Here is a 51,203-nt window from a genome sequence, read left to right as displayed (position 1 = left end):
CCTGCGAGTTCGGCGGCCTGCCGGGGCGGCCGCGTGGTCATGTCCCACAGGTACGTGGTACCCGACATGCCTTGGACCGCTGCTGTCCGCCCGTCCTGGCTGCGTGTCACCCCGGCGACCTCGCTCTTCGGTGGCATCGGCAGCGACCCGGCCGCCGCCGGGTGGGCGGAGTCGGAGACGTTCCAGAACTTGACGTTCTTCGCGTCGGCACCGGCGATGAGCGTTTCGCCGGAGAATTCCACCGACGGCATCTCGCCGCGCATGCCGTCCAAGGTGAATCCGGCGAGGTCGACCAGGCGGACCTCGTCGCCCGCGATGACCGCCCACCGGCCGTCCCGGCTGAACGACACCGAATCCACGAGTCCTTCGTTGAACTCCAAGGCGCGGACCTCGCGCGGATGTGCCAGGTCTCCGATGTCCCACAGGCGCGGCGCGTCGCTCCGTGACCAGGTGATCAGCGAGTGCCCGTCCGGGCCGAACACCGCGGCGCTGCCCTCGCCCGGCAGGAGCGTCAGCTCCTTGCGGTGCCGGGGATCGCTGATGTCCCAGAGCCGGATGGTCTCGCCGTTGCCGGTGGCGAGCGTCTTGCCGTCCACGCTGATCGCGACGCTCTTCACCTGGTCGGGATCGGCCACCGGTGCCTCCAGCGGCCGTGGGCCGGCCGGGTCCGAGACGTCCCAGAGCAAGGCGCCACCGGCTGCCGGTGCGACCGCAAGCAGACGGCGGTCGGGACCGAAGACCGGCAGCCCGTTGCCGGGGATCGGCGCGAACTTCACCGGCTTGCGCGGATCGGCGACGTTCCACAACGTGACCTGGTCACCCGCTCCGAACACGCCCGTGTTCCGCGTGGTGAGGATCGAGCCGGTCCAGGTGACTCCCTCGCCGTCGATCGTCGCCACCAGCGCGGCGTGGGCCGGATCGGCGATCGACCACAGCTGGGTTTTCCCGGCCAGCTCGCCAACGGTGGCGAGGAACCTGCCGTCCGGGCTGATGGCGAGGCTGACCACCGCGTCTTCATGGCCGATTTTGGCCAGCTCCCGCGGATGCTCGGGCGACGAGAAATCCCAGAGCCGCGCAGTCTTGTCCTGGCCCCCGGTCGCCAGCAGCCTGCCGTCCGCACTCACCGCCGTGGCGACCACGGGCCTGCCGTGCCCATCCAGGCGTCCGGCGTACGGCGTGGAGAACGCGCTCAGCAGCGAGCCGGCGGTGTCCGCGTTGGCCGCTAGCCGGTAGGCGGCAAGCCGCAACTGGGCCGCCAGCACCGGATCGGTGGACTGCAGTGAATCGGCCCGGCTGACGATGTTCAGCGCGACGGCGACGTTGCGCTGGTCCGCCGCGGTTCGCTGGGCTTTCCAGGCGACCACCGTGGTGGTGGCCGCGACCAGCACCAGAACGCAGAGCACGGCGATGACCTGCCGGGACCGCCGGAGCCGGCGGCGATCCGCCGCCGAGCTCGAATCCAGGAAGGCTCGTTCGACAGGCGTTGCCGCCCGCTCGTTGCCCGTCAGCCAGTCGCGCGCGGCCTGGAGGCGGACGCCGCGGTACAAGGCCTCCTTGTCGCGGCCGAGCCGTTGCCAGTCGAGTGCGGCTTCGGTGAGCTGACGGTGGATGCGCAGCCCTTCGCGGTCTTCGCCGAGCCAGTCCCGCAGTCTCGGCCAGTGCCGGATCAGTGCTTCGTGCGCCAGTTCGACGCCGTGCCGTCCGACGGTCAGCAACCGGGCACGCACGAACCGGTCCAGCACGACGCCACTGGCCGGGCCGAGACTGTCGAGTTCGTTCGGTCGCAGCCTGCGCCTGCTGTCCTCGGTGCTGTCGCCCACCACGACGAGCCGCAGGAACAGGTTCCTGGCCGCTGCCCGCTGCTCCTCGTCGAGCCCGGCGTAGACGTCCTCCGCGCTGCGGGCCAGCGCGTGCTGGATACCGCCGGACTTCTCGTACCCGGCGAGCGTGAGGGCCATCCCGCTGCGGCGCCGCCAGGTCTCCAGCAGCGCGTGCGACACCAGCGGCAGCACGGCGGGTTGCCCAGCGGTGTCGGCGATCAACCTCGACACGAGTGCGGACTCGACGCTGAGGTCCGCGGCGGCGGCGGGCCGCACCACCGCCTGCCTCAGCTCCTCGGTGGTCATCGCACCGACCATGACCTGCGCGTCCTTGAGCGCCGCCACCAGCAGTGGGTACTGGCCGCACCGGCCGTAGAAGTCCGCCCGGATGCCGAGCACCACCCGGATGCGGCTGCCGTCGGCCTGGGCTGCGGACACGAGCGCGGCGATGAACCGTTCCCGCTCGCCCGGGTCCTCACACTGGGTGAAGGTCTCTTCGAACTGGTCGACCACGAAGACCAGGTCGACATCGTCCGGTTCGTTCGCCAACGCCCGCAGGACATGCGTGTGGAGGTGCTCCGGCTCGGCCTCCAGGTCCGCGCGTACCCCTTCCGCCGGCTCGCCGGACAACGCGGACAACGCCGCGGCGCACGCTTCGAACGGATGGGCGCCCGGTACCAGCACCGCCACGGGACGGTGGGCCAGCTTTGCCGCCAAGCCCGCCCGCAACAGCGACGACTTCCCCGTCCCGGACGCACCGAACACGCCGAGAAAACGGCGTTTACCGACCTGTTCGACCAGCTCGGCGACCAGTCCGTCCCGGCCGAAGAACCGTCCCGCGTCCGCGATCTCGAACGCGGCGAGCCCGGCGTAGGGCGCGGTCGCGTCCGTGCCCGTCCGGGGAGTGGCGGACAGTTCCTCGGCGGCTTCACGCCACCGCTGTTCCCATTCCTCGACGTCGCCTTCGCAGGCCCGCACGAACGCCAGTGTCACCGCCAGGCTGGGTAGCCTGCGCCCGCCCGCCGCGTCGGCCAGCACCGACGTCGAGTAGTGCGCGCGGGTACTGAGCTCCCGGTAAGTCGGTTTGCCCGCTTTGTCCCGCAGCTGGCGCAGCCCCGCAGCGAACCGCGTGAGCTTGTCGTCGGTTTCGGCCAGCGGCCGCTCTTGGCGTGGCATCGACTCCCCCACCCCTCCCCAGGTCAGTTGCTCATTGTCTTGACGTTGTTGTCCGGCGTCCAGCCCTCGGCGCCGGACAACCCGCCGGCACTACACCGATGGTTGACACCCACCGCCGAGGGGGCGCTGGGAGTCGGCCAAGCGTCGGCGACAGGAGAATCGCGATGGAATCAAGTCCGCCCGAAGTCCTCGGGCTGGGGCTGGCGCACCCGGCCTCCGCGGAGGTTCGCGCGAGCCCGGACTGCCCGAACAACGGGTTCCAGACAGTCGTGAAAGCGCACCGGTGACAGCCACCAACGGCGTGAGGTGGTTCGCTGTTGCACTGGCGGTGGTCCTCGCACAGCCGGCCGTCGCCGTCTCCCAGACGGTCACGGCCGGAAGTCCCAGCGAGCTGACGAGTACGGTTCGAGCGGTCCGCAAGTTCGAGACACGAGTCCGGGTTCACTGCGCGCCCGTCGTCGGCTCACCGAGCCGTGCTTTCGCCTGTCACGCGATGCCGGCGCCCGCTGTGAGTACCGTCGTCTATCTCGACATGCCCTCCCACCTGGCCACCACGCCGGTCTCTGGCCACACGGCAGGCACCACGCGCTGATCGGATGAGCGCGCCGTCATGAACGGCAACAAGGCGACAACCACCACTGCCCGCCCCGACCACCTCCCATCAAGACCACGTGTCATCACCGGGCTGCCAGCGCGATCGTCGCCCAGACCCTCGGCGAACGGTCTTCACCGGCTTGGCCCGCCACAGCCTGGCCTGCACCCGCCTGGCGATCATCGCGACCACCGAGGCCGGGCACGGCCCACCGCCGGCATCGTGCGGCTGCGCCTCGTCCCCGAAGAGATCGTCGGCGGGCAGTCCCTGCAGCTGCAGCTCGGCGCGATGTCCGCGACGCCGACGCTACCGAGCGCCGGCCGCGCCATGGTCCGCATCCAGGGGCCGCTCGACCCGGACGCGGTCCTGACCGCGGTGCTCGACGGCGGTCGCGGCCCCGGCGAACGGGGCTGGCTGGCCCTGGGGCGAACCACGGCAACCGGCCACCGCAGCACCCGCGCCGACCTGCCGGCGCGCTCATCCTCCTCCTCGGCCTCCAAGCTCGGCGAGTCCGGCACCTGACTGCCGACCATCTCACGCAGAACGGAGACGACACCCACCTAACCGCCGGCCGTCACCCGATGCTGCTGCCGCGGCGCCCTGCTCCAGAACCTGACCTTCCGGCCACCGGCCCCACTGATGATCCCCACCGACCGAACACGCCCCGCTGGTTGTTCCCCGGCAGCGTCCCCGGACAGCCCAGCGACGGACATCACCCGGTCGAGGAGCTTGTCCCAGGTGCCGTCCTTGGTCCACAGCCGCAGCCGTTCATGCGCGGTCTTCCAAGGTCCGTAGCGTTCGGGCAGGTCACACCACGGGGCGCCGGTGCGCAGCTTCCACAAGATCGCGTTGATGACCTAGCGGTGATCACGCCACCGACGCCCACTGCCTTGCCGCGGTGGCAGCAACGGCTCGATCACCGCCCACGCCTTGTCCGTCAGCTCACCGCGGCCAACCACCGAGCACAACTATCAGAGGTCCAGCTCAACCGCTTACAGGACACGCCCTAGCCGGACCGCCCGCCGGGTAGCTGCCCGGCGGGCGGCCCGGTGCCGGGTCAGCAGTCGTTGCCGTGGCTCCAGCCGACTTCGACGTAGACGCGGGAGCCGTCGACGTCGTCTACCCCGCCGCCCCACTTGACGCAGGTGGTGGGCGCGTACAGCGCGCCCGTCCAGACCCGGTTGGTGGCGTCACCGCTCTTGATCAGGCACTTGCCGTCGTTCTTCCGGCACACGAACGTGCTCGCGTTGGTGAGCACGCCGACCGCCACGCGCTTCGTGGTGGCCGCGCAGTTGTAGCCGTTGCCGTAGTACAGCGTCACGACTCCGTAGTTCTCGCCGAAAGGGCTGATGAGGTCCTGGTGGTCGATGAGGGTCCACCCGGCGCCGCCGCAGGTTGTCGTGGGCGCCGAAAGGGCGGTCGAGGCCTGCGCAGCCGGGCTCGCGGCGAGCGCGCAGGTCAGGGCCGCGGCCGCGGCCACGCCCATCGCCATGGTCCGAACCTTCGACATCATGGGTCCCTCCTTGGGTGTGCACGGTGCTGGGCCGGAAAAGGTCTCCGGCCGGGCTTTGTCGGCCCGATCGTGCCGAGGGGTTCGTCAGGAATTCTGTACGCGAAGTTGAATCCCCTGGTCAGCGGCACCCGGACGCAGGAGCGAGCTGGGTACCCTGAAGGGACCGCCGGGGGAAGCGTGGTGAGGGGGCAGCGCGTGGTCACGTCGGTGCGCTTGCTGGGCGAGGTGGCCGTCCTCGTCGACGGATGTCCGGTGGATCTCGGCACACCGAGGCAGCGATGCATCCTCGCAGTGCTGGCGCTCGAAGCGGGCCAGGTGGTGGCTACGGACCGATTGGTCGAACGGGTCTGGGGCGCCGATGTCACGCCGCGGACGCGGACCACCTTGCACGGCTACATCTCCCGGTTGCGGGCGGCACTGGCCGGCGCGCACGGGATCGCACTCCTGCGCCGCTCCGGCGGCTACGTCCTGGTAACCGATCCCCGGCTGTCCACGGTCGACCTGCACCGGTTCCGCGAGCTGCACGCGAAGGCCCGGTCCGACGGACGAAAGGCCCTGACATCGCTCACCGACGCGCTGGAGCTGTGGCAAGGAGAGGCGCTGACCGGACTGGCCGGGGAGTGGGCCGAGGCCGAACGCGAGCGGCTCGAGCGGGAACGGCCGGCCGCCTGGCAGGACCTTGTGGACACCAGGCTCCGGCTGGGGATCGGAGCGGACCTGGTGGCCGAGCTGGCGGCTCGCACCGGAGCGCATCCACTGGACGAACGGCTGGCGGGCCAGTACATGCTGGCGCTGCACCAGGCCGGGCGCACTGCCGACGCGCTGGAGCACTACCGGCGGGTGCGCGTGCGGCTGGTCGAGGAGCTGGGTGCCGATCCCGGCGCCGCGCTGCAGGACCGCCACCGGCAGATCCTGACCGCACGCCCGTCCGGAACCGGCACCTCCCCGCCTGCGGCCTCCGGCTCGGGCGTGCCGCGCGAGCTCCTCGCCGCACCTGCCTCGTTCGTGGGCCGTCAGGAAGAGCTGCACCGGCTGGACGCGGCCATGGACGCGGCGAGGTCAGGCGGCACGCCGATGCTCTCGGCCATCACCGGCGCGGGCGGGCTCGGCAAGACCTGGCTGGCCCGGCGGTGGGCGCACCACCGTCTCGACCGGTTCCCCGACGGCCAGCTGTTCGTCGACCTGCGCGGGTACAGCCCCGACAACCGGCCGATGGCGCCCGCCACCGCGCTTCGCGGGTTCCTCACCGCCTTGGGCGTCGAAGCGGGTTCGATGCCGCCCGAGACGCTTGGCCGGTCCGCGCTGTTCCGCAGCTTGACCGCCGGCCGGCGGATCCTGGTGGTGCTGGACAACGCCGCCGGCACCGACCAGGTCGTGCCGCTCCTGCCCGGCGGTGGGTCGTGCGCCGTCGTCGTGACCAGCCGCAACCAGCTCGCGGGCCTGGTCATCGGGCACGACGCGCTCCGTGTCCCGCTGCACGTGCTCTCCGACGGCGAGGCTCGCGGTCTGCTGGGCGCCCGGCTCGGCACGACCCGGGTCGAGGCCGAGCACACGGCGGTCGACGAGCTGGTCGGCCTGTGCGGCGGCCTGCCGCTTGCGTTGAGCGTGATCGCGGGCCGCGCCGGGACACCACTGTCCGCCGCGGTCTCCGAGCTGCGCGAGTCGGGGCTCGACGGTTTGGCCGACGACGATCCGTCCGCCAGCCTGCCCGCCGTGCTCTCCTGGTCGTACCGCGCGCTGACCGAGGAGCAAGCCACCGCGTTCGGGGTGCTGGCCGGCACGCCCGGCCCGGATACCGGCCTGCCCGCCGCGGCGAACTTGACCGGACTGGCCCCGGCCCGTGCCAAGGCAGTGCTACGGAGCCTGGAACAGGCGTCGCTGCTCGAATATGCGAACGGCCGGTATCGGATGCACGACCTGGTCCGCGCCTACGCCGCGCGGCAGCTCCCCGCCGGCGTGCGGGACACGGCTGTGGGACGGGTGCTCGATTTCTACGCGCACACCGCCCACGCTGCCGGCCTGGCGCTGGACGCCCACCGCGGAACCGCCGGACTCTCCCCGCCCGCGCCCGGCACGCACGTCCACACCTTGCCCGACGCCCCGGCGGCGATGGCCTGGTTCGAGGCCGAGCACGCCACGCTGCTCGCCGCCCGGCACACCGCGGTCCTTCGCGGCGACCACCACACCGTGTGGTGGCTCGCGTTGTCGTCGGATACCTTCCACCAACGGCAAGGCCACCGCCACGACCGCCTCGCCGGGTGGCGGGCCGCCGCGCACGCCGCGGCGCAGCTGTCCTCTCCCACACCCCAGCTCGTCGCCCACCGGTACCTCGGCCGCGCCTGCGTTTCCCTGGCACTGCACGAAGAAGCGATCGACCACCTGCACCACGCCATCGCCCTCGCCGAAGAGCACGACGACCCGTACGAGCTGGGCCACGCCCACCAGTCACTCGCCCAGGCGCTGGAGCTGCGCGATCTCAGCTCAGCACTGGACCACGCCACCCAGGCCCTGCGGCTCTTCCACGACCTCGGGCTGCCGTTGTGCCGAGCCCACGGGCACAACGCTGTGGGGTGGTACACCGCCCGTCTTGGCGACCACGACACCGCCCGCGGCCACTTCGACGCCGCCCTGGCGCTGCACCGGGACCAGCGCAACCCCGCGGGCGAAGCGAACAGCCTCGACCGGCTCGGCTACCTCGAGTACGAAGCCGGCCACCACGAATCGGCCATCCGTAACTTCGGAGAGGCGCTTGCGCTGCGCCGCGCCCTCGGCAACGTCTCCGAGTCCGCCGCCACGCTCGACCACCTCGGTCCGCCGCACCTCGCACTCGGCCGGCACGACGAAGCCCGCGCAGTGTGGCAAGAGGCCCAGCAGCTGTACCGGCGACAAGGACGCGAAGAGGAGGTCGAACTAATACAGCGTCACCTCGGCGATATGGGCACATGTTGACAGCGGCAGAGGAAGGAAGCCGGGCAATACGGGAATGACGCGTTCGCGCGGGGAGCCGGCATCCAACCGACACAGACAACGCGACTCGCTCACAAGGGCCCGTGCCGAGCGGACCGTTCACGTCGGGCTTGTAGGGTCGCATCCATGCTTCCAAGTTCTCGACCGGGTTGCTCGAAGGATGGGGTCGACCGCTGTTGACCAGGCGCAACAACAGGTTCTGGCGCGTGGTTCCGTCGCTGCTGGTCTTCACGCTCGTCGGCGCATCGGCGATCGCCGCCTACGTTCTGTACCGCGGGGGCGTTCCAGGCTCACCTGTCGGCCCGCCAAGCCTCGCCCAAGTTCCTTCGGAAGTGAAGGTATTCCTGCCCGATGGAATGCACTCCTGGGTAACAACTCACGCCACGCCCTTCGTCGGGTCGAGTAGCGCCGAAATCGATCTCCTCCTGGAGGTGTGGGGAGCCGATCGACCTGAAGAAGCACTGGTTGTGGTCGAAGCGTCCGGAAGTGCTAGGGCCTCGCATCTGGTCCCGCGGCAGTTCCGGAGCTTCCAGCACGGCTTGCAAGACGCTCCTGTCGTGCGCGGCTCCGCGACCAACGACGAAGCCACTGTCTCTGTGGTTCAACTGCCGTCCGTCAACGCCTCGAAGAAGTACTTTCGAGGCGAGATCGCGCTGGAGCGGCTCGAATATCCGCTCTGGGTTCGAGACAATGCTCGCATCATCGTGCAGACCCCGCTGCTCAGTCCGATGAGGCCGTGCCCGTTCCTGAAAGGAGCTTCCGCCGCAGAGGTGGCGGCCAATGATCTGACGGGGTGGGAAGCACGGAAGACCGAGTGTTCCGAGGTCCCCGACAAGCAGATCATCCGGTTCCAGCTGCTTCACAACGATGCGGCGGATCTGAAGCTCGACTTCGTCAGCTCTCCGCCGGCGACAACCAACCCGGTGTCCTGGAGCGCCGACAAAGCACTGAACGTGCGGGCGAACCTCACGTCGATCACGGGGGAAGCCAACGCCCAACGGGCTCTCTTCCTGGCCGGCGCGCTGGCCGGTCTCTCCGGCGGTTTGGTCCCCTTCCTGTTCGAGATGCTGTCTCGGGCGTTTGCCAGGAGCCGGGAGCCGGAAAGCTCGCCTGGCGACCACTCCGGGCCGCAAGAACAACCAGCTCATGCCGCTGCCGGCGAGCCGGAATCCGCCAGTGCGCCTGGACGTCCGATCGAGCGGGATGGCAGCTCAGCCGGCGTCGTGCTCCTGTTGGTCATCCTGTCCGCGGCGATAGCATTCGTTCGCAGGAGGCGTTCATCAGGGCGCAACGGCCCGAAATAGATGGAGGCGGGCCGGTGGTGATGAGGCAGTCCAGCGGCCGGGCATATGGCGTTCGAACGTTCCCCGCCCCCTGAGATCGCTGGGGCGACGATGGCGCCGCTGACCAACCCCAGCTCCAGGTCGCTGATCAGGGCCAGTGGCGCGAACCGGCACCACCACCACCGCGACACCCCAGGTTAGCCACCCCCGCCAGACTCCTGACCACCGCGAATCCCACCGGAGGCCCACCTAGGCCACCGACGCACACCGGTCCGTGACGTGCCGTTAGTGCGGCTCCACGCTGCGGTCCTGCACTCGGGTGAGCGTGTCGACGACGGGCCCGTCGATCGCGGGCGACACCACCGGCCGAGGTCGGTCTCACCCCACCTGATCCCGGGCCCGTCCCGGTCGTGCGGGACTACGCCGGGTTCTCCGCGACGGCGAGGTAGTCCGTGTAGATCTGCGGCGAGCCCGAGAACGAGGCCAGCTGCTTCCACTCCTCGTACATCTGCTTGGTGTCGCGGTGGGCGGCCGCGAACTCCGCGGCCTCGCCGGTGGCGATGTCGGGCTCGGGGTAGAAGACGTCCAGCGCGTCCAGGCTCGCGATCTCCATCATCATCACGTACTGGTCGAGGCGGTTGCCCCGCTCGCCCTTGAGCACGTGGAACCGCCAGTCCGGGTAGTCGTCGATCCGGTGGTGGTTCTCGGCGATGAAGCGGTCGAACATCTCCTCGGTCACACCGGCGCGCAATGCCAGGTTGTGGATCCCGATGACCCGGGCGACGGGCTCCTCCCCCGGGCGGTCGCGGTAGCGGGGGCCGGGCGTGACCGTGCTCCGCGGATTGTCGGCCAGCAGCCGGTAGTCGGTGAACAACGTCGGCAGCTCACCGAACGTGCCCAGCCGCCGCCACCGCGCCAGCACCGCCTCCGCCTCGGGGTGCCGCGCCCAGAACTCCCGGGCCGGCTCGGTCTGCTCACCCCGGGCCGTGACGTAGCGGTCGCGCTGCTCGGCGCTCTCGATCTCGTACAACATCAGGTACTGCCCGGTCCGCTCTCCGCGCAACCCGCGCAGCAGAGTCCACCGCCACCCCGGGTACAAGGGCAGGTGAACGCCTTCACCACGCACGAAGGTCTCGAACTCCTCCGGCGTGACACCAGCCTCCGTGTCGATGGCGATGTACTGGAAGGTGAACACCGACGAGCGTCCCATTGCGCGTCCAATCCTCGGGCCGGGAACGGGATCGCGCGTCCGGCAGGCACGACTCCCCGCACCACATCCTGCCCGTTCGAGATCAACGGGGCCGCGAGCCCTCCCCGCTGGACGCGATCCGACGGGTCCCACCGTCTGTGACGATCAACCAGCGTCAGCGCTACCAGGAACAACGTGGTGCGGTGGTGCATAGGGCGTTATACAGCCAGCTGGCTCTCCCGGCCCTCGGCGCCCTCACCGGCCAGCGCGCCGATGTGCCACCCGGAAGCCGGTCAGCAGGGCGTCCTCGCCCTCTCGCCGAGAGCGGCTTTGGTGAGCGTCGCCGCAGTGTGGACCACACTGCGGACGGCTTCTTCGGGCGGCAGGCGATGGAGATCGGTGAGCCCGAACAGCGCCTCGGCACTCATGACGACTGCGAGATCCCGCTTCAGCTGAGCCAATCCGGACGCGTCGAGGTCGCTCAGGTCGGCCGGCGGCGCGAGAGCCTCGTTGATGAGACCGAAGCGCAGGCCAGGACGCCCGGCGGTGTCGGCGGGCCGGGTGATGGTCGCCGCGATCATCGCGCGGACCGCGCTCTCGTGCGTCAGCACGTGACGCAGCAAGTGTTCCGTCGCGGCCGCGACGCGAGCGACGGGATCGGCGGAGTCCGCGAGCGGAGCCAGCGCCTCCGCCGGGTCGAACAGCGTCCCCGCGACAGCTTCGCGCAGCAGGCTCGCCAGGTCCGGGAAGTAGCGGTAGGCCGTCGCCTCGGACACCTCCGCCGCTTTCGCGACCTCGGGCATCGTCACCGAGCGGCCGCCCCGGACGAGCTCGGTGGCGGCCGCCACGATCGCGTTGCGCGTCCGCCGCTTTTGGTTGACCCGTCCGCCGTCCACCTTCGCCACCTCTCGTAGTTGAGCTGACTCTCATCATAAGAGTCCACTTGCACGAAGGCTAGATGAGGGTCTACCTTCCTCATGAAAGTTAACTCTCATGAATGGTGGAACATGACACGCATCGCGATCGTCGGCCCCGAGGACGGCGAGCTCACCCTCACCGGCCCGATCCAGCTGCGGATCCTCGAGGACGGCAGCACCACCGGCCACCGGCTGGGCCTGGGCGAGATCGTCGTCGCCCCGCACACGGCCGGCCCGCCCCAGCACCGGCACGCCCAGCACGACGAGGGCTTCTACGTCGTCCGTGGCACGGCCCGCTTCACCGTGGGCGAGGAAACCCACGACGCCCCCGCCGGAACCCTCGTCATGGTGCCGCCGGGCGCGCCGCACACCTTCGCCAACCCGGGCGACGAACCCGCGGTCATCCTCAACACCTTCACGCCGGACCTGTACGTCCAGTACTTCCGCGACCTTCGCGCGTTCGCCGAGAAGGCGGGGCGGCCCGCGCAGGGCGCCGAGATCACCGAAATCATGGCCCGCTACCACACCGAACCGGCCACCACGTACGCCGGCGAGACGCCGGTGGCCGAGCCGGAAACCACGGACGTCCGCCTCGACGACGTGGTGCTGCGGGTGGAGGACCGCGGCGCCGGGCGGCCGGTCCTGTTGTTGCACGGCGGAGCGGGCCCGGCGTCGGTCGCCGGCCTGGCCGCCGTGCTCGCCGCGCGCGGGGCGAGGGTGCTCACGCCGGTCATCCCCGGCTTCGACGGCACCCCGGCCGCCGACACCGATGTGCCGGGTCTCGCCCGGATTTTCCGCCGGCTGCTCGAGGAGCTCGGCCTGCCCGACGTCCTCGTCGCCGGAAACTCGGTCGGGGGATGGATCGCGGCGCAGATGGGCGTCGACGAGCAGGCGGCCCGCGACGCCGGCGAAGCGCGCCGCGTCGGCCGGCTCGTGCTGCTGGACCCCGTCGGGATCACCGTCGACGGCCACCCGATCATGGACCTCTCGACGGTGCCGCCGGACAAGCTGGCCGACTTCGTCTTCCACGCCCCCGACCGCTTCCGGATGGACCCCGCCCTGCTGCCGCCGGAGCGCCTCGCCGCGATGCAGGGCAACGCCGCGGCCCTGACCCGCTACGCCGGCGACCCGTACATGCACGATCCCGCGCTGCGTGCCCGGCTCGAATCGGTGCGCTTGCCCGTGCGGGTCGTCTGGGGCGAAAGCGACGGAATCGCCGACCTGTCCTACGGCCGCGCGTACGCGGCGGCCTTCGCCGGGGAAAACGACGAAGGCGCCGAGTTCACGGTGGTCCGCGAGGCGGGCCACCAGCCACAGCTCGAGCAGCCGGACCGGATCGCCGGCCTCGTCCTCGGTTCCCTGGCCTGAGCGGAGCGAACATGGTCATCTCCCCTCCGCGTCCCCGCCCGGCCGCCGCACCGATGAGCCCGGCGCGGCTGCGCGCGGCGTTCGCCGTGCTGCTGCTCGGCATGCTGCTCGCGATGCTCGACAACACCGTCGTCGGTACCGCGATGCCCACGATCGTCGCCCAGCTCGGCGGCCTCGACCGGCTGTCCTGGGTCGTCACCGCCTACACCCTGACCACGGCCGCGTCCACCCCGATCTGGGGCAAGCTCGGCGACCTCTACGGCCGCAAACGCGTGCACCTGAGCGCGATCGCCCTCTTCACCGTCGCCTCCGTGGCATGCGGGTTCGCCCAGGACATGACGCAGCTGATCGCGTTCCGCGCGGTCCAGGGCCTCGGCGGCGGCGGGCTCGCCGTCGGGGCACTGTCCCTGATCGGCGTCCTGGTGCCGTTGCGCGACCGCGGCCGCTACCAGGGCCTGACGGCCGGTGTCATGGCCGCCGGCCAGATCGGCGGCCCGCTCTTCGGCGGCGTCGTCACGAGCCTGCTGGGCTGGCGCTGGAACTTCTACCTCAACCTCCCGCTCGGTCTGGTGGTCTTCGCCGCCACCGCGTTCGTTCTCGTGGTACCGCCGACACCGCGACGCCGGGCACACCTGGACGTCGGCGGCGCGCTGCTGCTCACGACCGCCATCACCGGCCTGCTCCTGCTCACCACCGGCACGGGCTTCGCGGCCGTTCTGGCGCCGGTCACCGTGGTGGCTTTCGGCGCTTTCGTGTGGGTGGAACGGCGAAGCCGCGAGCCCGTCCTGCCGCTGACCTTGTTCGCCCAGCGGAACATCCGGCTGACCACCGTCATCATCTTCGTGGTCGGCGTCATCAGCTTCGGCACGATCACCTTCGTGCCGCTGTTCCAGCAGGCCGTGCAGGGCGCGTCGGCCTCCGCTTCCGGAACGCTGCTGCTCCCGATGACCCTCGCCGTCGTGGTCGCGTCCCAGGTCGCCGGACGAGTGAGCAGCCGGACCGGCCGCTACCGGATCTTCCCCGTCATCGGCGCCGCCGGCATGGCCGCGGGGTGCGCGGTGCTCGCCACCGTCCACGCCGGCACGCCGGTCTGGCTCACCAGCGCCGCGCTCGTGCTCATCGGCGCCGGGCTCGGCCTGAGCACGCAGATGATGACGTTGATCGCCCAGAACACGGTCCCGGCCGAAGAGATCGGCGTGGCGACGGCGAACACGACCATGTTCCGGACCATCGGCGGCGCCGTCGGCACCTCGGTGTTCGGCGCGCTGCTGACCGGCGGCACGCTGGTGACGGGCATGTCGCGCATCTTCACCGTCGCCGCCGTGGTGGCGACGGTGGCTGCCGTCGCGGCCTGGCGCATCCGGGAAACACCCTTGCGCAGCACCGCTGCCGTGGGGCTGGAGGCCGGAAGGTGAGAGGGTCTCGCGTGGCGGTGCCAGGTTCCGATGCTGCGGCTGCTCGGACCGCGGCCGCGCGTCGCCAGGGACGACGCGGGCGGCAGGCAGCGGATGAGGATCGGCTGGCGGGTGTCGAGTTCGCCGACGAGCGCAGCTGGTTTCGCGCGTCGTTGATCATTTCGTCCTGAAACCGGTGCGGCCGCCGGACCATTGCGCCGGTCGGCACGACTCGACCGTCCTCGCCCGGCGCCGCGCGGTGCCCGCCGGTGAGGGGCAGCGGTTGGCTCCGGAGGCGGGTAGCTGCAAGTCGTGGGCCGGCGCCAAGCTCAGGATCGCCGCGAGCCGCTTCAGCAACTCACCACTTCGTCGGTGCGGCCGCGCCGGCGAGCACGGCCGACGACGTCATTTCTTCCTCCGATGTGGCTCGATACGTATTTTCCCCGACGCGGGGACGCGAACGCGATCGCTATACCTGGGCCTCCCGCACTCAGCGGGAGGATTCCCCGAGAGGACGTTCGCAATGCTGCGGAAACCACGATGGACGCCACGAGTTGCCGGCGCCCTGACCGCTGTTCTCCTGGCCGCTTCCGGCGCGGGGCAGGCGTCGGCGTCACCGAACCTCAGCGGAGACAGCTCGTTCGGGCGGGGCCCTGCCCCGACCACCGCGTCGGTCACGGCAGAACGCGGCCCATTCACGATCGCCACCGAGCGGGTCGGCCCCGGCCAAGGGTTCGGTGGCGGGACGATCTCCTTCCCGACGGACACCAGCCAAGGCACGTTCGGCGCCGTCGCGGTCGCGCCGGGGTTCCTCGAGTCCGAAGCCGCGATCGCCTGGTATGGCCCGCGCCTCGCCTCGCAGGGCTTCGTCGTCATCACGATCTCCACGAACAGTGTGCAGGACACGCCGGACGCCCGATCCGAGCAGCTGCTCGCGGCGCTGCGCTACGTCACGGATTCGAGTCAGGCCAAGGGCCGGGTGGACCGGAACCGCCTGGCGGTGATGGGGCATTCGATGGGCGGGGGCGGTGCCCTGATCGCCGCCCGGAAGGCCCCCACGCTCAAGGCCGCGATCCCGCTGACCGGCTGGAGCCCGAACACGACGTTCTCCGATGTCCGGGTGCCGGCTTTCGTCGTGAGCGCCCAGTACGACCTCATCGCCCCGGACGGGACATTCTCGCGGCCGTTCTACCAGAGCTTGCCATCCTCTTCGAACAAGGCGTACCTGCTGCTCGCCGGCGTCGGGCACATGGCGCCGACCAAGCCGAACCCGACGATCGCGGAGTACAGTATCTCCTGGCTGAAGCGTTTCGTCGACGAGGACACCCGGTACGAGCAGTTCCTCTGCCCGCTGCCCGCGCGTGACCCGGCCATCGCGGCGTACCGGGGCACCTGTCCGCTGCACTGATCACCGCGAGCCGGATCCGGGTCCTCTCCGGGTGCCGAGCTGCTCGTTGACCCAGATGGCGACCTGGGTCCGGTTCGCGAAGTCCAGTTTGTTCAAGATGTGCTGAAGGTGGGTTTCCGCGGTCCGCTGAGCGATGACCAGGCGGACGGCGATCTCGCGGTTGCTCAACCCGGTCGCGACCAACCTGGCGATCTCCGACTCGCGCCGGGTCAGGGGCGGCAGCACCGCGTCATCGGCAAGTTCCTCGCGCCCCGCCGACACCGGGGTGGCCAGGATGTCGTGCGGATTTCGCCTGCGCCCCTCGGCGAACACCTTCTCGAACCGCTCTTCGCCCAGCGCACAGCGCGTAGCCGCAAGCAGCTCCCGATGGGCCAGCGACACGGCGACGTCCGGCTCCGCGCCGCACCGATCCCACAACGTCGCCGCCGTGCCGAACAAGCTCGCCGCGCCCAGCCAGTCTTCGCGCTTGGCCGACGCCCACGCCAACCCATCCACCCGGTACGCGGCCGACAGCACGTCCGGCCCTCGCAGATCGATCTCCAGTGCGTCCCGCATCGCCCGCTCGCCGACATCGAGGTCACCGCCGAAGCAGATCTCGACCGTGCCCAGCCCGAACAGGGCCATGGACCGGTACCACTCGTCCATCGCCGACTCGCACAGCCGCAGCATCTCCGCCAGCAGGCGCCGGGCGCCGGCGAGGTCGCCGCGGAACGCCGTGGCCACCGCCGCGATGAACATCGGATGCAGCTGCTGGCGGACGGCTCCCCGCTCGCCGAAAATCCGCACGGCTTCGGCGGCGTTCTCCAGCGCGTGCGGCTCGACCGCCAGCATCGCCACGAAGGCCCGCGCGTGGCAGATGGCGGGCCTCGCCTCGTCGTCGCCGAGGGCTTCGGCGAGCTTCAGCCGTTGCCCGGCCCCGTCCAGATCCGCGTGCAGGGCGGCACAGAGAGCCGCACGCGCCTGCGCCGTCGCCCGGCCGGGGGCGTCGTCGGCGGCGACGGCGAGCGCGCGGTCGAGCCACTCCCGGATCTCCCCCGCGGCGCCCCTGGCCAGCCAATACTCGATCACCCCGCTGGCCATCCGCAGCGCGACCACGGCCTCGCCGGGGCTCCGCAGGGACCACGCCAGCGCCGCGCGGAGGTCGGCGTGCTGTTCGGACAAGCGGGCGAACCACTCCTCGCGCCGCGGGCCGAACCAGCCGGCGTCGGCCTGCTCGAGCGACCGTGCGTTGTGGTCACGATGCCGCCGGGCCACCACGTCGGCGGTCCCGATGGCGGCCAGCCGTTCCTGACCGAACTCCCGCAACGCCTCCGGCATCCGGTACCGAACGCCGGTCGTTCCTTCGACCCGCAGCAGCACCGACTTGTCGACCAAGCCGTCCACGGCGTCCAGGACCGCGAAGCCGTCGAGGCCCGAGACCGCGCAAACGTCCTCGGCCGCGGAGAGGTCGAACGCACCCGCGAACACCGAGCAGCACTCCCAGGCCGCGCGCTCGACGTCCGTGCACAGCGAATGACTCCACTCGATGGTGGCCCGCAAGCTGCGGTGCCGCTCGGGCAGGGACCGCGCGCCGGTGGTCAGCAGCGCGAGGCTGTTTCCCATCCGTTCGGCGATCTGGCCGGGCGAGAGCGCCCGGATGCGTGCCGCGGCCAGCTCGACCGCCAGCGGCAGGCCCTCCACCTGCCGGCACAACCGCACCACCGCCGCCACGTCGTCCTCGGTGAGCTGGAACGAGGCCAGCACCTCCGCCGCCCGGTCGGTGAAGAGCCGCACCGCGTCGTAGGCGATCGCGTCGTCGACCGTCAAGACGGTCTCCGGAGGGACGGCCAGGGGCGCGAGCGGCACGATCCGCTCTCCCGCGACCCCCAGCGAACACCGGCTGGTGGCCAGGACTCCCAGGTCCGGGCACGCTCGCAGCAAGTCGTCGACCAGCTCGGCGCAGTCGGCGACGAGGTGCTCGCAGTTGTCCAGCAGCACGAGCACCCGCTGGTCGCGCAGATGGGCCCGCAGGGTGTCCCGGGCGGTCCGGCCCGCCGTGTCGTGCAGGCCGAGGCAGTCGGCGAGCGTACGGGTGACCATCGTGCCGTCGCGCAACCCGGCGAGACCGGCCACGACCACACCGCCGGGGTACGCCCGGGTCACCGAGCTGGCGACGCGGCCGGCGAGCCGGGTCTTGCCCACTCCACCCGGGCCGGTCAGCGTGACCAGGCGGGCTTCGCCGAGCAGACGCCGCACTCGGGCCTCGTCCTCGGCGCGGCCCACGTAACTCGTCAGGTCTCGTCGAGTTCTCAAGCCACCGTCATCCCTCACCCGCCCTGCCTCCGGCCCCATCCTGATCGGTCCCGGCTCCCGTGTCCATCTGGCCCAATGCCCGTTGCGCCGATCAGGCCCTGACCGTACGTAGGACGAATACGTCTTTTCATCGACGCGGCCGGCGGCGCACCCGGTCCACACTCGGCGCTCCAGCGACGCCCGCCCGCACCGGAGGTCGACGATGACCATCCCCCCGTCCTTGCCCGATGGCGCCGAGGCAGCAATCGCGCGCACGGTCGTCGCCGGTATCCGGCACGCCGTCCCCGAGCACGCCGCGCTGTTCGACGCGAGCGCCACGGAGTTCGTGGCCGCGCTGCTCGGCGGCGCCCGGCCGGCCGTGATCGGGATCGACGCGGGCGCGGACGCCTTCCGCCGTGCCGGCGCCGCGGCGGGTAGCGACTTCGACCGGCTTTCCCGCGCCTACCAGGCCGGCGGCCGGTGCGCGCTCCCGATCATGGCCGAGCTCGGGCGCCGGGCGCACGCGGGTGTCGTCGCCACCGGGGTGGAAGCCCTGCTCCACTGCGTCGACATCCTCATCCGCCTGTCCGCCGCAGCCGCCCGGGCCGCACGCACGCCATCCGCCGCCGACCTGCGCCGTGACCTGCTGCGCGAACTGCTGGCCGGCCGGCCGTGGACCGACCTGGCCACCCGCGCCAAGTGGAGCCCACCCGAGCGCGTCGTAGCCGTCGTCATGGCAGCCGGCGCACGCATCACACCGTTCGACGACGGAATCCTCGCCGACCTCACCGCCGAACAGCCCTACCTGCTGCTCCCGGCCGACGCCGACCTCGCCCCGCACCTGGGCCACGGTCCCGCCGCCACCGGCCCAGCCGTCCCGACGACCGAAGCGGCCACGTCCCTGCGCTGGGCGCGACGGACGTGGCAGCTGCGCAGCCGCGGCATCCTCCCCCCGGACGGCCTCCTCCGCTGGCCCGACCACCTCATCACCCACTGGCTGACCGCCGACGAGCTGCTGACCGGCGCCCTCGCCGCACACAGCCTCAAACCCCTGTCCGCACTACCCGAAAACCGACGCCGCACGCTCGCCGAAACCCTCCACGCGGTCCTCGACGCCCGCGGCGGCGCCCCCGAAATCGCGGCCCGGCTCGGCATCCACCCGCAAACCGCGCGCAACCGCCTCCACCGCCTCCGCACCCTCTTCGGCACCCGCCTCGACAACCCCCACGAACGGCTCAACCTGCGCATCGCCTTGCGCGCCGAGCGGCTCCTCCACGACCAGGCAGGCCCCGCCGCGCGAACAGCCTGATCAGCAAGGACCGCCGGCTGCGTGCGGCCGGACGCGGAGCACATTTACGCCGTGCGCCACCGGGCCCGGACGACAGCGAACGACTCGTGTTCCTGGCGCCCGAGCCCCGGCCCCGGTCGCTCGAGCTGCTCGCCCGGTGAACTCGAGCGACGCCGGCACGCCGGACTCGGGAAAAGCGCGAAGCGGCCGTGATCAGAGCGCCGACACACGTGATTGAAGGGTCATCACGCGTGATGGGAGGGTCGACACGAGCCCGGTCGCGGTGTCACGTCGGGTGGCACAGCCGCGAAGCCGGCGACGCAGGCCAGCCGATCTCATGGAGCGCTGCGGCCGGTCCGGTAGCCTGAGGTCCGCGTTCACGAAGTGAACAGCTGTACCAGACTTCCGGCGGAGGCCCCCGTGACCAAACCGACGCGGTCCCCGGACGCCCGCGCGGACCAGGCCGACATCCAGGCGGTGAGCCGGGTCAGCCAGATCCTGTCGCTGTTCGAACCGGCCACCCCCGAGGTGACGGCCGGCGAGGTCGCCGAGCGGCTCGGGCTCAACCGCACCACCGCCTACCGGTACTGCACGTCACTCGTCGCGGCCGGGCTCCTGGAACGCAGCGCCGACGGCGGCTACCTGCCCGGTGCGCTGCTGCTGCAGCTCGGCGCGTTCGCCATCGGGCACCGCCGCGTGGTCAACCTGGCGCCGCGGCACATGCAGGCGCTCTCACGCGCCACGCAGACCAGCGTCGTGCTGAGCCTGTGGGGGCTCACCGGACCGGTGGTCTCGCGGGTGGAGGAGAACCCGTCGACGATCGTCATCGTGTCCGTGCGCGTCGGCAGCCACCTGCCGCTGGACACCGCGCAGAGCAAGGTGTTCCTCGCCTACCACGCCGACCAGCTGTCGATGGAACGGCTGATCGGCAACCTCTCCGGCACCGCGCGTGACGAGCTGCGCGCGGACGTCGACCGGGTGCGCGAAGTCGGCCACTGCTCCGCGATGAGCACGCCCGGCATCGTCGCGGTGGCGGCGCCGGTGTTCGACGAGTACGGCATCTGCGCGACGATCGCGATCGTCGGCCCGGACAACACCCTGTCGATGGGCGACGACACGCCCGAGCTGCGGGTCGTGGTCGACACCGCGCGGGAGCTCACCCAGGAGCTCGGCGGCCACTACCGGCCCGACGACCTCCAGCGGGCGGTGTAGGGCAGCCGGCCTCTCCGGTCCATTCAGGACAGGGCGGGGATGGTGCTGTCGTCGGCCATGTCGACGTCCTTGGTCTCCGGGCCGAGGAACCCGCCGAGGCTCACCAACAGCCCGGCCAGGACGATCAGGACCGCCGGCGCCAGGTGCGCCGGCATGACGCCGTCGAACCGCTGCAGGTAGAACTGGTAGAAGGCGGGCGCGATCAGGGCGAGGCTGTAGCCGACGCCGTAGCCGGTGGAGCGGATGCTCGCCGGGAACCGCTCGGTCAGGTACGCCGCGATCGGGCCGAACGTGCCGACGGTGAACACGCCGATCAGCACACCGAAGCCGAGCGCCGCACCGACGCCGCCGTTCGAAGCCATCAGGAGCGTGTAGGAGCCCGCGCCGATCACGACCATCGAGAGGCCGTAGCCGATGTAGAACCGCCGCCGTCCGATGCGCTGTGACAGCACGCCGAAGACCGGGTAGGACAGCGCGGCGGCCGCGTTGATGACGAGCATCGTCATCGTAACCTCTTTGCTCGAGAGGTCCAGGTGCGCCTTCAGCTGGGCGGGGGTCACGGCGGCTTCCATGTTGGTCGCCAGCCACGTGCCGGTCATCAGCACGAACACCTGGCCCAGCGCCCGCGGGTACTTCTTGACCAGCCGGACGATCGGCAGCTTGTGCTTCTCGCCGGTCAGCTGGGCCGGGGGCTCGTGGACCTGCTTGAGGTAGTAGCGGAACAGCACCGCCGCCAGCAGCGCGCCGACGACGAACGGGATCCGCCAGCCCCACTGCACGTAGGCGCTGTGCAGCCCGGCGGAGGGCAGCAGCTGCAGCATCAGCAGGGTGATCGCGGCGATGACCGCGTATGCGGCGGGCGAGGTCGAGGTGATGATCGAGGCGTAGAGCCCCCGTTTGTGCTTCGGGCTCCATTCCATCGCCAGCGGCACCGCGGTCGTGTACTCGCCGCCGAGGAAGATCCCGTCGACGAACCGCAGCGCGATCAGGGTGCCGACCGACCACATGCCGATCGTCTCGTGCCCGGGCAGGCACGCGGTCAGCAGCGTGATGGTGCCGAAGCCGCCGACGGCGACCAGTGTGGAGCGCTTGCGCCCGACGGTGTCGGCGAAGTGGCCGAAGATGATCGCGCCGAGCGGGCGGCCGATCAGCGTCGAGGCGAACACCAGGGAGGCGAGTACCGCGGTCGTGCTCGCGCTGAGGTTCGCCGCCTGGAAGTACGCCGTCGCCGGCGCCAGCACGACGATCGGCAGGTAGATGTCGAACTGGTCGACGAAGTAGGCGAGCGTCCCGCCGCGGACCGCGGCACGCACCTTGGACATGTCCGGGCCGTGCGGGACGCCGGGACGGGCGGCTGCCTCCGCGGCGCTGGGCGGTGTGGACATCAGCGTCCTCCCTTGCTCCGAACTCGATGTTCACGAAGTGAACAGCAGACACTCTAAATACGCGTTCTCGGTTACACAAGAGCGGTCACAGGGTTGACAGGCGGTCTTATAGTGAACTTGGACTTCAAAATGCGAACCGAAAGGCCGTTCATGAGCCCGCGCCCCGCCATCGCCGCCGTCCTGGACGGCCTGGTCGACATGCACGTCCACTCCGGCCCCAGCCCGTTCCCCCGGCGCTTCGACCACGTCGAGGCCGCGCAGGACGGCGCGCGCATCGGGATGCGCGCCATGGTCGCGAAGTCCCACCACCACAACACTCAGATGGACATCCTCGCGATGAAGGACCGGTTGGCCGGCGTCGAAGCGCAGGCCTTCGGCGGCATCGCGCTGAACAGCACGGTCGGCGGCCTCAACGTGCACGCCGTGCGGATGACCCTGCGGATGGGCGGCAAGGTCGTCTGGTTCCCGACCATCTCCTCCGGCCGGCACCTCGACTGCCACCCCGAGGACGGCGCCTTCCCGACCACCACCGTCCCGCTGACGCTGGAGCGCATCGACATCGTCGACGACGCGGGCGCGCTCAAGCCCGAGGCGCTCGAGATCCTCGACGAGATCGAGGAGCAGCAGGCCGTGCTCAACGGCGGCCACATGTACCCCGAGTACATCAAGACGCTGTTCCAGGAGGCCCACGAACGCGGGATGAAGCGGATGGTCGTCAGCCACCCCGACTTCGTGATCGGCGCCGACCCGGCGCTGTGCCGCGAGCTGATCGCCCTCGGCGCGTTCGTCGAGCACGAGGTCGGCATGTACGACCCCGAGGGTACGCAGAAGTGGGATCCGAAGAACCTGCTGACCTGGATCGAGGCGCTCGGGCCGGAGCACACCGTGCTGGCGTCGGACTTCGGCCAGAAGGCCAACCCGAAGCCGGTCGACGCGTGGCTGCGGGTGGGCGAAGCGCTGCTCGACCTCGGCCTGCCGGAGAAGGACCTGCGGCGGATGGTCCGCGACAACCCGACGTACCTGTTGAACCTCGACGCCTGAAAGGACCCGCTCGTGTACGAAAAGGACGATCCCCGCTCGGGCCTGGCCACCGCGGCCCGGCCCGACAGCGGCGCCGCGATCGCGGCCGCGCAGTACCTCGACCTGTGGGAAACCCCGGTCGTGCGGGCGCAGAACGTCATCCTGATCCACACCGACGCCCGTGACGGCGACGACCTCGACAACGGCACCCTCGAGGGCGAGCTGGCGATCGTCGTCACCGACGCCTCCCCCGCGTTCACCGTGCTCACCGCCGACGGAGCCACCAAAGTGGACTCGCCGGGGCTCGTCGTCGTCCCGCCCGGTGCGTCGCGGATCGGCGTGCACGGCGACGGCCCGCTGGTCCGGCTGGTCGAAGCCACCGAACCCGCGTGGCGGGATCGCGTCGCCAACGCCGCCGCCTACGCCCAGGACCACCCGCGCGTCACGCTGCTGGAGCGCTGGCCGGCGCCCGCCGAAGAGCGCGTCCGCGTCTACCCGCTGTCCGACGTGCCGGACGACCCGAAGCGGTTCGGCCGGATCTTCCGCACGCGGTCGTTCATGGTGAACTTCCTGCCGCCACAGGACGGCCCGCGCGACCCGCGCAAGCTCTCGCCGCACCACCACGACGACTTCGAGCAGCTTTCCCTGGCCGTGCAAGGGGAATACGTCCACCACATCCGGACGCCGTGGCTGCCCGACAGCACCACCTGGCGCGAGGACGAGCACGTCCGGATCGGCAGCCCGTCGGTCACGATCATCCCGCCGCCGACCGTGCACACGTCCGCCGCGAGCGACCCGGGCGTGAACCAGCTGATCGACATCTTCAGCCCGCCGCGGGTGGACTTCTCGGAGAAACCGGGCTGGGTGCTGAACGCCGACGATTACCCGATGCCGTGAGCGCGCGCACCGGAGGTGGGTTGTTCACCCGCTCGCACACCCCCGTGGGGACCTGGTTGAAGATCGCCTCGACCGAGCCCGCCGAAATCATGGCGTTCGCCGGGTTCGACTTCGCCGTCGTCGACCTCGAGCACGCACCGCTGGACCTGGTCACGGCGTACCGGCTGATCAACACCGCCGCCGCGCTGGGCCTGACGCCGATCGTGCGGGTGCCGGACAAGACGCCGTCGGCGATCCAGAAGATCCTCGACGCCGGAGCGATGGGCATCCTTGTGCCGCACGTGGACACCGTCGAAGAGGCCACCGCGGTGGGGCGCGCGTGCCGGTTCCCGCCCCACGGCGTCCGCGGCGCCGGCGGCACCAGCCGGGCCGGGGCGTGGGGGTTGAAGCCGAACGCCGAATACCTCGCCACCGGCAACGACGACGTGCTGTGCATCCCGCAGCTGGAGAGCGTCGAGGCGATCAAGGCAGCGCCGGAAATGCTCGCCCTGGACACCGTCGATGCCGTGTTCGTCGGGGCCGCGGACCTGTCGATGTCGATGGGGTCGGCGCCCGCGTCCCCGGACGTGCTCGAGCTGATCGCCTCGGCGATCGCGGCCGCGCACGACGCCGGGAAGAAGTGCGGGCTCGCGTTCGGCGGGGTTCCGGACAAGGCCGCGCGGGCGGTGCGGGACGGCTGTGACTTCGTCCTGCTCAGCAACGACACGACGATGCTGGCCGAAGCCGCTCGCGGCCTGGTCCGGGCGTTCCGGGACGCAACGGCATGACGCTGCCGCGCACCGCGCAGGAGGATTGATGCGCACGGCCGAGAAAGTCATCATCACCACCGCGATCACGGGCTCGGTGAACATCCCGTCGCAGAGCCCGTACCTGCCCCTGTCCGCCGACGAGGTCGCCGACGCCGCGCTGGAGGCGATCGAGGCCGGGTCGGCGATCGTCCACCTGCACGCCCGCGAGCCGAACGGCCGGCCGACGCCCGACCCCGGCGTCTTCGAGAAGATCGTCGGGCGGATCACCGCCGAGTCCGACGCCGTCATCAACATCACCACCGGCGGTGCGTCCTCGATGACGATGGACGAACGGCTCGCGGCCGCCTACCGGCTGCGGCCCGAGCTCGCGTCGATGAACATGGGGTCGATGAACTTCGTCTACTCCGGCATCGCCGACAAGGTGACCGAGTGGAAGCACGAGTGGGAGAAACCGTACGTGCTCAACACGTACTCGAGGCCGTTCGTGAACACCTTCGACCAGATCGAGCACACGCTGCGGACGCTCGGGGAGTCCGGGACGCGGTTCGAGTACGAGTGCTACGACATCGGGCACCTGTACTCGCTGGCGTACTTCGCCGAACTCGGGCTGGCGAAACCGCCGCTGCTGATCCAGGGCGTGTTCGGCGTCCTCGGCGGGATCGGCGCCGACCACGCGAACCTGGAGCACATGGTGCGGATCGCGGACAAGCTGTTCGGTGACGACTACGCGTTTTCGGCGTTCGCCGCCGGGCGCGACCAGCTGGGGTTCGGCACGCACAGCGCGTGGCTCGGCGGGCACGTCCGCGTCGGCCTGGAGGACAGCCTGTGGATCGGCAAGGGGCGGCTCGCGGAGACCAACGCCCAGCAGGTCCGGAAGATCCGGGCGGTGCTGGAAGACCTCGGGAAACCGATCGCCACCCCGGCCGACGCCCGCACGATGCTCGCCCTACGAGGAGGAACGGCATGAGCTTGCTGACCGGCAAGGTGGTCCTGGTCGTCGGGGCCAGTTCGGGCATCGGGGCGGACGCCGCGCGGGTGTTCGCGTCCGACGGCGCCTCGGTGATGCTGGTGGCGCGGCACGAGGAACCCCTGGCGAAGCTGGCCGCGGAGCTTTCCGGCCACGACGTCGCCTACACGACGGGCGATGTCTCCTCGGCGTCCGATGTGGACGCTTTCGTGTCGGCGACGGTGTCCCGGTTCGGCCGGCTCGACGGCGCGTTCAACAACGCGGCCATGGGCGGCGCCGGCCGGCTCGACCAGGTGTCCGAAGCGGACTTCGACCGGATCATGGCGGTGAACGTCAAGGGCACGTGGCTGTGCCTGCGTTCGGAGGTCGCGGTGATGGCGGCGCAGGGGTCCGGTTCGATCGTCAACGTCAGCAGCATCGGCGGCGTGCGCGGCAGCCCGGGCATGGGCGCCTACCAAGCGAGCAAGCACGCCGTGATCGGCCTGACCCGCACCGCCGCGCACGACTTCGGGCCGCTCGGCATCCGCGTCAACGCGCTGGCCCCGGGCCCGACCGAGACCCCGATGCTCGACGAGCTGCGCCGCACGATCCCGGGCGGCGTGGAGGCACGCATCGCGGCGACGCCGTTGCGGAAAGCGGGCACGGGCACGGAAGTCGGCTCGACGGCGGCGTTCCTGCTGAGCGACCGGGCGAGCCACCTGAGCGGCGTGGTCGTCCCGGTCGACGGCGGTTTCACCGCATGAGCTACTGCGAAAGCCGGCGGCGCACCACCTCGGCCGACCCGAACTTACGAGGTCGGCCACCCCTCCATTTTGGGGACAACGCCGCGAGCCCGGACTCGTTGAACGCATGGATCACCTCGCGCACATCCCCCTCGGTCGCGGCGAACATCGCCGCGATCTCAATTCGAGCTGGTCAGGCCCGCGTAGCGGTGTGCGAGTCCGCCGGGAAGCAGGTACTCGGCCAGCAGGTTGCCGGCGCGGCGGGACGGTAGACCCATGTCGTGCATGAGTTCGTCCGCGCAGTGGATGTCGTAGGGGCCGAAGTCGTAGCCACCGGAGCCCGGGAGCACCCGCTCCTGCCAGGCCAGGCGGGCGTCGACGCCCTGCTGCATCTCCTGCTCACTCGGGGCGGTGCGCAGTGTCGACCGGAAGTAACGGGCCAACCAGTGCGCGGTGAGTTCCACGCCCATGATGTTGTTGAAGACCTGCCGGAATCCGACGAATCCCAGCCGGTCGGCGCCGGGTGGCACGATGCCCCGGTAGAGGCGTATCCGCCCGACGGGATCGTGCACCTGCACGTCCGGGTCCAAGAACGGGAAGATCTTGTGGTGGCCGGTGGCGAACACGATGACATCCGCCGCCACTTCCTCGCCGGTCGCCAGGCGCAGCCCCTGGCCGGTATACGCCTCGACAGCGCTGACCTTGGCGGCGATCAGGCCGCGACGGACGGCCCGTGCGTAGCCGCGTGGCATCACTCCGGCGTGTGCCAGGTGGAAGGGAAGCGGGTGAGCGGGCCACAGCTCCTTCGGCAGCCGGTGCAGCCCCGTGGAAATCAGCATGTCGCGGGTGATGAGCCACCACAGGGCTCGCTTGACCCGGTCGTTGACGCGGTCGATCGGGCGGACGCAGGCCGGGTCGTGGTAACGAGGCAGCAGCGCCTCACCGAACCGGGTGAACAGGATCCACTTGTAGCCGACCAGACCGAGCAGGAGCCGTTCGGGGACCATCCAGTTCACCTTGCGCTGCACGATCGTGGCCGAGGCTGCCTCGCGCCCGGCGCGGGTGACCAGGTCCAGCGCGGACTTGCCGCCGCCCACGACGACCACCCGCCGGCCGGCGAACGTCCCGGCCCGCACCTCGTTGGAGTGCAGCACGGTTCCGCCGAACAACTCACGTCCGGGCAGGTCGGGCAGCCGGACGTGATGATGGGCCCCGCTGGCGACCACGACGTAGTCGAACGTTTCGCGACGAACCTGCGCCGCCTCGTCCCCGGCGGCCCGTGAGTCGACCGACCAGCCGGAGGCGCCCACCCGTCCGGGCCCGTCCACCGGCCGGATGGAGATCACCTCGGTGGCCGGTCGGAGGCGATCCATCACGCCGAAGGTCCGGGCGTAGTCCTCCAGATAGCGCTGGGTATCCACGGCGCCGGCGAAGTGCAGGCGGTTGGGCAGGTCCGCGAACTCGAAGATGCGGAGTGCGGACTGGTTGGCCAGCCCGTCGTAGCAGCCACCCGGTGACCAGATCCCGCCGACCCGCTGGTGCTTGTCGAAGACCGTGACGTCGAAGCCGTGCTCCAACAATACTTTGGCGGTGACGATTCCCCCAGGTCCCGCCCCGACAACACACGCTCGCACAGGCTGTCACTCCCCGGGATGATCGGCGCATCCGGCCCGCCCATCATCCCGGCAGCTGCCACCTGTGCCAACCCACCGTGCAATGTCCGGGCAGGCGTCGGCGCACGATGCTCGGGTTCAGGCCGGGGCAGCAACTCGCCCACCGGTTCGCAGGTCTCGGCGATCTCCTCCTCCGCAAGCGGGCGGCCTCACCGTGAAACTTTCCTGCCCGAGCCCCAGGTCCGGACACGGGAAGGAACCTGCCGTTGACCCCTCTCGCGTCCGGGGCATAGCATCCAGTCGAACCGGTTCGACGACTGTCCCCGAGCACAAATCAGCCCCGAGGCCGGCCATCCGACCCCCGTTCGCAAGCCCGCTTCGGTGCCCACTCATTCCGCTTCGCCAGGCATCCGCGCGCCTCGACTCGTACGGCGCCGCCTTGCCTGCCAGGGCCCGCACGAAAGGGATCAACAGGGATGAAAAGCCGATACGGCCGCCTCGCAGCCGCGGTCGCGCTGGCCGTCGCGGTCGGCGCACCCGTCCTTCCCCAGGCCATGGGCGCCCAAGCCGCCACGACCGGACCCTGCGACATCTACGCCTCGGGCGGTACACCGTGCGTGGCGGCGCACAGCACTACCCGGGCGCTCTACGGCACCTACAACGGCCCGCTCTACCAGGTCAGGCGTTCGTCGGACAACACCACGCGAGACATCGGCGTGCTCAGCGCGGGCGGCACGGCCGATGCCGCCACCCAAGACTCGTTCTGCGCCGCCACGAGGTGCCTCATCACCGTCCTCTACGACCAGTCCGGCCGCGGCAACCACCTCACGCAAGCGCCGCCCGGTACCTGGCCCGGCCCCGCTCCCGGCGGGTGGGACAACCTCGCCGACGCGACCGCGGCCCCGGTCACCGTCGGCGGGCAGAAGGCGTACGGCGTCTACATCTCCCCCGGCACCGGCTACCGCAACAACAAGACCAACGGCGTCGCCACCGGGGACCAGCCGGAGGGCATCTACGCCGTCGTCGACGGCATCCACTACAACAACTGGTGCTGCTTCGACTACGGCAACGCGCAGACGACCAACAAGGCCGACGCCCCCGCCATCATGGAGACCGTCTACTTCGGAGCCGACCGGCAATGGGGCTACGGGGACGGCAACGGCCCGTGGGTCATGGCCGACCTCGAGTGGGGGCTGTTCTCCGGCGTGAACCCAGGCCACAACCCGAACCCGAGCATCAACCACCGCTTCGTGACCGCCGTCGTCAAGGGCGAGCCGAACCACTGGGCCATCCGGAGCGGGAACGCGCAGTCGGGCGGCTTGTCCACCGTGTTCGACGGGCCGCGTCCCAACGGCTACCACCCGATGAAGAAGCAGGGGGCGATCCTCCTCGGCATCGGCGGGGACAACAGCGTTTCCGGCGCCGGCACCTTCTACGAGGGCGTACTGACCTCCGGCTACCCGTCGAACTCCACCGAGGAAGCCGTGCAGGCCAACATCACCGCCGCCGGGTACGCCCCGCCCGGAGGGGGCAACCCGCAGCAAGGCGTCCGGATCACGGGCAGCGGGTCCGGCCGGTGCGTCGAGGTGCCGAACGGGTCCACCGCCAACGGAACCCAGGTGCAGCTGGCGGACTGCCGGAGCGTCGACGGGCAGCGCTGGACCTACACCGCCGACCGGAAGCTCCAGGTGTACGGCACCAAGTGCCTCGACGCCAACGGTCAGGGCACCGCCAACGGCACCCGGGTGGTCATCTGGGACTGCCACGGCCAGGCGAACCAGCAGTGGAACGTCGGCTCGAACGGCACCATCACCGGTGTGCAGTCCGGCCTCTGCCTGGACGCCGACGGCGCCGGCACCGCGGCCGGCACGAAGATCATCCTCTGGTCGTGCCACAGCGGCACCAACCAGCAATGGCAGCTGACGAAGATGTGAGTGGCCCTGCCGCTGATCACACCGCTCGTCCCGTCCTCAGCCCACCGGGGTGAAGCCACCCTGGACCGTATGGGCGCCGTCGGCGGTGGCTTGCACGCGGTAGGTGTCGGCGTCGGCGTGGCGCGCGCCGGCGGCGTGGTTGTACTGGGCGGCGAAGATCTGGTGCGCGGCCGGGATGGTCCGGCCCGGCTTGAGTTCCCAGCGGTACACCAGGGCACCGTCGCTCTCCTGCGTGGTGACGGTGAAGTCGTCGGCGGGCCCGGTCTGCCACAGACCGGTGCTCTGCACGCCCCCGGTCTGCGTGACGCGCACTTCCACGACCAGTGTGGTCAGGGTCCGGGTGGTGTCGAGGGTGAGGGTGCTCTGGGCCCAGTAGAGGGTGCTGTGCGGGTCGATGGCGCCCTGCGCCGACAGCGGCCCGTCCGAGACCCGGTTTCCCGCCGGGCCCGCCGTGGGCGAGGTGCTCGACGTCGGACGGCCTGCGGTCGTCCGATTCGGATTCCCCGTCGCTGGCGGCGGTACCGGACCGCCGGTGGTACCCGGGGAATGCGTGGAGCCGGGCGCTTCCGTCGGGCTCGGGACGGTGAGCGTGGTCGCGCCGTCCGGGCGCGCCGGCGGCGTCTGGACGCTTCCGGCGACGGCGAGGCCGGCGACGGCCAGGACGCCGGCCGCGGCGGAGCCGGCGAGCACCACCTTGGGCCAGGACCTCGCGAGGCCCGGCCGCTGCCGGGGGGCGGTGGTGCCGGCCATGCCGCGGTGCACGCGGGCCAGCATCCGGTCGCGGTCGGGCTGGTGGGCCTCGGCGGCCTCGTGCAGCCGCCTGCCGATCTCGTTGTTCACCGGCTTCCCTTCTCGGCCGCCACGTCCCTGGCCGCGTGCACCCCGAGCACCCGTTCCAGTTCGGCCAGTCCCTTGGAGGTTTGGCTCTTCACCGCGCCGACCGAGATGCCCAGTGCTCGCGCGGTGTCCTTTTCCGACAGGTCGAAGGCGTGCCGGAGGACGACGCAAGCCCGCTTCCCGAAGGGCAGCCGGTCCAGGGCTGCCCGGACGTCCACCACGGCGGCCACGTCCGGACCCGCCACCGGCTGCGGGCCCCGTGACCAGAACAGCGCGACCCGGCGGCGCTCGCGCGTCACGCTGCGGACGCGTTCCCGGGCCAGGTTCGCCACGACACCACGGGCGTACGCCAGCGGGTGCTCGGCCGCACGCAGCCGGTCCCAGCGCTGCCACAAGGCCACCAGGGCGTCGGCCGCGAGGTCGTCGGAGGCGTCCGCTTCGCCGGTCAGCAGGTAGGACAGCCGTCCCAGCTCGGCGTAATGCCGTTCGAAGAAGTCGTGGAACTCCGCCGACGTGTCATCGAGGAGCATCTGTCCCGGCTGTCCTCTCCCTGCCCATGCCCCCGTCCCGGGCGGCAACCTACCAGTGGCGCCCCGCGGCCGGGCCGGCGCGGACGCCGGCCCGGCGCAGGTCATGACGGCTCGCCGTACAGCACGCCGCGGCCGTTCGTGCCGACGTAGACGCGGCCGTACACGTCCGGGTCGCCGGTGATGACGCCGGAGCCGGCGCCCCCGCCGTACTGGTGCTGGTCGTCGTTGACCCGCTTCCAGGCCCCGCCACCGTCGGTGGATCGGAAGATCCCGGTGACACCGCCGGCCGTGCCGACGAGGTAGAGCGCGGGGTAGCTCGCACCGGGGGCGGATTTGCCGAAGCCGACGGCGGCGGCCGCCTGGACACCACCCAGCCTGCTGAAGCTCGCTCCGCCGTCGGTGGAGTGCAGGAGCCCGCTGCCGTCGGCGATCCACAGGTCCCCGGCCCGCCCCGGTGCCGCCTCGAGGTGGCCTCCGGGGAGACCGCCGCCGCGGGCGGTGAACCTCTTGCCACCGTCGGTGCTGGCGAACAAGGTACCGCCGCGCAGTGCGTAGAAGGTGCCCGCCGCGGCGCGGTCGGCCACCACGGTCGCGCCCGAGGGCAGGCCGGCGGACGCCGTCCAGCTCGCGCCCCGGTCCGTGGAGAAGTGCGGCACCTGGCCCGACGCGGTCCACACCACGGTGCCGCCGTCGGCCGAGACCGCCACGCTTCCGCCGCCCGCGCCGCTCACCGGAGCCCCGGTGAACGGCCGCCAGGTGACGCCGCCGTCCGTGGAGTAGGCGCCGCGTGCCTGGTCGCCGTAGCCGACGCGGACCACGATGTGCGGTTCGGCCTGCGCGAAGTCGATGCCGGTGGTGTTGGTGAACCGCGGTCCGGACGAGGCCCCGGCCGGCACCTCGTCCAGGTCGTCGTGGCGGAACCCGCCGACGTCACCGAGCGCGCTGATCAGCTTGCCGCCGGGCGGGGCGACCAGACCGAGGACCGCGGTCTCCTCCAGCCCCTTCACGGGGACCGTCCAGTGCGTGGCGCCGCCGCGGTCGGCCGCGGTGACGTCGTTGCTCGCCCACAGCCCCGATCCGGTGCCGTACAGGACGTGCCCCGAGTCGAAGGGATCCAGCGCCAGCGCGCCCATCCAGTGACCGATGCCGGTGCCGACGTACGGTGCGGCGGAGGCGTCCCGGACGGATGTGGCGCCGAGCGCCTTCCAGGTGGCGCCGCCGTCGGTGGAGCGGTACAGCTCGTCCGACGGCCACCAGCGGTCGAGGGTGGTGACCATCACCGTGGCCGGCTGCTGCGGGTCCACCGCCAGCCCGCCGTAGCCGAAGTGGTCGCCGGGAATCGGCGAGACGTCCTTCCAGGCGCCGCTCGCCGGCGTGTACTTCCACACCGAACCGGCCTTGACGCCGTTCGGGCCCGGGACGTCGGTGTAGGTCAGGTACAGCGAACCGTCCCCGGACAGGACGCCGTGCTGCGGCAACTGCCCGGCCGGCTGGCCGGGGACGGCCTGCCAGGAGCCACCGCCGTCGGTGGAGCGGTACAGCGAGGTGTTCTTGTCCGCCGCGCCGACGTAGATCGTCCTGCTGCCGGCCGGGCCGAAGGTCACGAAGGACAGGCCCACGCCGCTGCTCGCGCCGTCGGTGACCGGGAACCCGGGGACCTGGCGCCACGTCGCGCCGAAGTCGGTGCTGCGCCACAGCCCGTTCTTGCGGGTGCCCAGGTACAGCGTCCGGTGGTCGGCGGGGTCGATCGCCAGCCGCTCCCCCATGGACCGGCCGTCCTCGTTGCTGCCCAGCTTGAACGGCAGGTCGGTGCGCTGGAACGTCCGGCCCTGGTCGGTGGAGCGCAGGATCGCGCCGTTGCCGGCCCAGTCGTTGGTGTACGTGCCGGTGGCGAGGTACAGGCGGCCGGGGTCGGCCGGGTCGGTCGCCACGCTTTCGATGCCGTAGGTGTTCCAGTCCGCCGCCCAGTCGGTCAACGGGACCCACTGGCCGGACGGGCCGTCCCAGCGGTACGCGCCGCCCATGTCGGTACGCGCGTACAGCAGGCCCTTGCGGCTGGGGTTGAAGACGAAACCGGTGACGAAACCACCGCCCGCGATCTGCACGTTGCGCCAGGTGTACTTGCCGGCCGGGGCGGTCGGCGCGGACGACGTCCCGGAGGGCGGCTTCGTCACGGCCGCGGCCACCGCGGGGGCGGCCGGCTCGGCGGCGGTGTCGGCTTTCGCCAGGTCCCACCGCTGGTCGGCGCTGCCCCGGTCGGCGGACTGGACGACCACACGGCGGTCGGTGCCGCCGGTCACGCTCAGGACCATCTCCCCTTCGCGGGAGACGATCTTCACCGCCCCGCCGCCGACGTCGCTGAGCTTCCACTGCTGAGTGGTGGCGCCGGTGTCCGACTGCTGTTCGACGGCAGCCTCCGCCATGGGAAAACCGCGGACCCCCAGCACCTTCCCGCTGTTGTGGTTGACCAGCAGGCAGTAGCCGCCGCCCACGGGCTTCAGCTGCCACTGCTGGCTCGCGGCGCCGGCGGCGCGTTTCTCCGGCTGGATCCGGGCCCCGTCCGCGTCGTCGGCCCCGGCTACGTCCAGCGCGGTGTCGTCGCGCACGGAGACGAACTGGTAGTAGGCGGCCGAGTCCACCTGCACCGGCTCCGAGCCGTCCCGCGTGAGCACCAGATAAGGAACCACGAGCGCGGGAACGCCCACCGCCAGGGCGATCGCCACCCAGCGGCCACGGTGGCGCCGGCGTCCCGGTGGCGCGGCGCCGGCGTGCCGGGCACCAGTGGACCTGGTCTTTCTCAAAGCTGCACTCCTCGGGTCCGCCGGGCCGGCCCGTCCCGGCCTCGGCTTTGCCCCCCAGTTGCCGCCGGGCCCGGAAAGGTTGCCGCCCGCGGGCGGGGAGATCGGTTCGGCTCCGCGACGCCCTCGGCGGGGACGGGCGTTTCCCGCGCGACTCGCTCCGAAAACCTTCCCGTTACATCTTGACGCGGTCGACGTCATCGTTCACAGTCCACTGGTGCGTTCGGACGCACCCGGCCGCCGGCTCCCCACCACCCTCCGAACCCCATATTCGCGCCGCATCTTCATCGCAAAAATGTTAACGCTAACACTTCGTCCGGGTCCCTGTTGAGGAAAGGAAAGAGGCTATGTCGGTTGGGTTTTCGCGCACCGCGCGATGGCGTCGTCGGTGGCGGTCGGGATCGGCCGCCGCGGCCGTCGTGGCGGTCGTCGCCGGTCTGCTCACGATGACCCCCGTGTCGGCGTCGGCCGCCACAGTGGACACCACCGCCTGGTACGTCCTGGTGAACCGCAACAGCGGCAAGGCACTCGACGTCAACGGCGCCTCCACCGCCGACGGCGCCAACCTCGTCCAGTGGACCCGCACCAACGCCACCAACCAGCAGTTCCAGTTCGTGGACGCCGGCGGCGGCTACTACAAGCTGCGCGCGCGGCACTCCGGCAAGCTCGCCGACGTGCTGGGCGCCTCGACCGCCGACGGCGCGAACGTGGTGCAGTGGACCGACAACGGCGGCACCAACCAGCAGTTCAGCCTCGCCGACTCCGGCAGCGGGTACGTCCGCCTGGTCAACCGCACCAGCGCCAAGGTGGTCGAAGTGCAGGGCGCAGCGACCGGCGACGGCGCGAGCGTGGTCCAGTACAGCGACTGGAACGGCAGCAACCAGCAGTGGCAGCTCGTCCAGGTCGCCGGAGGCAGCGCCGGCTGCACGCTGCCGTCGACGTACCGCTGGTCGTCGACCGGCCCGCTGGCGACCCCGAAGTCGGGGTGGGTCGCACTCAAGGACTTCACCAACGTCGTCTACAACGGAAAGCACATCGTCTACGGAACGACGGCCGACACCGCGAAGAGCTGGAAGTCGATGAGCTTCAGCCCCTTCACCAACTGGTCCGACATGGCCACCGCCGGCCAGAACACGTTGACCATCGGGGCCGTCGCGCCGACGCTGTTCTACTTCGCGCCGAAGAACATCTGGGTCCTCGCCTACCAGTGGGGCGGCCCGACCTTCTCCTACCGCACCTCGAGCGACCCCACCAACCCCAACGGCTGGTCGGCCCCGCAGACCCTGTTCACCGGCACCCTCCCGGTCGGGGCACCGCTCGACCAGACCATCATCGGCGACGACACGAACATGTACCTGTTCTTCGCCGACGACCTCGGCAACATCTACCGCGCCACCATGCCGATCGGGAACTTCCCGGGCAGCTTCGGCTCGAGCTTCACGAAGATCATGAGTGACACGGCGGAAAAACTGTTCGAAGCGCCCGAGGTCTACAAGATCCAGGGCCAGAACCAGTACCTCATGATCGTCGAGGCACGCGGAGCGAACGGCCGCTACTTCCGCTCGTTCACCGCCACCAGCCTCAGCGGCACGTGGACCCCGCAAGCCGACACCGAGAGCAACCCCTTCGCGGGCAAGGCCAACAGCGGCGCCACCTGGACCAACGACATCAGCCACGGCGACCTGGTCCGCACCAACCCCGACCAGACCAAGACGGTTGACCCCTGCAACCTCCAGCTCCTCTACCAAGGGCGCGACCCGCGCTCCGACGGCACGGAGTACGTCCTCCTGCCTTACCGGCCCGGCCTGCTGACTCTGCAGCGCTGACCGGCGGCGTGCTGATGACGCGGCGGGCTCGGTGCCAGGCCGAGCCCGCCGCGTCACGGCCCGGGAACCGGATCCGGCGCGGTTTCTCGCGATACCTCGTCGGCTGACCAGGCACGCTGACTTCACGAAAACCTGGCGTGCGCCTATAAGGATCTTCGTGATCTGGTGATCGCCCGCGGATCCACACTGCCGGCTGGAACGGCACCGCGCCGCTGGACGCAGCCTCCGGACAACAGCAACGGCCGGCGCGTGGAAGGCGTGGGCACCGACCTGGACCACCGGCTGATCCGGGCGGGTCACTTCATGGCCGAAGCCCCGGCGAGATCGCGGCCGCGATCGGAGACCAGCCGGCCCGCTGAGCCGCGGCCACACCGGGCGAGCCGGGTGTCGGTGTCGCGGCGCCACCTCATTTGCCCCCACGGGCAGGCCCGTTCAGCAGCGACGAGCGGACCGCGCTCCCCGGGCCCCGCGACAGCGCTCGCTTCCGCGAAGACCAATCGCGGGTGCGTCGCAGGGGTCGAAGTGCGACAAGTCGACGTCCGGTCGCGACGATGCCCAAACGGGCAGTTCGACCAGAAGAACGGGCACTTCGGGTCGTTTGCCGGTCTCTCCGGCCACACCATGACCGCAGCTGGCGATACAGTCGAAAGTGTCCCCAGTGGAATTGTCCATCTTTGACGTTCCACAGCGCTCGGCAACGGTGTGAACAACACCGAAAGTCATGAGAAATCGGCAATGGACTACACCTTCCATCAGTGGTAAATGGAGTTCGCTTGCTGTTCAGAGATCCTCAGGCACGCGCCAACTACGCAGAGTTCGTGAACCATCACATCGCCGCTGTCCGCCGTGCTCACGCCGGCGAAGCGGACCTCCCCGCCCTACACGCGGACAAACTTGTTCGAACGCTCGTCGCCGCCGCGGACTCCCGGCAGTTCGGGAGTGTGCTCACCGGTTGGCGCGACGAGGAGACCGTCGTGCGGGCGCAGGCGGACGAGCCACAAGCCTTTGTCGAGAAGATGCTCGCCGAACTGGCTGTCCTCAGTCAGGCGGAGTTCCGGTCCGGCTCCAGTGCGGTCTTCACCCGCCCGATCGGCGAGTTCCTGCACTACTACGAATCCTCGGGAACCACCGGCGACCCGGTGGCCGCACCCAAAGCACTGGACGACCTCACCGCGAACACGATCAACATCGGCGAGATGTGGGGCCGGCTGCTCACTCCGGCGGACTCCGCGCTGATCCTGATCAACGGCCCCTTCGCGCCGGCCGGGTACCAATTCGAAAAGGTGATGGAGTACCTGGGCGTGCTCTCACTCCGCCTATGGGTCGACAACGTCACCGGCGACTACACCCGGATCCTGCGGCTGCTGCGCGAACTCTCGATCAGCACCTATGTCGGTTCCCCTTCGCGCCTGCTGGAGATGCTGCATTTCGCGTACCGGCACGGAGAGCCTCTCCCCCGATTCCGCCGGCTGCTGCTCATGGCCGAGCAGGCCGGCCCGTCCCTGCTGCGGCACTTGGAACGGCTGACCGGGGCGAAAGCCTTCGTGGGCAGCTTCGGCTCGTCGGAGACGGGCACGACCGCGGCCACCTGTGAGCACGGCAGGTTGCACCTCCAGGTGCAGAGCTACCTGTTCGAGCTGGCCGACTCCCAGGGGATCCGGCCGCTCGATGGCGGTCACGACGAAGGCGAACTGGTGGTCACCTGTCTCGACCTGCGCGCACGTCCCCTGCTGCGCTACCAGACCGGCGACCTGGTCGAGGTGACCGGGACCCCCTGCCCGTGCGGGGTGGCGCTCCCAGTGGTGCGGACGCTGGGGCGGGCACACGACGTCGTACGCCTCGGCGACGGCGTCCGCCAGGAGGACGTGGAATCGGTGCTGTGGGCCGAGAACAGGTCCGAGACAGAGCCCTTCACCGTCCTGAACTACATGCTCGTACTTCGCGGCACCGATGTCGTATGCCTGCTCACCACCGATCGCGAAGCGGAGGCGCCCGGCCTCGATGCGGTACGACGGCGGCTGGCCACCTTGTTCGCCGGCCACAACCTTTCCGTGCGAACGGTTCCGTCGCTGCCGCCACTGGCTTCCCTCGGTTCGTACCTCGGCTGGAAACTCTCCCGGCTGGTGGATCTGGACGATCCCGCGATGACCGACCGGCTTCCTCCGCCCATCGCGGAGGTCATCCGCGTGTCCCTCGCCGAGATCGAAGCCACCACCGGTTTGCGTCCAGCCTCCCCTCTGCTCGAAGGAGTCCGATGAGCTTTCCCGATCCCGGGCCGGCCATGACCGATGCCGAGAAGGCCCAGTTCGTTCTCGGCGTCTACTTCCGGACACAGGCGGCGATCGAGAAGTACCTCGGCGCCGAGGGTCTGCCCGCGTGGACCGACCGGGTGGCTTCCATCAACTCCGCGGCCATGCTCAACCGCATCGAGGACCCCGCCGACCGTGCGCGTGATCTGCTGACCGGGCTGGCCACCATGCTCGACGTCTACGGCTCCGACACGGTCCGGACCGATGAGCCGCGCAGCACTTCCCTCGCCGTCCGCCGCTGCGGTATCTACGACTACCGCGAGCGCGCGCAGGCACAGGGCGTCGAATTGACCCTGCGGCGACCGTGCGAATACTGCGTCGACCTGCACCACCGGACGGCGGACAAGCTCGGCGTCACCGTGGAGCACGAGCTGGGCGAGCGCAGCTGCCACTGGACCGTGCAGGTGCCCGAAGCCGCACCCGGGAACGATCTCCCGTGACTGCCGCCGACACCCTGCCGCTGCCGTACCGGCGTGCCGCGGGATGCCCGTTCGACCCGGATCCCGAATTCGCCGAGCTCCGCAGTACGCGGCCGGTGTCCCGGGTGTCCATCAACGGCGGCGACGAGGTCTGGCTCATCACCCGGTTCGACGACGCACGCCAAGTGCTCGGCGACGCCCGGTTCAGCAGTGAGCTGACTCCGCTGGGGATCGTGCTGCCGGAGCCGGAGGACCGGACGTTGGCCGACGAGCTGCGGTCACAGCAGCCGGGGACGTTCATCGAGTGCGACCCGCCGGAGCACACCCGGCTGCGGCGCATGATCGCGGGTGAGTTCACCGAACAGCGCGTCCGCGCCCTGCAGCCGAGATTCACCGAAATCGTCGAGGAGCGGCTCGACGCCATGGCCGCCGCCGGACCGCCGGTCGACCTGGTCGGCTTGTTCGCCCTCCCCGTGCCGTCGACGCTCATCTGCGAACTGCTCGGCCTCGACGCGGACGGGTTCGACTTCGCCGGCCTGACCGCGATCATGACCGACGTCATGTCGAGCCTCGAAACCCTGATCCCGGCTCGGGACGCGCTGCGCGCCGGGATGCGCGCTCATGTGGCGGCGACCAGGGCCGATCCCGGCGACAACCTGCTGGGGAGGGTGATTCGGCGGTACGGCTCGGAGGTGACCGACGAAGAGCTCGTGGGGATCGGCAACCTGTTGCTGGTCGCCGGCCACGAGACCACGGCCAACATGCTCGGTATCGGCACGTTGGCCCTGCTGCGCCACCCCGCGCAGCTCGCCCGGCTCCGCGACGATCCGGCGATCGTCCCGGCCGCGGTGGACGAACTGGTCCGGTACGTCTGCATCCCGCACCACGGCGAGATCCGCACGGCCACCGCCGACGTGCTGGTGAACGGGACGTTGATCCGCCGTGGCGAGCAGGTGCTGGTGTCGCTGCCTTCGGCGAACCGCGATCCGGCCAGGTTCGTCCGACCGGACGAGCTGGACTTCGACCGGCCGCCACGGACCCACCTCGCCTACGGGTACGGCATCCACCACTGCGTCGGCCTGCCTCTGGCCAGGATGGAGATGCACGTCGCGTTTCCCGCCTTGCTGAAGAGGTTCCCCTCGCTGAGGCTGGCGATCGGCTTCGACGAGGTGTCCTACCGCCGGTCCAATGTGACCTATGGCGTCCATTCGCTGCCGGTCACCTGGTAGCGCGGTCACGATGACAGGAGCAGCAGTGTCCAACATCGCGAAGGTACTGGCGAGGGTCGTGGTGGACGACCTGGACAAGGCCATCCCGCTCTACCGAGCGCTTTCCGGTGCCGAGGAGGTGCAGAAGTTCGGTCACGGGAGCGTGAAGCTGGCCAGTGTCGGGCCTTTCCTGCTGCTGCAGGCAGAAGGCGCCGAGGGCTACACCGATCGGACCGCGACCATCCTCGTGTTCGACGTCGCACCCGTCGTCCGGGACATCGAACTGGCCGGCGGCGAGATCGTCGAGGGACCGTCGGCCGGGCCCAACGGAGAACGGCTGGTGGCCAGGCACCCGGACGGTTCCGTCTTCGAATACATCGCCACTCCCAACGCCTGAGCTCATCGTCGAGCTGAAAGCCTTCGGCCCCGACGGGACGATGCCGTCGAGCATCAAGGACGCGATCCGGATCACTCCGCGGCGGCACGATCAGCTGGCGTGCCGCCTGCTCGGTGAGCAGCTCGGCGGGTGGCTGAGTGCGGGTGTTGATGCGCCCCAGCAGTAGCGCACGCGCGTGCAGCACGATCCGGCAAGTCCGGCGGGGAGACCTGCAGCGTGCGGGCGTAGGCCCGGACGGCCTCTCCGTCCCAGCGCTGCCGGTCGCTGGCCTCACCAACGGGTTCCAGCGTCTCGATCCGCTCTGCAGGCGACCGGCCGCCCACCCCTGTTCCAGAAATCGAGCAGAATGGCTGCCACCCGTGCCGGGTCGTCGAGCATCCACCAGTGGCCGAGCCCGTCGAGTTCGACGGTGCGAGCGCCGGCCCGTTCAGCGGCTCGGCGGCGGAGGGCGGGGCTGCCGACGGAGTCGTCCTGCGTGGCGATTCGGCACCAACCCGGGCCTCGCAGCTGCCGCAGGCAGGTCGCGGCCACGCTCGATCAGCACTTGCCGGGGCACGGACCGATACAGCGCGAGAACAGCTTCACCCATCTCCGGGCCCTGGTGGAGTGCGACCTCGCCGGCCGTGGGCTCCGGGATGCCCCAGCCGACCATGCGCGCCGCCCGGTCGCCCGCACCTCCCGAAAAGAGTTGCTCGATGTGGCGTTCCCCATCGCCGGGTGTCTGCCACAGTTTCGCGAGGTCGTGCCAGGTGTAGCCGGCTCGTAACCGGCGACGGTGTCGCTGACCCAGCTGCGGATCAGGTCGGGGCGGGTCATGGCCACCTCGAGCACGTACCCGCCGGCCAAGCTGTGGCCGACGAGGTCGACCGGCGCGTCGAACCGCGAGAGCTCGTCGATGAGCCAGTTCCGGTAGTCGTCGAACGTGGCCGCGAAATCCGCCGGGAGGGGTGCGCCGAAGCCGGGCGGCGCGAGCAGGACCGCCTCTCGCTGCCGGGCCTCGGGCAACTCGGTGATCAGGGGCGCCCACACCGCCGGGGTCACCGGAACGCCGTTGACGAAAGCAATGGTCATGTCCCCAAGACACACCACGCCATGCCGTACGTCCAAGACCTCATCCGCACGCCGCCATACCGGAACGGCATGACGGAGTAGCCTGCGAACATGCTCCCCGACCTGGATCTGCGGCTGGTCCGGTACTTCCTGGTGGTCGCCGAGCAGCTGAACTTCGCCCGCGCGGCCGAGCAGCTGCGGGTCGCCCAGCCGTCCCTGAGCCGCCAGATCCAGCGGCTGGAAAACGCACTGGGGGTACGCCTTTTGGAACGCACCAGCCAGGGCAGCCGGTTCACCGCCGCCGGCGCGGCGTTCCTGCCCCGAGCGCAGCAACTGGTGCACAACGCCGAGCAGGCCGTGCTTGCCGCGCGCGCCGCGGCGCCGGCCCGCACCATCACCCTCGGGTACGCCGACGATCTGGTCATCACCCCCGCCGTCCGCGACCTGCGAAACCGCTATCCCGGCGCCCACGTCCGCACCCGTCATCTCAGCTCACGGGAGGCCGGTGCACTGGTGGACCGGCAGATCGACGCTCTGGTCATCCGCGCACCACTGCCGATACCCGAAGACGACCTCGCCGTGACCGCGCTCTACACCGAGCCTCTGGTCGCCCTGGTGTCGACCGCCCACCGCTTCGCGGGCAAGGAGTCCATCAACGTTGCGGACGTCCGGTCGGAGCCGCTCGTCGGCTGCACCGGCATGGGCGAGGACTGGACCGGCTTCTGGCGCCTCGAACCCCGCGAAGGCCACGGTCCGGCCCCGTTGGGGCCCACCCTCGCCGACACCTACGACGACAAACTCGAGGCCATCGCCGAGGGCACTGCCATCGCGATCGTCCCCGCCGACGACCGGCGCTTCACCCTGCGCCCCGACTTGGTCGCCGTTCCCGTCGACGGGGCCGAGCCGAGCCAGGTCGTCGTCGCCGGCCGTGCCGGGGAAACCAACCCGCTCGTCGCGGAGTTCGTCCGTTCCGCGCAGAAGCTGCTCGTCCGCGATACCGCTCGTGCATGACCAGGTGCAAAACAGGTCTTGGACCCGCGCGCCGGCCGCCGGTTCGCTGGTGGCATGACCGTTGACTACCGCGCCCAGACCGTGCTGCTCACGGGAGCGAGCTCCGGTATCGGAGCTGCGTTCGCCCGGACACTGGCCGCCCGCGGCGCGAACCTCGTGCTCGTCGCCCGCCGCGCCGACCGGCTGACCTCGCTGGCGGAGGAACTCCGCAGCGCCACCGATGCCCGCATCGACGTGATCCCAACGGACCTCGCCCGGCCCGACGCCGCCGATGAACTGCACCACGCGGTCACCGAGCAGGGCCTCCACGTCACCGGCCTGATCAACAACGCCGCGTCCGGATCGTTCGCCCCATTCCTCGAATCCGAACCCAGCCGCCTCTCCGCCGAAATCGCCGTGGGCGCCCTGGCACCGGTACGGCTGACGACCGCCTTCCTCCCCGGCATGGTGAGCGGCCGCCACGGATTCGTCATCAACGTCGCCAGCGTGTCCGCCTACCTGCCTTCGCCCCGAATGGCGGTCTACGGCGCTACGAAAGCGTTTTCCCTCAGCTTCACCGAGTCACTGTGGGCCGAGCTGCGCGGCACCGGCGTCACCGTGTTCGCCGTCTGCCCCGGCGCCACCGCCACCGAATTCACGTCGGGCATGGGCCTGGATGCGGCCGTGCTGACCACCGGAAAACTCCGCACCCCCGACAACGTCGTCACCACCGCGCTGAACCACCTGGAGAGCCGCAACCCGGGCCCCGTCGTCGTCGACGGCCACACGAACCGCCTCGGCGTGCTCACGAGCCGGCTCCTGAGCCGCCGGCGAGCCGCCCTGACGATGACGCGTGTCTTCGATCCCCGTCGCGTAACCGTTTGAGACTCCATTTGTCATCATTCTGGTGTGGTTGCACCGTTACCGGTCAGCCCGAAGCCGAGGACGCGGTCGGGATGGATGCGGATCACCGCTGCGCCGCCAGGCCTGCAGCTCGCGGATTCGCGTACCGCGCGTCGCAGCATGAGTTCGCCGAAGCGAGGCTGCGCTGTCATTCCCGGCCGACCAGGCGAGTAATGGACAGCCAGATTACCTCGCGAACGGACCGGCCCAGGCCCGCGCGTCGAGTTCACTGGCACTGCTGATCCTCGTCGGCTCGCGCAAAGCCCTCGCCGCCGCCGTCCGCACCCCCGGCGCCGGACGCCGGCACACCGCGCTCACCCATCGCCTCCACTGCAGCTGAGCGCACCGATCCGTTTCCCAACGGCGCCCCGGCTGGCTGCCTACGGTCCGGTAGCCGCTCCGGCCGCGGGGAAGGCGAGATCGAGTACACCCTGCTCGACGAATTCGCCGCCCTCGAGCTGCACCTCCCACCATGGCGGGTGGACGCTGACAGCGGCCGGCTGCCGCCGAATCCGGCCTCCTCGTCGGCAACGGCCCTGATGGCCTCCGACAGCCTGATCGGCCTGGCCATCGTCGGCGCTCTGCAGGAGCATGGCCGGCGGATCCCGGAAAACGTCCCGGTCCTGATGTACGACGACCAGCCGTGAGCGCGGCTGATCAGCCCCCGATTACCGTGGTGGCGCAGCGGTCACCGGCCGGACGCTACGGCCGGTTCAGCAGTTCCCGGGCCAGCGCGAGCGCGGCGGCCGCCCGTTGCTTCGCCGTTCCGCCCAGCTGCGCACCGCGCGATTCGGCCATCACCAGGGTGCTCAGGGCGAGCCGGGCGCGCATCCGGCCGTCGATGTCGGCGCCCGGGCCGAGTGATCGCGTGAGGGCGTCGAGGTGGTGGAGCAGCTCGGCCGCCGCGGGGAGGCCGGCGAGCGCGTACTCGTTCACCCGGGCGCACACGAGCAACGCGCCGTGCTCGCCCTGGATGAGCGCGGCCAGCCGGTCCAACGCTTCGCTGCGCCGCTGCCAGGGGGCCGGCGACGGCTGCAGCGACTCCGTGAGCTCGGCCAGCTCGGGCAGGATCTGACCGTACGAGCTCGTCAGCACGTCTTCCTTGCTGCGGAAGTGGTGGTAGACGGCGGGGCGGGTGATGGCGAGCCGGTCCGCGACCTCGGCCAGCGTGGTCCGCTCGTACCCCTGGGTCGTGAACATCTCCAGGGCGGTGGCGCGGATGCGGTCACGGGTGTCGGTACGCCGGCCGTCGGCGCGTTCGCTCATGCCGCCAGCATCCCACCCGGCAAACTGACTTACACGTAAGTCAGGTATCTTCGCCGGTATGGGATCCGATCACGACGTCATCCACGAAGAACCGTCCGGCCGCCGGGTGCTCGTGACCGGCGGCAGCCGGGGACTGGGCGCGGCGATCGTCCGGCGCTTCGCGGCCGCCGGCGCCACCGTCTTTGCCTCCGCCCGTACACCGCCGGAGCCGGGTGAACTGCCCGCGACGTTCTTCGCGGCCGACCTCGCCACCGCCGAAGGGGCCGCGGACCTGGCCCGCCGGGTGCTCGACACCGCGGGCGGCGTCGATGTCCTGGTCGACAACGCCGGCAGTGCCTCACCACCGGCGGACACCCTGGTCCGCAGCGACGAGAGCTGGGAGACCGACCTGGCGCTCAACCTGCTGGGCGCGGTCCGGCTCGACCGCCACCTCGTGCCCGGGATGGTCGAACGCGGGCGCGGCGTGGTCGTCCACATCTCGTCGATCGCGAGCCGGCTGCCGCAACCGGGCCAGGTCGCCTACGCGGCGGCGAAAGCCGCGCTCAACACCTACAGCCGCGCCCTGGCCGCCGAACTCGGCCCGAGCGGCGTACGCGTGGTGAACGTACTGCCCGGCTTCATCCCCACGCCGGGAGCGATCGCCCACCACCGCGAGATCGCCGAAAGCCGCGGCGTCAGCCTCGAGCAAGCCCAGCGGGACCTGGCCACCAGCCTCAACGTCCCGATGGCCCGGCCCGGCTCCCCCGAAGACGCGGCCGAGCTCGTCGTGTTCCTCGCCTCGGACCGCGCCCGCTGGCTGACCGGGGCGCAGTACCGGGTGGACGGCGGGATCCTGCCCGTAGTCTGAGCACTTCACAGCCGGGGAGCCGCCGACCCCAGTGGGCCGGTCGTCCTTCCCTGGGCGGCACGGTGGTGAGGCTGCGCAGTCTGTCGTTGCGCTGCTGCAGCGCGTCGGCGGTGACCGGGAAGAGCGTGGCGCTGGCCCCTGCCGACCAGGTCCTGGTTCATGGTCACGAACCCGCGGGTGCTCTCCTCGCAGGCGGCGAAGCCCTCGGCGTGGTCGCGGCCGGCGAGTGATCCGGCAGGCATGGAGGCGCCGAGGCTGGTGCCCTGGCCGGTGAGGAACGAGGGTGTGTAAGCGGCATCGCCCGCCAGTGCGACCCTGCCGTTCGACCAGCGGGGCATGCGGATCTGGCTGACCGCGTCGAAGAACAGGTCGCTCGTGTCGCGCGCGGCGGCGAGCATGCCGGGGACCTCCCCGCCGGCGTCGGCCAAGACCGTGGTGAGCAGGTTCCGCTGGGCCGCCGGGTCACCGAACGCGTGGAACGGCGGTTCCGGCAGGGCGAAGTTCAGGAACGCGTGCACCTCGTCGTCTCCGACGGCGTACAGCGCCGCGGCCCTGCCCGGGGTGTTCCACATGACAGTCCCGACGGTCCAGCGCCAGACGTGACGCGGTGAGCGCCACCGAGGTCCGACCGCCCGTTGTACCCAGGTGCGGCGGCGCCATCCCGGCGCACCAGCAGGGCAGCGCAACCGTTCCGCGGCGGCGCCGTGGAGCTCATGGGCGCCGTGGAGCAGGGTCGTGGCCCGAGTTCGCCGTACGGGCGCGGCGCCGGGTTTCCCACCTGCTTCGCGCCGGCGACCGGATACTTCCTTCCTCCCGCGGATCACCAGCTGCGGCGATCGGCGCAAGGTCCCCGGCGGCGAGGCGTACCGGCGTGGCGGCGCCTGCCCGCGTCAGGACTCGGCCATCACGTCGGCTTGCTCGGCCCGAGCCTCGGTGGCCTCCGCCGCGCCGAGCTGGTCGTACAGTTCGATGGCTTTCTGACGATGACGGCGTGCGGTGGCCGGGTCCGGAGCGGCCCTTGCGATTCCGTGGTGGGCGCGGGCCTGCTCGTAGCGGTCACTGCTGTTCTGCGCCCTGGCCAAGGCGTCCTGGTGCGCTGCCAGCGCCGCCTGCCGGTTGCCGGCCACGAGGTGGGTTTCGCCGAGGCTGTTGTGGACGTGGCTCGCTTTGTTGTCGTCGCCGATCCGTCCGGCGATGTCAAGCGCCTGCGCCAGCCGCCGGAACGCTTCGTCGTGCCGTCCGGCCGCACCGAGGGCGACGGCCAGGTTGGCGGTCGCGTTCATTTCCCCTTCCTCGTCACCCCCGGCTCGCTGCAGGGCGATCGCCCGCTCGTGGCACTCGATCGCCCGCGCGTGCTCGCCCAGGCTTTCGTGGATCGTGCCGATGTTGTCCCAGGCGCTCGTCCCGGCGTGCTGTTCGCCCGAACGCGCGGAAAGGTCGAGGGCGGTGTACAGGTATCGGAGCGCCTCCCGGTACCTGCCGAGCCGTTTCAACACCACTCCGACGTTGTTCGCGGTCGCACTCTGGCCACGCACGTCCCCGGTTCGTTCGAACAGCACCGCGGCCCGGGCGTAGTGCTCGATCGCCAAATCGTGCTCGCCGACGCGGAAGTACGCGATGCCCAAGCTGTTGGAGGCCATCGCCTCGCCCGTGTGGTCTTCGATCTCCCGCCACAGCTTGAGGGCTTGGTGGAAGCGTTCGGCGGCCAGGTGTGGCTGCCCCGCGGTGCGACGGCAGACCGCCAGGTTGGTCAAGGTTTCCGCTTCCGCCCAGCGGTCCCCGGCTCGCCGGGCGGCGGCCAGCGCCAGCTCGTGCGTGCTGACCCAATCAGCGGTGTAGCTGCGGATGTAGAAGTAGCGCCAGAGGGTGTGCGGCAGCTGCCAGGCCAGTGGGTCCCAGCCACGGGTGGTGCACTCGGTGATGAGGGCGAGCAGGTTGCCTCGTTCGGCCTCCAGCCACGCCATGGCGTCTTCGTAGCCGCCGAATTCGCGCTCGTAGCGTGGCGGCTCGGGAAGTTGCCGGCGATGGGGATCGATCCGGTCGGCGGCGGCGGTCGCGGTGCGCAGGTACCAATCGGCCAGCCTGCGGACCGCGGCCGTCCGATCGGCTGCGCTGTCCTCGATCTCGCCGGCTCGAACCGCGTAGGCCTTGAGCAGGTCGTGGAAGGTGAGCCAGCCACCGTCGTGCTGCTCGACCAGATGCGCGGCAGCCAGTTGACGCACCAGTTTCGCCGCGGCGGGTTCCGCGACGCCGACCAGCGCCGCCGCGGCGGACGGCGCGACGGATTGGCCCGGCACGAGCCCGAGCAGGCGGAACAGCCGACGCTGGCGTGCGGTGAGCCGCGCATAGGACCGCCCGATCTGGGTGGCGACGATCGCTTGTGGATCACCGCGTACGGCCAGTGCGGACAGCCGGTCCTCGGCGACTTCCTGCGCATACCGCGCGATGGACTGCGATCCGATGGTGGCGGCAGCGATCCGCAGGGCCAGGGGAAGCCGGGCGCACAGCGCCACCAGCCTCTTCGCCGCGCCGGGCTCGGCGGCGACCCGGTCGTGGCCGAGGAGCGCGCGCAGCAGCGTCAGTGCCTCCGGCTCGGACAGGACGTCGAGGTCGATCCGTTCCGCTCCGTCGACCGCCACCAGCCCGTCCAGGGCGATCCGGCTCGTGACCACCGCGCTGCTGCCCGATCGGCCGGGCAGCAGCGGCCGGACCTGCGCCGCGTCGAGAGCGTTGTCCAGCACGATCAACATGCGCCGCCCGGCCAGCATCGTCCGGTAGAGCGCACTCCGGCTCTCCAGGTCGGCCGGCACCCGGTCACCGGGTACGCCGAGACCGCGCAACAGCAGTTCCAGCGCCTCCTCGGCCCCGAGAGGCAGGCCGGGCGCGAACCCGCGCAGGTTCACGTAGAGGATGCCGTCGTCGAACCGGGCGGCCACGCGGTGCGCCCAGTGCAAGGCCAGCGCCGTCTTGCCGACCCCGGCGGTTCCGACGACCACGGCGACCGTCGCCTCGGCCGCGGACCGCGTCAAGCCGTCCAGCGCGGTCAGGGCCTCGGCCCGCCCGGTGAACGCGGTGACGGCGGGAGGCAGCTGCGCCGGGACCGCGATGGTGCGAGGCGAAACCGGCGGCGGGGCGACGCGCACCGGATCCGGCCGGCTTTCCGGCCAGTCACCCCGTAGAACGCGCTGGTGGGCTGCCTCGAGCTCCGGGCCGGGCCGGACGCCCAGTTCCTCGTCCAGCCGGGAACTGATGTCCGCGTGCAGCCGCAGTGCCGCCGACTGTTGGCTCGAACCGGCCAACGCGAGCATCAGCCGTGCGTGCAGGCCCTCGTGCAGGGGCTCCGACGCGGTCAACGTCCGCAGCGGCGCGACCGCGAACCCGGGCCGCCGCACCGCGAACGCCGTGTCGGCGAACTGCAGTGCCGCGTCGATGCGTTCCTGTGCGAGGCCGGTCGTGGTGGGATGCAACGGCAGTGGACCGGGGACGTCCGCGGCCGGCCGGCCGCGCCAGCACGCCAGCGCCTCCGCCCACAGCGGCAGCGCTGCCTCCGGCTCCCGGACCGCCGCATCGGCGGTCAGCTGTCGAAACCGCCGGACGTCACTCTCCACCGCCGTGACGGCCAGCCGGTAACCCCCGTCACGGACCGCCTGGATCACCGACCTCTTCCGGAGGACGCGCCGCAGCCGCGAAACGTAGGCGTGGACGAGATCCTGTCTGGTCCTCGGCGGCCGTTCGCCCCAGACCGTGTCGACGATCTCGTCGTGGGTGACCACCTGCCCGGGGTGCAAAGCCAGCAGGGCCAACAGGATCCGCTGCTTCGCCGGGCCGAGTTCCAGCTGCTGCCCGGAGAAACCGGCGGTCAGCGGTCCCAGCACCGCCACGTGCAAGCCCGCCTGGCTCTCCGCCGGTCCGATCGCCGCGGCCAGCCGGCGGATCGAATCCGCGCGGGGCCGGCGGACCGTCCCGTCCTCGATGTACCTGATCGTGCGGACACTCACCCCGGCCCGGCGAGCCAGTACGTCCTGCGTCAATCCCGCTCGGATCCGGCGCTCCCGCAACGACGCGCAAAACGACGATACTTCTTCGATCATTTCTCCCCCTGTGCCCCCCTCGCACCGGGTTCTCCAGCAGGCAACCAGGCGCACTTCAACGGTGCCGTTGTTGCCGGTTCGTCGCAACGTGCATTCGGGTGATCGCCGCGAAGTGCCAGGTCAGGGCGCTGCCGTGGCGGCAGCCGGCGATGCAGGTCCGCACCAAGGCACCCACGCACCGGCCCTCGGTAGTTTCGAACTGCCCGATCGGGACTCCGATTCGAAAGAGAGACGCCGATATGGTCAAACCGCGATATCTCACGGCCATTTTTCTGCTGGCATTCGGCGCGGGAACACTGCTTGCGACGAATGCGGGTGCGGCAACCGGTCCGCCACCTTCCGCTTCGTTCACCGACACGACAACGGTGACGACCACGTGGGTGCACCAGTGCGCCTCGATGCGCTGCGGATACCACGAGGTCGGCCCCGGCAGATCCGTCCGGGCACTCTGCTCGACCGACAGCGACGGAATATCCTGGAACCTCGTCGTCACCGCGAGCCCGTGGAATCCGGACGTCCTCATCGCCGGCTACGTGTCCCTCGACGCGCTCCACAACCCGGAACGGCAGGACTTCTGCGACGCTGTCGGGTATCCCGCTCAGGTCGCCCACGGGGAATGGTGGGCGCACAGCTGCCCCTCGATGGGCTGCGGATACGGCGTGATCCATGCCGGAGACCTCTACCGGCGGCAATTCTCGGTCGCCGGCGAGGAGCGCAATTGGGATCTGGTCATCGACTACAGCTCTCCCTACCCCTATCTGGCCGGATTCATTTCGCTGCAGTAATCGACCCGGAAGGAAATCATGAGAAGAAAGACCACCGTGTTCGCGAGCTTTCTGCTCGGCGGCACCCTGCTGGCCGTCGTGAGCGGCGTGGCGGCCGCCGCTCCGGACGGCGCGTACCCCTACGACACCGCACCGGTCGCAACGACGTCGGCGGCGCCCGGCGACGCCTACGCCGAACACCTGGCGGCGCTCGCCGCCATTCCGATCATCCCGTGCGACCGCAACGGCCCCACTGGCGGTGACGCCTCGGTTTCCGCTGCCTTGCAGGGGCAGCTCAGCGGCCGGATGCGCAACGGGGTCAACCCCGGGCAGGTGGCCTGTGCCCGGATGGTGGTGCAGACGGTGAAGGACCGCGGGCTCAACCAGCGGGCGGCGACCATCGCCATCACCACCGTCATCGTGGAGGCGAGCCTCAACGACTACGACGGCGGCGACGGCAGCAGCGTCGGGTTGTTCCAGCAGATACAGAGCTGGGGCAGCCGGGAGAACCGGTTGAACCCCACTTGGGCCACCAATGCGTTCCTCGACAGAATGCTGGCCCTGTACCCGGACGGCGGGTGGAACACCGCGCCCATCGGTGAGGTCTGCCAGAACGTCCAGCGATCGGCCTTCCCGGACCGATATCAGCCGGAAGCCGCCGACGCCGCGAAAATCGTCGAAGCACTGCACATCTTCGACTCGGCCGGAACGGCGGCCACCGCAACTCCGGCCACCGTGTACGAGCCGAGCACCGGTACGACGGAGGTATTCGCGCGGGGAACCGACGGGAAGCTGATCCACGTCTACAACTCGGGCGGCGGCTGGTCGGACTGGTCGGTGATCGGCGACTGGCGGATCACCGGAAACCCCAGTGCCGTGTACGAGCCCAGCACCGGTACCACGGAGGTGTTCGCTCGCGGAACCGACGGGAAGCTGATCCACGTCTACAACTCGGGCGGCGGCTGGTCGGACTGGTACGTGATCGGCGACTGGCAGCTCGCCGGCGACCCCACCGCGATCTTCGAGCCGAACACCGGCACCACCGAAGTCTTCGCCGGCGGCACCGACGGCAAACTCCTGCACGTCTACAACACGGGCGGCAGCTGGTCGGACTGGTCGGTGATCGGTGATTGGCGGATCACGGGTAGTCCGAGCGCGGTGTACGAACCGAACACCGGCACCACCGAAGTCTTCGCTCGTGGGACCGACGGCAAACTCATCCACGTCTACAACACCGGCGGCAGCTGGTCGGACTGGTACACGATCGGCGACTGGCAAACCAC

39 protein-coding genes and 2 pseudogenes are annotated in these 51,203 nt (G+C 70.6%); 25 read left to right on the top strand and 16 right to left on the bottom strand.

The window, feature by feature from the left end; all coding sequences use genetic code 11:
• Positions 1-2,996, bottom strand: a 2,996-nt coding sequence (locus CCN39_RS04490; RefSeq protein WP_143263943.1) for an nSTAND1 domain-containing NTPase, incomplete at its 3' end; no start/stop codon positions are given.
• 814 nt (positions 2,997-3,810) lie between these two features.
• Between CCN39_RS04490 and CCN39_RS52755 the strand changes: the two genes are divergently transcribed.
• Positions 3,811-4,110, top strand: a complete 300-nt coding sequence (locus CCN39_RS52755) for a hypothetical protein (protein WP_208630137.1) — start codon at positions 3,811-3,813, stop codon at positions 4,108-4,110.
• 155 nt (positions 4,111-4,265) lie between these two features.
• Here the strand turns inward: CCN39_RS52755 and CCN39_RS04480 are convergent.
• A pseudogene (locus tag CCN39_RS04480) lies at positions 4,266-4,556 on the bottom strand (transposase); the annotation flags it as partial.
• A gap of 89 nt (positions 4,557-4,645) precedes the next feature.
• Entirely contained in the window at positions 4,646-5,101 is a 456-nt protein-coding gene (locus CCN39_RS04475) for a hypothetical protein (RefSeq protein ID WP_086838628.1), read from the bottom strand.
• Between the two features lie 180 nt (positions 5,102-5,281).
• Between CCN39_RS04475 and CCN39_RS04470 the strand changes: the two genes are divergently transcribed.
• A complete protein-coding gene (locus CCN39_RS04470) occupies positions 5,282-8,050 on the top strand; it encodes an AfsR/SARP family transcriptional regulator (RefSeq protein WP_244210614.1) in 2,769 nt (922 codons plus the stop codon).
• Between the two features lie 224 nt (positions 8,051-8,274).
• Positions 8,275-9,372, top strand: a complete 1,098-nt coding sequence (locus tag CCN39_RS04465; RefSeq protein ID WP_143263942.1) for a hypothetical protein — start codon at positions 8,275-8,277, stop codon at positions 9,370-9,372.
• A gap of 397 nt (positions 9,373-9,769) precedes the next feature.
• Here CCN39_RS04465 and CCN39_RS04460 read toward each other — a convergent pair whose 3' ends face one another.
• Both CCN39_RS04460 and CCN39_RS04455 read right to left on the bottom strand, forming a co-directional pair.
• Positions 9,770-10,561, bottom strand: a complete 792-nt coding sequence (locus tag CCN39_RS04460; RefSeq protein WP_086838623.1) for a hypothetical protein — start codon at positions 10,559-10,561, stop codon at positions 9,770-9,772.
• 272 nt (positions 10,562-10,833) lie between these two features.
• On the bottom strand, positions 10,834-11,436 hold the full coding sequence (locus CCN39_RS04455; protein WP_244210613.1) for a TetR/AcrR family transcriptional regulator: 603 nt from the start codon (positions 11,434-11,436) through the stop codon (positions 10,834-10,836).
• A gap of 111 nt (positions 11,437-11,547) precedes the next feature.
• Here CCN39_RS04455 and CCN39_RS04450 point away from each other — a divergent pair, with 111 nt between their 5' ends.
• The 3 genes from CCN39_RS04450 (at position 11,548) to CCN39_RS04440 (ending at position 15,627) form a co-directional block, all read left to right on the top strand.
• The gene (locus CCN39_RS04450; RefSeq protein ID WP_086838620.1) at positions 11,548-12,825 is read left to right on the top strand and encodes an alpha/beta fold hydrolase; all 1,278 of its coding nucleotides are present in this window, start codon (positions 11,548-11,550) and stop codon (positions 12,823-12,825) included.
• A gap of 11 nt (positions 12,826-12,836) precedes the next feature.
• Positions 12,837-14,240: an MFS transporter gene (locus CCN39_RS04445; RefSeq protein WP_086838618.1), complete on the top strand. Its 1,404-nt coding sequence runs from the start codon at positions 12,837-12,839 to the stop codon at positions 14,238-14,240.
• Positions 14,241-14,742: 502 nt separating this feature from the next.
• Positions 14,743-15,627 carry a poly(ethylene terephthalate) hydrolase family protein gene (locus tag CCN39_RS04440; RefSeq protein WP_086838616.1) on the top strand — a complete coding sequence of 295 codons (885 nt, stop codon included), beginning with the start codon at positions 14,743-14,745 and terminating at the stop codon, positions 15,625-15,627.
• Here the strand turns inward: CCN39_RS04440 and CCN39_RS04435 are convergent, their stop codons facing one another.
• The gene (locus CCN39_RS04435) at positions 15,628-17,919 is read right to left on the bottom strand and encodes an ATP-binding protein (protein ID WP_244210612.1); all 2,292 of its coding nucleotides are present in this window, start codon (positions 17,917-17,919) and stop codon (positions 15,628-15,630) included.
• A 202-nt stretch (positions 17,920-18,121) separates the two neighbouring features.
• On the opposite strand from CCN39_RS04435, the gene CCN39_RS04430 reads away from it, so the two are divergent.
• Positions 18,122-19,207 carry a helix-turn-helix domain-containing protein gene (locus CCN39_RS04430; protein ID WP_086838612.1) on the top strand — a complete coding sequence of 362 codons (1,086 nt, stop codon included), beginning with the start codon at positions 18,122-18,124 and terminating at the stop codon, positions 19,205-19,207.
• Positions 19,208-19,606: 399 nt separating this feature from the next.
• Entirely contained in the window at positions 19,607-20,398 is a 792-nt protein-coding gene (locus CCN39_RS04425; protein WP_086838610.1) for an IclR family transcriptional regulator, read from the top strand.
• A 23-nt stretch (positions 20,399-20,421) separates the two neighbouring features.
• On the opposite strand, the gene CCN39_RS04420 is transcribed toward CCN39_RS04425, so the two are convergent.
• A complete protein-coding gene (locus tag CCN39_RS04420; RefSeq protein ID WP_086838608.1) occupies positions 20,422-21,783 on the bottom strand; it encodes an MFS transporter in 1,362 nt (453 codons plus the stop codon).
• A gap of 129 nt (positions 21,784-21,912) precedes the next feature.
• Between CCN39_RS04420 and CCN39_RS04415 the strand changes: the two genes are divergently transcribed.
• Genes CCN39_RS04415 through CCN39_RS04395 form a run of 5 tightly spaced genes read left to right on the top strand, consistent with a single transcriptional unit; the run spans position 21,913 to position 26,159 of the window.
• On the top strand, positions 21,913-22,824 hold the full coding sequence (locus tag CCN39_RS04415) for a DUF6282 family protein (RefSeq protein ID WP_244210611.1): 912 nt from the start codon (positions 21,913-21,915) through the stop codon (positions 22,822-22,824).
• A gap of 12 nt (positions 22,825-22,836) precedes the next feature.
• Positions 22,837-23,700: a cupin domain-containing protein gene (locus tag CCN39_RS04410; RefSeq protein WP_086838604.1), complete on the top strand. Its 864-nt coding sequence runs from the start codon at positions 22,837-22,839 to the stop codon at positions 23,698-23,700.
• A gap of 44 nt (positions 23,701-23,744) precedes the next feature.
• Entirely contained in the window at positions 23,745-24,467 is a 723-nt protein-coding gene (locus tag CCN39_RS04405) for an HpcH/HpaI aldolase family protein (protein ID WP_244210610.1), read from the top strand.
• A gap of 28 nt (positions 24,468-24,495) precedes the next feature.
• A complete protein-coding gene (gene kce / locus CCN39_RS04400) occupies positions 24,496-25,416 on the top strand; it encodes a 3,5-dioxohexanoate:acetyl-CoA acetone transferase (protein ID WP_086838600.1) in 921 nt (306 codons plus the stop codon).
• Entirely contained in the window at positions 25,413-26,159 is a 747-nt protein-coding gene (locus CCN39_RS04395) for an SDR family NAD(P)-dependent oxidoreductase (RefSeq protein WP_086838597.1), read from the top strand. The genes kce and CCN39_RS04395 overlap by 4 nt, the downstream gene beginning before the upstream one ends.
• A gap of 1 nt (position 26,160) precedes the next feature.
• On the opposite strand, the gene CCN39_RS51005 is transcribed toward CCN39_RS04395, so the two are convergent.
• A complete protein-coding gene (locus CCN39_RS51005; RefSeq protein ID WP_143263941.1) occupies positions 26,161-26,307 on the bottom strand; it encodes a helix-turn-helix domain-containing protein in 147 nt (48 codons plus the stop codon).
• A 10-nt stretch (positions 26,308-26,317) separates the two neighbouring features.
• Positions 26,318-27,772: a flavin-containing monooxygenase gene (locus tag CCN39_RS04385; RefSeq protein ID WP_086838595.1), complete on the bottom strand. Its 1,455-nt coding sequence runs from the start codon at positions 27,770-27,772 to the stop codon at positions 26,318-26,320.
• Between the two features lie 455 nt (positions 27,773-28,227).
• Here CCN39_RS04385 and CCN39_RS04380 point away from each other — a divergent pair, with 455 nt between their 5' ends.
• Positions 28,228-29,685 (top strand): arabinofuranosidase catalytic domain-containing protein, encoded by a 1,458-nt coding sequence (locus CCN39_RS04380; protein WP_086838593.1) that lies wholly within the window; start codon positions 28,228-28,230, stop codon positions 29,683-29,685.
• A 36-nt stretch (positions 29,686-29,721) separates the two neighbouring features.
• Here the strand turns inward: CCN39_RS04380 and CCN39_RS04375 are convergent, their stop codons facing one another.
• The 3 genes from CCN39_RS04375 to CCN39_RS04365 form a co-directional block, all read right to left on the bottom strand.
• Positions 29,722-30,525, bottom strand: a complete 804-nt coding sequence (locus tag CCN39_RS04375) for a hypothetical protein (protein ID WP_086838591.1) — start codon at positions 30,523-30,525, stop codon at positions 29,722-29,724.
• Positions 30,522-31,052, bottom strand: a complete 531-nt coding sequence (locus tag CCN39_RS04370; protein WP_086838590.1) for a SigE family RNA polymerase sigma factor — start codon at positions 31,050-31,052, stop codon at positions 30,522-30,524. Before CCN39_RS04370 ends, CCN39_RS04375 begins: the two co-directional genes overlap by 4 nt.
• A gap of 101 nt (positions 31,053-31,153) precedes the next feature.
• Positions 31,154-33,853 carry an RICIN domain-containing protein gene (locus tag CCN39_RS04365; RefSeq protein WP_086838588.1) on the bottom strand — a complete coding sequence of 900 codons (2,700 nt, stop codon included), beginning with the start codon at positions 33,851-33,853 and terminating at the stop codon, positions 31,154-31,156.
• A 344-nt stretch (positions 33,854-34,197) separates the two neighbouring features.
• Here CCN39_RS04365 and CCN39_RS04360 point away from each other — a divergent pair, with 344 nt between their 5' ends.
• The 5 genes from CCN39_RS04360 to CCN39_RS04340 all read left to right on the top strand — a co-directional run bounded on the left by CCN39_RS04360 (position 34,198) and on the right by CCN39_RS04340 (position 40,009).
• Positions 34,198-35,676, top strand: coding sequence for a non-reducing end alpha-L-arabinofuranosidase family hydrolase (locus tag CCN39_RS04360; protein ID WP_086838586.1), 1,479 nt, complete (start codon positions 34,198-34,200; stop codon positions 35,674-35,676).
• A 773-nt stretch (positions 35,677-36,449) separates the two neighbouring features.
• Positions 36,450-37,934 (top strand): phenylacetate--CoA ligase family protein, encoded by a 1,485-nt coding sequence (locus CCN39_RS04355; RefSeq protein WP_143263940.1) that lies wholly within the window; start codon positions 36,450-36,452, stop codon positions 37,932-37,934.
• Positions 37,931-38,425, top strand: a complete 495-nt coding sequence (locus tag CCN39_RS04350) for a hypothetical protein (protein ID WP_143263939.1) — start codon at positions 37,931-37,933, stop codon at positions 38,423-38,425. The genes CCN39_RS04355 and CCN39_RS04350 overlap by 4 nt, the downstream gene beginning before the upstream one ends.
• Entirely contained in the window at positions 38,422-39,633 is a 1,212-nt protein-coding gene (locus CCN39_RS04345) for a cytochrome P450 (protein WP_086838580.1), read from the top strand. The genes CCN39_RS04350 and CCN39_RS04345 overlap by 4 nt, the downstream gene beginning before the upstream one ends.
• Before the next feature lie 25 nt (positions 39,634-39,658).
• Entirely contained in the window at positions 39,659-40,009 is a 351-nt protein-coding gene (locus CCN39_RS04340) for a VOC family protein (protein ID WP_208630136.1), read from the top strand.
• 270 nt (positions 40,010-40,279) lie between these two features.
• On the opposite strand, the pseudogene CCN39_RS04335 reads toward CCN39_RS04340, so the two are convergent.
• Positions 40,280-41,080: pseudogene (locus CCN39_RS04335) on the bottom strand (alpha/beta fold hydrolase).
• 90 nt (positions 41,081-41,170) lie between these two features.
• Between CCN39_RS04335 and CCN39_RS04330 the strand changes: the two are divergent.
• The 3 genes from CCN39_RS04330 (at position 41,171) to CCN39_RS51000 (ending at position 43,599) form a co-directional block, all read left to right on the top strand.
• Positions 41,171-42,070: a LysR family transcriptional regulator gene (locus CCN39_RS04330; RefSeq protein WP_086838577.1), complete on the top strand. Its 900-nt coding sequence runs from the start codon at positions 41,171-41,173 to the stop codon at positions 42,068-42,070.
• A 54-nt stretch (positions 42,071-42,124) separates the two neighbouring features.
• Positions 42,125-42,934 (top strand): SDR family NAD(P)-dependent oxidoreductase, encoded by an 810-nt coding sequence (locus CCN39_RS04325; RefSeq protein ID WP_086838575.1) that lies wholly within the window; start codon positions 42,125-42,127, stop codon positions 42,932-42,934.
• Between the two features lie 497 nt (positions 42,935-43,431).
• Entirely contained in the window at positions 43,432-43,599 is a 168-nt protein-coding gene (locus tag CCN39_RS51000; RefSeq protein ID WP_208630135.1) for a substrate-binding domain-containing protein, read from the top strand.
• A 55-nt stretch (positions 43,600-43,654) separates the two neighbouring features.
• Here CCN39_RS51000 and CCN39_RS04320 read toward each other — a convergent pair whose 3' ends face one another.
• Positions 43,655-44,218 (bottom strand): TetR/AcrR family transcriptional regulator, encoded by a 564-nt coding sequence (locus tag CCN39_RS04320; protein ID WP_086838573.1) that lies wholly within the window; start codon positions 44,216-44,218, stop codon positions 43,655-43,657.
• A 58-nt stretch (positions 44,219-44,276) separates the two neighbouring features.
• Between CCN39_RS04320 and CCN39_RS04315 the strand changes: the two genes are divergently transcribed.
• A complete protein-coding gene (locus tag CCN39_RS04315; RefSeq protein ID WP_086838571.1) occupies positions 44,277-45,065 on the top strand; it encodes an oxidoreductase in 789 nt (262 codons plus the stop codon).
• A 5-nt stretch (positions 45,066-45,070) separates the two neighbouring features.
• Here the strand turns inward: CCN39_RS04315 and CCN39_RS04310 are convergent, their stop codons facing one another.
• Together CCN39_RS04310 and CCN39_RS04305 are read right to left on the bottom strand one after the other, a co-directional pair.
• Entirely contained in the window at positions 45,071-45,637 is a 567-nt protein-coding gene (locus CCN39_RS04310) for a Rossmann-fold NAD(P)-binding domain-containing protein (protein WP_208630134.1), read from the bottom strand.
• Positions 45,638-45,955: 318 nt separating this feature from the next.
• Positions 45,956-49,156 carry a tetratricopeptide repeat protein gene (locus CCN39_RS04305; RefSeq protein ID WP_086838569.1) on the bottom strand — a complete coding sequence of 1,067 codons (3,201 nt, stop codon included), beginning with the start codon at positions 49,154-49,156 and terminating at the stop codon, positions 45,956-45,958.
• 98 nt (positions 49,157-49,254) lie between these two features.
• Between CCN39_RS04305 and CCN39_RS49220 the strand changes: the two genes are divergently transcribed.
• Positions 49,255-49,941 (top strand): hypothetical protein, encoded by a 687-nt coding sequence (locus CCN39_RS49220; RefSeq protein ID WP_143263937.1) that lies wholly within the window; start codon positions 49,255-49,257, stop codon positions 49,939-49,941.
• An 18-nt stretch (positions 49,942-49,959) separates the two neighbouring features.
• A partial coding sequence (locus CCN39_RS04295; protein ID WP_208630133.1) for a DUF8189 domain-containing protein occupies positions 49,960-51,203 on the top strand: 1,244 nt, incomplete at its 3' end.

This window comes from Amycolatopsis kentuckyensis (genome assembly GCF_002155975.1).
Classification (GTDB): Bacteria; Actinomycetota; Actinomycetes; order Mycobacteriales; family Pseudonocardiaceae; genus Amycolatopsis; species Amycolatopsis kentuckyensis.
This window is presented reverse-complemented; position numbering and strand designations above follow the sequence as displayed.

Excerpts from the sequence above, each read along its gene's own strand:
- CCN39_RS04475 (WP_086838628.1), bottom strand. The coding sequence starts at position 5,101 with ATGATGTCGAAGGTTCGGACCATGGCGATGGGCGTGGCCGCGGCCGCG.
- CCN39_RS04460 (WP_086838623.1), bottom strand. The coding sequence starts at position 10,561 with ATGGGACGCTCGTCGGTGTTCACCTTCCAGTACATCGCCATCGACACG.
- CCN39_RS04450 (WP_086838620.1), top strand. The coding sequence starts at position 11,548 with ATGACACGCATCGCGATCGTCGGCCCCGAGGACGGCGAGCTCACCCTC.
- CCN39_RS04445 (WP_086838618.1), top strand. The coding sequence starts at position 12,837 with ATGGTCATCTCCCCTCCGCGTCCCCGCCCGGCCGCCGCACCGATGAGC.
- CCN39_RS04440 (WP_086838616.1), top strand. The coding sequence starts at position 14,743 with ATGCTGCGGAAACCACGATGGACGCCACGAGTTGCCGGCGCCCTGACC.
- CCN39_RS04430 (WP_086838612.1), top strand. The coding sequence starts at position 18,122 with ATGACCATCCCCCCGTCCTTGCCCGATGGCGCCGAGGCAGCAATCGCG.
- CCN39_RS04420 (WP_086838608.1), bottom strand. The coding sequence starts at position 21,783 with ATGTCCACACCGCCCAGCGCCGCGGAGGCAGCCGCCCGTCCCGGCGTC.
- CCN39_RS04415 (WP_244210611.1), top strand. The coding sequence starts at position 21,913 with ATGCGAACCGAAAGGCCGTTCATGAGCCCGCGCCCCGCCATCGCCGCC.
- kce (WP_086838600.1), top strand. The coding sequence starts at position 24,496 with ATGCGCACGGCCGAGAAAGTCATCATCACCACCGCGATCACGGGCTCG.
- CCN39_RS04395 (WP_086838597.1), top strand. The coding sequence starts at position 25,413 with ATGAGCTTGCTGACCGGCAAGGTGGTCCTGGTCGTCGGGGCCAGTTCG.
- CCN39_RS51005 (WP_143263941.1), bottom strand. The coding sequence starts at position 26,307 with ATGTTCGCCGCGACCGAGGGGGATGTGCGCGAGGTGATCCATGCGTTC.
- CCN39_RS04380 (WP_086838593.1), top strand. The coding sequence starts at position 28,228 with ATGAAAAGCCGATACGGCCGCCTCGCAGCCGCGGTCGCGCTGGCCGTC.
- CCN39_RS04370 (WP_086838590.1), bottom strand. The coding sequence starts at position 31,052 with ATGCTCCTCGATGACACGTCGGCGGAGTTCCACGACTTCTTCGAACGG.
- CCN39_RS04360 (WP_086838586.1), top strand. The coding sequence starts at position 34,198 with ATGTCGGTTGGGTTTTCGCGCACCGCGCGATGGCGTCGTCGGTGGCGG.
- CCN39_RS04350 (WP_143263939.1), top strand. The coding sequence starts at position 37,931 with ATGAGCTTTCCCGATCCCGGGCCGGCCATGACCGATGCCGAGAAGGCC.
- CCN39_RS04330 (WP_086838577.1), top strand. The coding sequence starts at position 41,171 with ATGCTCCCCGACCTGGATCTGCGGCTGGTCCGGTACTTCCTGGTGGTC.
- CCN39_RS04325 (WP_086838575.1), top strand. The coding sequence starts at position 42,125 with ATGACCGTTGACTACCGCGCCCAGACCGTGCTGCTCACGGGAGCGAGC.
- CCN39_RS04320 (WP_086838573.1), bottom strand. The coding sequence starts at position 44,218 with ATGAGCGAACGCGCCGACGGCCGGCGTACCGACACCCGTGACCGCATC.
- CCN39_RS04315 (WP_086838571.1), top strand. The coding sequence starts at position 44,277 with ATGGGATCCGATCACGACGTCATCCACGAAGAACCGTCCGGCCGCCGG.
- CCN39_RS04310 (WP_208630134.1), bottom strand. The coding sequence starts at position 45,637 with ATGTGGAACACCCCGGGCAGGGCCGCGGCGCTGTACGCCGTCGGAGAC.
- CCN39_RS04305 (WP_086838569.1), bottom strand. The coding sequence starts at position 49,156 with ATGATCGAAGAAGTATCGTCGTTTTGCGCGTCGTTGCGGGAGCGCCGG.